Source organism: Paenibacillus sp. FSL H8-0457 (assembly GCF_038051935.1).
In the GTDB taxonomy this organism is placed as follows: domain Bacteria; phylum Bacillota; class Bacilli; order Paenibacillales; family Paenibacillaceae; genus Paenibacillus_AQ; species Paenibacillus_AQ lautus_A.
On record NZ_CP150293.1, the window covers coordinates 160,001 to 217,215 of the forward strand.

Consider the following 57,215-nt stretch of genomic DNA (forward strand, 5'->3'; position numbering starts at 1 on the left):
TCATCGATCCTTTGGAAGTTTGTTTCCACCTATTAACTCGTTTAGTAGATCAGGAAACAAACGGATAACAGAGCGATGAGCACAATATCCGGAGCAATTGGTTAAGCTACTAAGAGCACACGGAGGATGCCTAGGCGCTAGGAGCCGAAGAAGGACGTGGCGAACAACGATACTGCCTCGGGGAGCTGTAAGCAAGCTTCGATCCGGGGATGTCCGAATGGGGAAACCCAGCTGATGTAATAGTCAGTTACCCGTATCTGAATACATAGGATGCGAGGAGGCATACCCAGGGAACTGAAACATCTAAGTACCTGGAGGAAGAGAAAACAAGAGTGATTCCGTCAGTAGCGGCGAGCGAACGCGGAACAGCCTAAACCAGAGAGCTTGCTCTCTGGGGTTGTGGGACGTCTCACATGGAGTTACAAAGGAACATATTAGGCGAAGAGGTCTGGAAAGGCCCGCTATAAGAGGTAAAAGCCCTGTAGCCGAAAGTATATTCCCTCCGAGACGGATCCCGAGTAGTGCGGGGCACGTGAAACCCCGTATGAATCCAGCAGGACCATCTGCTAAGGCTAAATACTCCCTAGCGACCGATAGTGAAGCAGTACCGTGAGGGAAAGGTGAAAAGCACCCCGGAAGGGGAGTGAAATAGAACCTGAAACCGTGTGCTTACAAGAAGTCAGAGCCCGATCTATGGGTGATGGCGTGCCTTTTGTAGAATGAACCGGCGAGTTACGTTCCCATGCAAGGTTAAGGCGAGAAGCCGTAGCCGCAGCGAAAGCGAGTCTGAATAGGGCGATTTAGTATGTGGGCGTAGACCCGAAACCGTGTGATCTACCCCTGTCCAGGGTGAAGGTGCGGTAACACGCACTGGAGGCCCGAACCCACGTATGTTGAAAAATGCGGGGATGAGGTGGGGGTAGCGGAGAAATTCCAATCGAACTCGGAGATAGCTGGTTCTCCCCGAAATAGCTTTAGGGCTAGCCTCGGAATGAAGAGTCGTGGAGGTAGAGCACTGATTGGGTGCGGGGCCCGCAAGGGTTACCAAGCTCAGTCAAACTCCGAATGCCATAGACTTATATCCGGGAGTCAGACAGTGAGTGCTAAGATCCATTGTCAAAAGGGAAACAGCCCAGACCATCAGCTAAGGTCCCCAAGTGTGTGTTAAGTGGGAAAGGATGTGGAGTTGCACAGACAACCAGGATGTTGGCTTAGAAGCAGCCACCATTTAAAGAGTGCGTAATAGCTCACTGGTCGAGTGACTCTGCGCCGAAAATGTAACGGGGCTAAACACACCACCGAAGCTATGGCTTGATGCTTATGCATCAGGGGTAGGGGAGCGTTGTATGCAGGTTGAAGGTGTACCGTAAGGAGCGCTGGACAGCATACAAGTGAGAATGCCGGTATGAGTAACGAAAAGATCAGTGAGAATCTGATCCGCCGAAAGCCCAAGGTTTCCTGAGGAAGGCTCGTCCGCTCAGGGTAAGTCGGGACCTAAGGTGAGGCCGAAAGGCGTAATCGAAGGACAACAGGTTGAAATTCCTGTACCACCGTAAACCGTTATGAACGATGGGGTGACGCAGGAGGGTAGTGACGCGGACTGATGGATGTCCGTCCAAGCAGTGAGGCTGATGTGTAGGCAAATCCGCACATCGTAAGGCTGGGCTGTGATGGGGAGTGAAAATTACAGTAGCGAAGGTCATGATCTCACACTGCCAAGAAAAGCCTCTAGTCAGGTGAAGGTGCCCGTACCGCAAACCGACACAGGTAGGCGAGAAGAGAATTCTAAGGCGCGCGGAAGAACTCTCGTTAAGGAACTCGGCAAAATGACCCCGTAACTTCGGGAGAAGGGGTGCCTCGGTAGGGTGAATAGCCCGAGGGGGCCGCAGTGAAAAGGCCCAAGCGACTGTTTAGCAAAAACACAGGTCTGTGCGAAGCCGTAAGGCGAAGTATACGGGCTGACGCCTGCCCGGTGCTGGAAGGTTAAGGGGAGCGGTTAGGAGCAATCCGAAGCTGTGAACCGAAGCCCCAGTAAACGGCGGCCGTAACTATAACGGTCCTAAGGTAGCGAAATTCCTTGTCAGGTAAATTCTGACCCGCACGAATGGCGTAACGACTTGGGCGCTGTCTCAACGAGAGATCCGGTGAAATTTTAATACCTGTGAAGATGCAGGTTACCCGCGACAAGACGGAAAGACCCCATGGAGCTTTACTGCAGCTTGATATTGGATTTGGGTACGATCTGTACAGGATAGGTGGGAGCCTAAGAAGCATGAGCGCCAGCTTGTGTGGAGGCGACGTTGGGATACCACCCTGATCGTATCTAGGTTCTAACCTAGTACCGTGATCCGGTACGGGGACAGTGTCAGGCGGGCAGTTTGACTGGGGCGGTCGCCTCCTAAAGAGTAACGGAGGCGCCCCAAGGTTCCCTCAGAATGGTTGGAAATCATTCGAAGAGTGCAAAGGCATAAGGGAGCTTGACTGCGAGACCTACAAGTCGAGCAGGGACGAAAGTCGGGCTTAGTGATCCGGTGGTACCGCATGGAAGGGCCATCGCTCAACGGATAAAAGCTACCCTGGGGATAACAGGCTTATCTCCCCCAAGAGTCCACATCGACGGGGAGGTTTGGCACCTCGATGTCGGCTCATCGCATCCTGGGGCTGAAGTAGGTCCCAAGGGTTGGGCTGTTCGCCCATTAAAGCGGTACGCGAGCTGGGTTCAGAACGTCGTGAGACAGTTCGGTCCCTATCTGTCGTGGGCGTAGGAAATTTGAGAGGAGCTGTCCTTAGTACGAGAGGACCGGGATGGACGTACCGCTGGTGCACCAGTTGTTCCGCCAGGAGCATGGCTGGGTAGCTACGTACGGACGGGATAAGCGCTGAAAGCATCTAAGCGTGAAGCCCCCCTCAAGATGAGATTTCCCAGTATGTAAGACCCCTTGAAGACGACGAGGTAGATAGGTTGGAGGTGGAAGTGCAGCAATGCATGGAGCTGACCAATACTAATCGGTCGAGGGCTTATCCAAATATATTTCAATGTGCTGCAAATTCGTTTCGTATCTAGTTTTCAGGGAATCAATCTCTGTAACTGCATACAAGTTATGATGGAGAGATACCCAAGTGGCTATAAGGGGACCCTCTGCTAAGGGGTTAGACTGCGTAAGCGGTGCGAGGGTTCGAATCCCTCTCTCTCCGCCATTTGAATAACTTGGATGCAATAAGGTTTATATGGCGGTGTAGCTCAGCTGGCTAGAGCGTACGGTTCATACCCGTGAGGTCGGGGGTTCGATCCCCTCCGCCGCTACCATACATACCTGGAGGCTTAGCTCAGCTGGGAGAGCATCTGCCTTACAAGCAGAGGGTCGGGGGTTCGATCCCCTCAGCCTCCACCATGTATATTTTTATTACCTTACCATGCCGGTGTAGCTCAATTGGTAGAGCAACTGACTTGTAATCAGTAGGTTGGGGGTTCAAGTCCTCTCGCCGGCACCATCTTTAATAATGCGGAACTGTGGTGTAGAGGCCTAACATGCCTGCCTGTCACGCAGGAGATCGCGGGTTCGAATCCCGTCAGTTCCGCCATTATTTACAAGCTTCAGGGATGAGAGTCCATAACCGGGTTCGTCGGAGCATATCCTCGTTAGCACAGACTTCGCAGTCTCGAACGAAGAGAGAGTATCCCGTCAGTTCCGCCATTATTACTCTTAAGGAATAAAAATGGTCGGTTTTCCACAGATTAAAGTGGGAAGTGTTACACTCCGCACTTTATTTTAATGTTATTCATGTTTGGCTCGGTAGCTCAGTCGGTAGAGCAGAGGACTGAAAATCCTCGTGTCGGCGGTTCGATTCCGTCCCGAGCCACCTTTATATTTTGGAGGATTAGCGAAGTGGCCAAACGCAGCAGACTGTAAATCTGTTCTCGTCCGAGTTCGGTGGTTCGAATCCATCATCCTCCACCAGTAATAAGAGCCATTAGCTCAGTTGGTAGAGCACCTGACTTTTAATCAGGGTGTCGAAGGTTCGAGTCCTTCATGGCTCATCCGAAAGGGTCGTCAACGTTGTTGACGGCTCTTTTTGTGTTGTTTTTACTGAACTATTTCCCAAGGCACACGGACTTAAAGAGAAGGAATTGTCGTTTGTGCAGGATGATATGCTAAAATAAGAAAAAACGATAAAGTGGTGGAGTCATCAATGGTGGAGATGGAGCATATCGTTCAGAAACTGGAGCAGACCTTGGGTACCTCACTCGGCTTAAAAACATTGAATGAGCAGGAATCGCTATGGCTCACGGAATCGATGGCGATCACTTCGCGATACGGTGACCGGTTAGGTCGAGAAGAAAGCGCTGCAAGTTCAAATCGCCATGGAGAAAGCGTAAGCTCAAACACAACACGAATGGTTGATGGTGCTTATGTGCATAAGGAGCTTGGTGAGATTTGGTTTCCCGTTAATCAACAGGATCTGAGCCGAGTCCTCGTGGCGGATTCCAATGCTTTGACGGAGTCGGAGATTGGGCTTGTCGCTCTTTTATTGGCGAGCCTTCAGGAAGCGCCTTCAGGCGCGATGTCAAAGAATGCAGCCAAGGTTGAAGAAGAACGGCGCGCCCAGCAGTTGGGCGGTTGGTTGAAAGAGCGCCTTCAAGCCGGCGAGCTGCTTGCTGAACTACCGGATGAGATGCTGATTCGGACAAGCTTGACGGAGGAAATGGTCCCCTTTCTCCTCATTCATGAGAGCGAGCATGCTCCCACGCCAAGTTATAAAGCGCTGCTGCGGTTGTTGCGCAGTTATTTTGACGGGGATATCGTTCTTGTGCCGCTGCTGGATAAGGAATGGATTATCCTTGCCAATCAAGAGCTGTTGGGCGGCATAACGACGGATGATAAAGAGGAAGCATCCTCGGAAGCCGATCAGGATTTGCTGTCCTTATTCTGTATGGGGCTGTACGAGCTCATTTCAACGGAATGGGTGGGCGATTTTCATATTTCGGCGATCCCGGCAGTCAATGCGCTTCATGCTTTGCCGCAGACGGTTGGCATGCTGCGAGAGACCATGACCATCGGGCGTACTTTTCAGGTCAAGGAGCATATTCATCTGTCGACCGGTCTTCATCTGGAGCGTCTGGTCTACAGCATTCCTGAGTATCAACGGAATCAATTCCTGCGGGAGTACGCTGCCGGACATACCGACTTATTCGAGGACAGTGAGACCTTGTCGACGCTGGAGTCTTTTTTTGAATTGGACTGCAATGTGAGCGAGACGGCCAAACACCTGTATATTCACCGAAATACGCTGCTGTACCGACTGGATAAGATCAAACAGGAGACGGGGCTTGACGTTCGCAGCTTCAGTGACGCGGTATTGGTGAAAATAACGCTTCTATTGTATAAAGTGACGAAAAGGAAATAGGTTTTTTGTGCAGATTGTGTATAGCAAGTCAGGTGCCTATGGGGTAATATAAGATTATAAATTAATTGTATTCGATTTCATAACATTCATATGAGGGGGCAAATGCACATGGCTGGTGTACGCTTAGAGCATATTTATAAAAAGTATGCAGGTGCGGATAAAGCAACTGTAATTGACGTTAATTTGGATATTAAAGATAAAGAATTCTTGGTATTGGTAGGTCCTTCCGGTTGCGGTAAGTCTACGACACTTCGTATGATCGCAGGTCTTGAGGAAATTTCCGAGGGTAAACTTTACATTGGCGACCGCGTTGTTAACGATGTAGCACCTAAAGATCGTGACATCGCGATGGTATTCCAATCCTACGCCTTGTATCCGCATATGAACGTATATCAGAACATGGCATTCGGTTTGAAACTCCGTAAAGTGAAGAAAGACGAAATCGATAAGCGTGTACGTGAAGCAGCAAAAATCCTGGATATCGAGCATTTGCTCGAGCGTAAACCGAAAGCTCTTTCCGGTGGTCAGCGTCAGCGTGTTGCCTTGGGCCGTGCGATTGTCCGTGATCCACAAGTCTTCTTGATGGATGAGCCGCTTTCCAACTTGGATGCGAAACTCCGCGGTCAGATGCGTGCTGAAATTACTAAGCTGGTGAAGCGTCTTGAAACCACTTGTATCTATGTAACGCATGACCAAACAGAAGCTATGACGATGGGTGACCGTATCGTTGTTATGCAGGATGGCATCATTCAACAAGCGGATTCCCCAGAGCAGCTGTACAACAATCCGAACAACCTGTTCGTTGCTGGTTTCATTGGTTCACCAACCATGAACTTCATCAACGGTAAATTGTCCGAGCAAAACGGTGGCGTATACTTCACTTCCCAGGGCTTGAACGTTCAAGTTCCAGGCGGTAAAGCACAATTGCTCAAAAATAAATCCATGATTGGCAAAGAAGTAATCATGGGTGTTCGTCCGGAAGATATTCATGAAGAGCCAGTATTCCTGGAAGCTTCCCCGAACACAATCTTCACAGCGAAAGTGGACGTTACCGAGAACCTTGGTCACGAAATGCTCTTGTACCTCAGCGGCTTGGGCACCGACACAGTTATCGGCCGTGTAGACGGACGTTCGACTACTCGCGAAGGCGACAATGTGAAATTGGCACTCGACATGAACAAAGTTCATATCTTTGATAAAGAGTCTGAATTGAACGTATTGCTCGAAGATTAATCTTCAGCAATCGAGATCTCTTGAAAACCGCCCCTCAAGGGGCGGTTTTTTTAGGAGAAAAAGACATAAAACTAGGCAGTTTCTGCCCTTATCCGAAGGGTTCAGGCAGTTCTAGCAGACGGTAGAAGTGGTCCTAGGGTAAAAGTGTGTAAAGCAGACAACCAATTGTCGATATAAAAAGAGAATTATCTTTAGTAATAGAACATCCTTTTTTTAGTCGCAGTATGCCGTAGCAGCGTCGCATCACTCCTGGATAAGTCCAATGTCCTGCTATCGGATAGCCGGTTAGAATTGCATTCATTGGCTTTTTTCGATAAGATAAGCACAAAGCAAGGCATACATAAGCATTGAACGTATGGGTTGTTGGGGCGTATTCCATGAAGCATGACCGACCGCCGGCAAGGCTTGTGACGTCCTATTTAATTAGTAAAGTAACCGATCATGAAATATATCATCCAAAACGAGCCGTGCAGCATGCCGGTTGCGTTGTGATGTCAACATACAATGGAAGAAGAGGGGTAAGACCATGGCCAAGAAAGTGAAGGTATCCGAGCTGGTCCAGCAGTTTCAGCTGGAGGTCATCGCAGGTGAAGAAGGCTTGAAACGTCAGATTACAACGGACGATCTGAATCGCCCGGGATTGGAAATGGCCGGTTATTTTGAATATCATCCGCGGGAACGGGTTCAGCTTATGGGGCGCACGGAGCTGGCTTTCTTCGGAATGCTGAAGCCGGAAGAGCGGAAAGAACGCATGCGCAGCCTGTGTACGGAAGAAACGCCTTGCATCGTGGTTACGCGTTCCCTGGAAGTGCCGGAAGAGCTGGTGGAGCTCGGCAATGAAAGAGGTTTGCCCGTGCTGCGCAGCAGCATGGCGACGACCATCCTGACAAGCCGATTCACGAGTTTCCTGGAACGCAGACTTGCGCCAACGACGACCATCCACGGGGTATTGTGCGATGTGTATGGCGTGGGGATGCTGATCACGGGCTCGAGCGGTATCGGGAAAAGCGAAACGGCTCTGGAGCTCGTCAAACGCGGACACCGCTTAATCGCGGACGACGCGGTGGAGATCCGCCAGACCTCGGATTTTCAGCTGCATGGAACAGCGCCTGAGCTGATTCGCCATCTGCTGGAGATTCGCGGGGTCGGTATTATTAATGTTATGACGTTATTCGGTGCTGGCGCCGTTCGGAATAATAAACGGATTACGCTTGTTGTTCGATTGGAGGCCTGGCAGCAGGATAAACAGTATGATCGTCTGGGATTAGATGAAGAGACAACACGAATTATAGAGACGGATATCCCTCTGGTCACCATTCCGGTTCGTCCAGGACGTAACCTTGCGGTTATTATTGAAGTGGCAGCTATGAACTACAGATTGAAGCAAATGGGACTGAATGCTGCACTGCAGTTTACGAACAAGCTGACGGCAACGATTGCTGAAGATATGGACGATTTGGACTAGGACTAGGGAGGGTTATAAGTGATGCAAACATTGCTCATCGATCCGGTGGCGTTCTCCATCGGATCGCTGCGTGTTCATTGGTATGGCTTGATTTTGGGCCTGGGTGCCTTGGCGGGTCTGCTGCTGGCCATTCGCGAGGGGAAGCGTTTTGGCATTCCGCAGGAATTTTTCATGGATTTGCTCTTGCTTGGGGTTCCTTCCGCTATTATCGGTGCTCGTATTTATTATGTAGCTTTTAAATGGGAAGACTATAAGGATAACTTCCTGGATGTGTTCAAAATATGGAATGGCGGGATTGCGATATTCGGCGCCTTGATCGGCGCCATTATCTGTGCGTTGATCTATGTTCGCCGAAAAGGCTACAACTTCTGGCGAATTGCCGATATCTGTGCGCCGTCCTTGTTGGCCGGCCAGATCATTGGACGCTGGGGTAACTTCGTTAACCAGGAGGCCTATGGCGGTCCTGTCAGCGAGTCTTTCTTGCGCGGAGAGCTGCATTTGCCTGATTTTATCGTGAATCAAATGAACGTACAGGGCGTATTCCATCACCCTACCTTCTTATATGAATCGCTGTGGAACCTGTTGGGTATCGTCATACTGCTTATCATTCGCAGACAGAAATTTCTGCGGGCAGGCGAACTCTTCATCGGGTACTTCATCTGGTATTCCATCGGCCGGTTCTTTATTGAAGCGGTGCGGACGGACAGCTTGGCTTTCCAAGGCGCCACAGGACTTGCCGATTTCATTAACAATACGTTATGGGCACCGATGACTTGGATGGGCTTTGAACTGGGCCACCTGGATCCGGCTTATGGCAACATTCGAATCTCCCAGCTGCTGTCCGTGTTGATTGTCATTGGAGGCATCGTACTGATCATTGTGCGCCGTGTGACGGGCCGCGCCAATGTGCGTTATTTGGACCCGATCGTGTCGACGAAGACCGGAGCAGGTCCAACGCCGGAAGCCGATCTTCAAACGAACAAAACCGTCAAGTCTTCTGCGCCGGCTCCTGCTAAACAGCATAAACAGGCCGCAGAACCGGAGGAAATGGCGGATAAAGACGTTGTTACCCAAGCAGAGGAGACAGAAGTCAAATCCTCACCACGGGAAGAAGAAGACACTCCGACAATAAAACCGGATACGGAGGACAAAAAGGAGTAGTTGCAGCATGATCGAAACCGTACTGTTTGATTTGGACGGCACCATTATCGACACGAATGAATTGATTATCTCATCGTTTATGCATGTTTTCGAGGCGCAGGCCCCGGGACCGTTGACCAGAGAGCAGATCATTCCGCATATGGGAACCACGCTGGAACAGCAGCTGCAGGCTTTCTCAGGGGGCGTCGAGGATGTCAGTCCGCTTATCAAAGCCTATCGCTCTTTCAACACGATCCATCATGATGACATGGTCAAACCATTCCCGCATGTGAACGAAGTCGTGGAGCGTCTTCATCGTCACGGGCTTTCGCTCGGGATCGTAACCACGAAGATCCGTCCTTCCACCATGATGACGCTGGAGAAGTACGATCTGGAGCGCTTCATGTCGGCGATTGTTACGGTAAACGACGTGGAGCATCCGAAACCGCATCCGGAGCCCGTTCTGACGGCGATTGAGCAGCTGGGGGCCAATCCGGCCACCACTTTGATGATCGGAGACAGTCCGGTGGACATTCAGTCTGCCAAGGCGGCGGGCGTGAAGGCCGCCGCTGTAGCTTGGTCCCTCAAGGGTGAGCAAAAGCTGATGGAGTACGGGCCGGACTTTATATTGAAGGATATGAGAGATCTGTATGAAATCGTAGGACTTCAAGAGGAATAGGAGTTTTGGCAGCATGGCCAGAAAGATTACCCGTTATCCTGTAGAAGGCCCCAACGCGTTATGGCAAATCTACCGCACCGTGAGCCCGTTCAAGGGCGTCAAGAACTTCATTTTTATCCAGATCGCCCGGTATTGTCCTATCCTGCCTATGAAGAATTGGATCTATCGCCATATGCTCGGGATGAGAGTGGGGAAGCATACCGCGTTTGGCTTGATGGTCATGGTGGATGTGTTTTTTCCGGAGAAAATAACCATCGGCGAGAATTCGGTCATCGGCTACAACACGACCATTCTGGCGCACGAGTATTTAATAAAGGAATATCGTTTGGGTGAAGTGCGGATCGGGGAGAACGTGCTCATCGGCGCGAACACCACGATTTTGCCTGGGGTAACGATCGGAGACGGCGCGGTCGTTGCGGCCGGATCTGTCGTACATAAAGATGTGGCACCTGGTGTTTTTGTAGGCGGGAATCCATTGCGAGAGCTGAAGAGGACATCGACGGAAAGCGAGTCAATTTGAGGTAATGTGACAAGTCAGGTTCTCAAGCTTGCTGAATTGTTGTAGAATGAGTAAAGGATAACCTGACACAAAGCGAACAATAGTCCCCGGGGTATGATGGCCTTGAGGGACTTTTTTGCCCGTCCATTCGCATACATTGACTCTATCAACAAACTCGAAAACAAGGAGGCGACGCCTGACATGGGTGCAACGCTGAACAAAAAGGAAAGGCTGCCGCAGCTCGATATTTATCGTGCGCTGGCCATCCTGGGCGTGCTTCACGTTCATGCGACTTCATTTGCAACGGTGGATGCGATTGATTCGCGATTCTATTATATTATTAATTTCTTGAATATTTTCTTTAAATACGGTACACCCTCTTTTATATTCCTAAGCAGCTTTGTGCTGTTCTATAACTATGCGGACCGGCCGCTGACCAAGGACTTGATCAAAAACTTCTATAAACGGCGGCTCTTGTACATTTTGCTGCCGTACGTGTTGTTCTCGATCATCTACTTCTTTGTGCGGATGTATCAGAACGGGATGCTGAACAGTTCGTTTGATCTATGGGCACAGATGCCGCTATTCTTTGAACGCTTGGCTCGAGGGCAGAATTATACGCACTTATACTTTGTATTTATCAGTTTGCAGTTCTATATTCTGTTTCCGATCTTCCTCAAGCTGTTCAAATCCTCACGGTTTCTCGTAAGGTGGGCGGTGCCGATCGGATTCCTGCTGCAATGGGGTTTCATCATCTGGAACAAATACGAGCTGCAGTACACGTTTAAAGGCAGCTTGGCCATTTCGTATTTAGCCTACTATATGCTGGGCGCTTATCTGGCGATGAATTACGATAAATTCAAGGGCTGGCTGACGTCATCATGGAAAAAGCAAACCTCTGGTCAAAGAGCAGGCACGATCGTGTTATGGGCCGGCTGGCTCGCGATGGCGCTGACGCATGTGCAGATTTGGTACAATCAGAGATTGCATGGCGCCAAATATGATTCCCTGTTGTACGAGCTGTTGTGGAATCTGCACACCGTGTTCTCCGCGATAGTGCTGATGCAGCTGGCGAGCTGGCTGTATAGCAGCGGCTGGAAACTCATCGTGAAAGTGCTGACGCGGATTGGCGAGCTGTCTTTCGCGATCTATCTCGTGCACCCGCTCTGGCTGTTCCTGTATCGGGAATTCGATCCGAAGCTGAATCCGGTAACCGATGATTATCTGATCTGGATATACGGCGGGATGGTAACGGCATTGATCGTCAGTGCGTTAGTGGTGCAGACGGTGTTCCGGTGGATTCCAGGGTCGTGGATGCTGCTGGGCAGCGTTCCTCGATCATTGAAGCCATCCTCGAAAGCACCTGCGACACCATCGCAGAGAAAAGACACCGTTACGGGCGACAGCAAGAAATCGGTCGATCTATAGGAACATCAGGCCTAATGTTAAAACTTCTTATCCTTCATCATGAAGCAAAGCCGTCCGGGCTGCCGGGCGGTTTTTTTGTATTGGCGCCATCCGGATCCATGCAGGGGTTCAGCCAATTAGACAAGCAAGCCACGCTGGTCCGTTCTTGTGTTACAATTATACCCAGAAGTTAGACGGATCTATTGATGCGTAAGGCGGGTACCGACAGAGAACGATACATAGCAGAACGCATGCGTATGCATTGACGATCAGGCAGGATTCATGGTAATATAGCCAATATCCTTTAATTTATTAGCAAGGTACCACTTTACCATATTAAAGACTTTTACTGAATTTGAGGTGGAGCGTCATGTCTAAACCGAAAGGCTTCGAGAAACCGGCAGGTGTTCGTGATTATCTTCCTCATGCGGTCACCAAGCTGCGTCGGATTGAACGCGAAGTGCTTGCATGCATGGACCGCTGGGGTTACCGGCAGATTATGACACCAACGATGGAATATTACGATACGGTAGGCGTGGCAAGCTCTACGTCGGACCAGAAGCTGTTTAAACTATTGAATAAACGCGGCACGACGATGGTGCTGCGTTCCGATCTGACCGCTCCCATAGCGCGGGTCATGTCCTCGCTGCTGAAGGATGAGCCGCTTCCGGTGCGTTTGTCTTACCATGCCAATGTATTTCGCGCCATTGAGGAGGAAGCGGGGCGGGAAGCGGAATTCTTCCAGACCGGCGTCGAGCTTGTGGGCGATGATACGCCGGAAGCCGATGCCGAAGTGATTGCGCTGGCCATCGAATCCCTGAAGGCGGCAGGCGTGGAGAAATTCAAAATCGCGATGGGTCATATGGGTTATCTGAATGGCCTACTTCAAGAGGTGCTGCCCGATCGGACGGAGGATCAGGAGAGCCTGAAGCAGGATTTGCTGAACCGCGACTACGTCGGATACCGCAACACCATTGCCAGCCTGAGCCTGACGGAGGTACAGCAGGATCAGCTGGAGGGAATCCTGAAGCTGCGCGGAGGCAGGGAGATTGCCGGGCAAGCTCTCGAGATTAGCAGCGATGAACTCGCGAGAGCTTCTATCGAGCATCTGAGCAAGGTATGGGAAGTGCTCGAGGCTTACGACGTCTCCAGACATGTTCTGTTTGATTTGACGATGCTCGGAGACTTCTCCTATTACACGGGAATGACGTTCGAGGGTTATGCTGCGGAGCTGGGCTCTCCCGTCGCAAGCGGCGGTCGTTACGACAAGCTGCTTCGGCAGTTTGGCCGTGCCGTTCCGGCAACAGGCTTTGCACTCAAGACCAATCGCATTCTCGATGGGGTGCAAGGAGAGGAGATTGTCGAGGAATTGCCCATTCTGATCCGGTACACGGCTTCCCATCGAAAGGAAGGACTGGCTAAAGCCTCAGAACTTCGGGCGCAGGGACATTCCGTCATCACTTCGATCATACCGGATTCGGCTAATGCCCGAGATGCCGAGGTACCCGTTGTGTCAGGCAGTCTGCTCAATAGAGGATACCGAGAGGTCATTACCCTTCGATAGGAAGCGGATCTATAACGATTATCATATAAGTTTAAGGTCAGGAGGATTCGAACGTGGCGGAAACGTTGAAAGTAGCGATGCCCAAAGGGCGCATATATAAAAAAGCATCCGCGCTGTTCCGTTCAGCCGGACTTCCGATACCCCTCGACGTGGATGAGACGCGCAAGCTGGTCATTCCCTTGCCGGAGGCAGGAATGGAATTTATCCTGGCGAAGCCGGTGGATGTGCCGACTTATGTGGAATACGGCGTGGCGGATATCGGTATCGTCGGCAAGGACGTGCTGATGGAAGAGAACAAGGACGTTTATGAGCTGCTTGATCTCGGCATTGCGCGGTGCAGGATGTCGGTCATCGGCTTGCCGGACTGGAAGCCGGGCATACGACAGCGTGTTGCCACCAAATATCCGAACGTGGCTTCACAGTATTTCCGTGAGCAGGGCCAGCAGGTTGAAGTGGTTAAACTGAACGGTTCCATCGAGCTTGCACCGCTCATCGGCTTGGCAGACCGAATCGTGGATATGGTGGAAACAGGCCAAACGCTTAAAGAGAACGGACTTGTAGAGATGACCAGCATCTTTGAAATTACAAGCCGCCTAATTGCCAATCGCGTCAGTTATCGGATGAAGAATGATGAAATTCAGGCATTGTGCGATCGGCTGCAAACGGTCATTATGTCTGAGGGAGCGAATATTTAGCGCTAAGAAATAAGGCACCAACTGGATGAGCATGGATGATCGAATGGATCATCCTTCATTCATCAACAAACGCCATGCATGCAGCATGATGCAAGCAGCGGGATTGGGGGAGATTAAGGTGAAGGTAGTATCAGCACGGGACTTTGAGCTGAAACGGGAAAATGATTACGGCACACCAGAGCAGAATGAAGTCGTGAAGGCGATTGTGCGGGATATTCGGTCCGAAGGAGATGCCGCCTTGCTGCGGCATACCGAACAATTGGACCGTGTCCGTCTGACAGCAGGTCAGCTTCGCGTAACGGATGAGGAGCTCAAGGCAGCTTATGATCATGTGGAGCCTTCGTTCGTGAAGGCGATACAAGCCGCGGCAAACAACATTCGCGCATTTCATGTGAAGCAGAAGCGGAATTCCTGGATGGATCTACAGCCGGACGGCAGCATCTTGGGACAAATCATTCGTCCGTTGAAACGCGTCGGTGTCTATGTGCCCGGTGGAAAGGCAGCCTATCCTTCATCCGTGCTGATGAACGTGATCCCGGCCCAAGTGGCAGGCGTACCCGAAATCGTCATGGTCACTCCCCCGGCAACCGGCGGGAACGATGGAATCAATCCCTATATTCTGGTGGCTGCAGCCGAGGCAGGCGTTACGGAAATCTACCGCGTAGGAGGAGCACAAGCCATTGCGGCATTGGCCTACGGCACGGAGACCATTTCCCCCGTCGATAAGATTTGCGGGCCCGGCAATATTTACGTTGCCCTGGCCAAACGTGAAGTGTACGGCGCAGTCAATATTGACAGCCTGGCCGGTCCAAGCGAGATTGCGGTATTGGCAGATGAACATGCAGATGCTTCGTATATTGCAGCGGATCTGCTTTCCCAAGCTGAGCATGACGAGATGGCATCGGCCATTCTCGTGACGCCTTCCCGAAAGCTGGGCGAGGCTGTTGCCGCCGAAGTAGAGCGGCAGCTTGAGCTGCTGCCGCGGCGGGACATCGCCCGCGCTTCCGTGGACAGCTATGGCGCGGTGATTGTCACGGAATCCCTTAAGGAAGGGATTGAAGTCATTAACTCTTTAGCGCCGGAGCATCTGGAGATCGTGACGGAGGAGCCGATGGCGATCGTAGGCCAGATCGAGAACGCAGGCGCGATCTTCCTAGGACCGTACAGCTCAGAGCCGGTAGGCGATTATTTTGCAGGACCGAACCATATCATTCCGACGAATGGGACGGCACGGTTCGCATCACCAGTGGATCTGGACGATTTCATTAAGAAATCGAGCTTGATCTACTACAGTAAAGAAGCTCTGCTGCGCGACGGCGAGCAGATCATGGAGCTGGCCCGGCGCGAAGGGCTTGAGGGCCATGCCCGGGCGATCGAAATCCGGCTTGAACAAGAACGATAAGAAATCAGACCAGAACAAGCATCATTTGTTCATCATAAATATTCCGTATAGAGGAGGCAATCCACGTGAGCAGTTTGGATGCAGCAGCTAGATTCCTAGGACCGTACAGCTCAGAGCCGGTAGGCGATTATTTTGCAGGACCGAACCATATCATTCCGACGAATGGGACGGCACGGTTCGCATCACCAGTGGATCTGGACGATTTCATTAAGAAATCGAGCTTGATCTACTACAGTAAAGAAGCTCTGCTGCGCGACGGCGAGCAGATCATGGAGCTGGCCCGGCGCGAAGGGCTTGAGGGCCATGCCCGGGCGATCGAAATCCGGCTTGAACAAGAACGATAAGAAATCAGACCAGAACAAGCATCATTTGTTCATCATAAATATTCCGTATAGAGGAGGCAATCCACGTGAGCAGTTTGGATGCAGCAGCTAGATTCCTAGGACCGTACAGCTCAGAGCCGGTAGGCGATTATTTTGCAGGACCGAACCATATCATTCCGACGAATGGGACGGCACGGTTCGCATCACCAGTGGATCTGGACGATTTCATTAAGAAATCGAGCTTGATCTACTACAGTAAAGAAGCTCTGCTGCGCGACGGCGAGCAGATCATGGAGCTGGCCCGGCGCGAAGGGCTTGAGGGCCATGCCCGGGCGATCGAAATCCGGCTTGAACAAGAACGATAAGAAATCAGACCAGAACAAGCATCATTTGTTCATCATAAATATTCCGTATAGAGGAGGCAATCCACGTGAGCAGTTTGGATGCAGCAGCTAGATTCCTAGGACCGTACAGCTCAGAGCCGGTAGGCGATTATTTTGCAGGACCGAACCATATCATTCCGACGAATGGGACGGCACGGTTCGCATCACCAGTGGATCTGGACGATTTCATTAAGAAATCGAGCTTGATCTACTACAGTAAAGAAGCTCTGCTGCGCGACGGCGAGCAGATCATGGAGCTGGCCCGGCGCGAAGGGCTTGAGGGCCATGCCCGGGCGATCGAAATCCGGCTTGAACAAGAACGATAAGAAATCAGACCAGAACAAGCATCATTTGTTCATCATAAATATTCCGTATAGAGGAGGCAATCCACGTGAGCAGTTTGGATGCAGCAGCTAGATCAGCCGGCGTGAGCCGCAAAACCAATGAGACCGACATTGCCCTGGATTTCAATGTCGATGGGACCGGGATTTCGGAATTGGAGACCGATGTGCCGTTTCTGAATCATATGCTTGATTTGTTCACAAAGCATGGCCAGTTTGATCTTCGCGTCAAGGCAAAGGGCGATATCGAGATCGATGACCACCACACGGTGGAGGATATCGGGATCTGCTTAGGGCAGACGTTCCGCGAAGCGCTGGGTGATAAAAAAGGCATCAAACGTTATGCCAGCGTGTTTGTGCCGATGGATGAGGCGCTTGCTCAAGTTATCGTGGATATCAGCAACCGCCCGCATTTTGAGTACCGGGCGGAGTATCCTTCGCAGCAGGTAGGCTCTTTTCATACCGAGCTTGTCCATGAATTTCTGTGGAAATTGGCGCTGGAAGCCCGGATCACGCTGCATGTCATCGTTCATTACGGACACAATACCCATCATATGATTGAAGCGGTGTTTAAGGCGCTCGGCCGTGCATTGGATGAGGCGACCACCGTGGATCCGCGGGTGACCGGCGTACCGTCCACGAAGGGAGTGCTCTAAACGATGGCCATTGCAATCGTGGATTACGGCATGGGCAATCTGCACAGCGTGAGCAAAGCGGTAGAGCGGCTTGGGTATCAGCCGCTCGTTACGGGGGAGCGGGAGGAGCTTCTGGCGGCGGATGGCATCATTCTGCCCGGAGTCGGCGCATTCGGAGATGCCATGGAGCAGCTGCGCGAAGCCTCGCTGGACTCGGTCATGAAGGAAGCTGCAGAGTCGGTAAAACCGCTGCTGGGGATCTGTCTCGGCATGCAGCTCCTGTTCAGCCGGAGCGAGGAGCATGGCAAGTATGAAGGGCTGGATATACTGCCCGGATCGGTTGTACGGTTTGCGGGTGGGGACTACAAGGTGCCGCATATGGGCTGGAATTCATTGCAGTTCGAGAAGCGGGAGCACCCGCTGTTTGCGGGACTTGAGGAAGGTCATGTGTATTTTGTCCACTCGTATCATGTTCTTCCTGAGGTTCAGGCTGATTTGCTGGCGGTTACCGATTACGGTCAGCCAGTAACGGCCATCGTGGGCCGCGGTTCGGTGTACGGCATGCAGTTCCATCCCGAGAAGAGCGGAGAGCTTGGGATGAGCCTGCTTCGCAATTTTTTGGCTTTAACGTAAGGCGAACGAATAGACCAATTGGAAAGTGGGAATGGGGATGTCCTCTTTTATCATATATCCGGCAATCGATATTCGCGGCGGCAAATGCGTCAGGCTGGTCCAAGGCGATTATAATCAAGAAACGGTATACAATGACAATCCGCTCGAGGTAGCCAAATCGTGGGAAGAGCAAGGCGGCACATTTATTCATCTCGTGGATTTGGACGGTGCGAAGGCAGGTCAGCCGGTGAACGACGGCATTATCGGGAAGATTGCATCCAGCGTTCAGGTTCCGGTTCAAGTAGGCGGAGGCCTGCGCACGCTGGCGGATGTTGAGCGGCTGCTGTCACTTGGCGTCAGCCGGGTGATCATCGGCACGGCGGCGATCGAAGACCGCGTCTTTACGGAAGCGGTGCTGGGCAAGTACGGGGATAAGGTAGCCATCGGAATCGACGCGCGCAACGGATACGTCGCAACGAGAGGCTGGCTGGAAACGTCGGAGGTTCAAGCCGAAGTATTGGCAAAAGAATTAGCAGCCAAAGGGGCGGAAACCTTCATCTTCACCGACATTTCCCGCGATGGAATGATGCAGGGGCCGAACGTAGAGGCGATTGTCTCGCTGGCCAAAGCCAGCGGCCGCTCGGTCATCGCTTCTGGCGGCGTGACGAAGCTGGACGATCTGCTGGCGCTCAGCGCGCACAGCGGCGACGGTGTAGGCGGAGCGATCGTGGGCAAGGCGCTGTATACAGGCAATATTGACCTGAAAGAGGCTATTACGCGTATTCAATGAGGATTTGAACCAGTGTCTATTCGAATCATCAGAGATCGATAGAGTTCATATAGGGGAAGAGGGGAAAGGCATGCTGGCAAAACGGATCATACCTTGCCTGGACGTGAAGGACGGTCGGGTGGTAAAGGGCGTAAACTTTGTGAATCTCCGCGATGCGGGCGATCCCGTGGAATTGGCGGCGCTCTACGACCGGGAAGGCGCAGATGAGCTTGTCTTTCTGGATATATCGGCTTCGGTTGAAGGCCGGGCAACGATGGAAGAAGTCGTTCGGAGAACGGCAGGGGAAATCGCCATTCCTTTTACCGTGGGCGGAGGCATTTCGTCCGTAGAGGACATGAAGCGGATTCTGCGGGCGGGCGCGGATAAAATCGGGATAAATACGGCAGCGGTCAAGCAGCCGGAGCTCATCTCCGCCGGGGCGCGCAAATTCGGCTCCCAATGCATCGTCGTGGCGATCGACGCCAAGTACAACGAAGCGTGGGGAGAATGGGAAGTGTATACGCACGGCGGACGTACGCCTTCCGGCATCAAGGCGCTTGATTGGGTGAAGCAGGCGGAAAGCCTGGGTGCGGGGGAGATTCTGTTGACCAGCATGGATGCGGACGGAACGAAGGACGGCTTCGATCTGCCGCTGACATCTGCCGTCGCCTCGACAGTGCAGATCCCGGTCATCGCGTCCGGCGGTGCCGGCAAAGAGGATCACTTCTATGACGTATTCACTCAGGGCAAGGCGGATGCGGGTCTTGCCGCCACGATTTTTCACTATAAAGAGATCTCGATCCCTCATCTCAAGTTGCAGCTTAGCCAAAAAGGAGTGGATATACGGTGAGCGAAGATATGTTGAAAGATTTATCCCTGGAGCAGGTCAGCGAGCATATCCGTTGGGATGCCTCGGGCCTGGTGCCGGCGATTGTACAGGATGCACAGAGCAAGCAGGTGCTGATGATGGCTTATATGAATCGGGAATCACTGCGATTGACGCTGGAGAGCGGCGAGACTTGGTTCTGGAGCCGTTCGCGCGAGGAGCTGTGGCATAAGGGGGCGACTTCCGGGAATGTACAGACCGTGGTATCGATGACATACGATTGCGACGGAGACACCCTCTTGCTGCAGGTGAATCCGAATGGACCTGCCTGTCATACCGGACAAACGACCTGCTTCCACAATGAGATTACCGCTCAAGCGCAGAAGAACGAACCTGCTAATCAAGGTGCAGCGGTATCCGGCGAGCGCTTCGCGGTACTTGCCGAGCTGGAAGAAGTCATTGCCCAGCGTGAGGTGGAACGGCCGGAAGGGGCCTATACGACCTACCTGTTCGATAAAGGCGTGGACAAAATCCTTAAGAAGGTGGGCGAAGAAGCTTCCGAAACGATCATTGCCGCCAAAAATAAAGACAACGCCGAGCTGAAGCTTGAAGTCAGCGATCTGATCTATCACCTGCTGGTACTCCTTCAGGAGCGGAAGCTCCCGCTGGATGAGATCATGGATGAGCTGAGCCGCCGGCATGAACGGCCGCGCCGCGATTAGGAGGCTTACCGATGCATATTGATTACCATACCCACCATGCCCGGTGCGGACACGCCGAAGGGCAGCTGGAGGAGTATGTACGGCGCGCCATCGAACTCGGGATGGATCAACTGGGCTTATCGGACCATATGCCTTTGATACACGTGAATCCGGAGGCATACTATCCGGAGATGGCCATGCCGATGGACGAGCTGCCGCGTTACGTGGAAGAATGCCTGCAGCTGAAAGAGCGCTACAGAGGGCAGATTGACATTCGGATCGGACTCGAAGGCGATTATATCGAGGGCTATGAAGAACAGATCGAGCGGATCGTGAAGGACTATCCGTGGGATTATGTCATCGGATCGGTTCATTTTCTTGGCGAATGGGACATCACGGATTACCGCCAGACCCAGGGCTGGGAGGGCAAGGATCCGCTTGAAGTCTATCGACAATATTATGATGCGGTGCAGAAGGCTGCCGCAACCGGCTTCTACGATATCATGGGCCATCTGGACGTGATCAAGCGGTTCGGTTATGGGCCGGGCCCCGAACAGAAGCCGGACGTGATCGCATTGGAGCAAGCAGCGCTTGCGGCCGTGGCCCGGAGCGGGAAGGCGATGGAGCTGAACGCCTCCGGTTTATCGAAGGCCTGCGAGGAGATGTTTCCAAGCCGGCGAATGCTGGAGGAAGCGATCAAGCAGGGCATTCCGTTGACTTTAGGGTCGGATGCTCATCAGCCCATGAAGCTTGGCGATCATCTGGATCAGGCCCGGGCACTGTTGTCGGAGCTTGGCGTTCGGGAGCTTGCGACCTTCCGTAACCGGAAGCGGGAGATGGTGCTTTGGAATGTGGAAGGAAACGATGTATAATAAAGACAAGCACTAATTGCAAACAGGTTCATTGCAGACGGCTGTTTTCCCCTCCAGACTACCCTCGACGGGTTGCGGAGGCGGGAACGGCCTGATTTGACGATAACGCTTTCAATCCATCGTTGCATCCGCCGACTACTAACCACTCTCGTCAGGAGGTCCTCATGTATCGTTCATTACGATTGTTCGCCGGAACTTCCAATCCGGCGCTTGCCGCCAGCATCAGCCAGCAGTTGGGCGTTGAATTGGGAAAGATCAAGATTTCCCGCTTTCAAAGCGGCGAGGTTTATGTCCACTATGAAGAAAGCATCCGCAATTGCGACGTTTTTCTGCTGCAGTCCTTTTCTCACCCTATCAACGAAATGTTCGTAGAGCTGCTCGTGATGATTGATGCCGCCAAGCGTGCTTCCGCCAGAACGATCAACATCATTGTTCCGTATTACGGTTATGCCAGACAGGAACGAAAGGCCGCGCCGCGAGAGCCGATATCGGCCAAAATGGTAGCCGACGTGCTAACCACAGCCGGTGCCAACCGGGTGATAACCATTGATCTGCATGCACCTGCCATCCAGGGGTTCTTCAATATACCGGTGGATCATCTGACTGCGCTGGATTTGATTACGGAGTATCTGAAGTCCAAGAATATCGAGAATCCGGTTATCGTTTCTCCCGATGCCGGACGGGCGAAGACGGCCGAGAAGCTTTCGAGCCGCCTGGGATCGCCGTTTGCCATGATGGTCAAGCAGCGTCCAGCCCATAACGAAGCGGTCATTACCCATGTTATTGGAGACGTGGCGGGACGCACGCCGATTATTATCGAAGACCTGATTGACACGGGAACCACCATCGTGCAGGTGGTGGAAAGCTTAAAGGAACGGGGAGCCAATGATGCCATTGTGTGCGCGACCCATGGCCTGTTCTCCGGTGAAGCACTTGACCGTCTCGACCATGCTCATATCGAGGAGATCGTGGTCACGGACTCCATCGTGCTCCCGGACCATCACTGCAAGATGCGGTTAAAGGTGCTGTCTGTTGCGCCTATGCTGGCCCAGGCCACTCACATTATCATCGAGGGCGGATCGATCGCCACTTTATTCAAAGACGCCGGTGTGTAAACTGGTGTCTTTTTTCTGCAAATGACGTCGTAACTTGTGTTATACTGTTGTGGATAGAGGAGCAAGTTAAAGGAGGTGCCTTGCTTTTCGTGAATGGTCATCCATATGGGTCAAGTGACCCCCACAATGTTATATCTATCGAAATGAATGCTAATTTCTTCTTCGATCGCGCGGTTCGTTCGCTAGATCGTTACCAATATGACAAGGCTCTGAAATATTTTCGCAAAGCTGTTGAATATGAACCCGATAATCCAGTGAATCATTGCAATATGGCGGGTATATTATCAGAGACGGGAGATTATAAAGCTTCCAACGATGTGCTGGCTCATATTCTGGAGCAGGTTGACCCGTTGATGACGGAATGCTATTTCTATATGGCGAACAATTATGCCAATATGGAACAGTTTGAGAAGGCGGAAGAAGCGCTTGTCACCTATCTGGAGGAAGATCCTAACGGTCAATTTCTGGATGAGGCCGAGGAAATGATGGAGCTGCTCCATTACGAGCTGAATCGTCCTGCCAAGCTGAACCGGATCAAGAGCCGCGAAGGCGTGGTCGAACATGAGCATGCCCGGGCACTGCTGGAGGAAGGGAAATTCGCCCAAGCGGTCAAGCTGTTGGAGGAAATCGTCAAGGATAATCCGGATTTTCTGGCTGCGCGCAACAATTTGGCCCTGGCTTACTACTACATGGGACGTTTCGATACCGCGAAGCGCACCATTGGCGAGGTGCTGGATCAGGAGCCGGGCAATCTGCACGGTTTATGCAATCTGGCCATCTTCTTTCAGCATGAGGGAAATCAGGAGCAGCGCGACCGATTGATGGACATGCTAACGGTAACGGTTCCTTTTCATCTGGAGCATGTGTTTAAGCTTGCTACGACGATGGGCATATTGGGGCAGCACGAAATTGCCTACGGTCATTTTCGCCGATTGCTGAAAGAGGATGAGTTTAACGGAGATCCAAGCCTGTATCATTATACGGCCGTTGCGGCCTGCAACAGCGGTTATTACGACAAGGCCGAGAAATATTGGCGGCAGGCGCTGAAGCTGGACGGAGATTCGGTGATTCCGGATTTCTATTTGGCCCAGCTGCAAAAGCGTAAAGAAACCGGTACCGATCAGATGAAAGTGAGTTACCACTATCACCTTCCGTTCGAAGAGCAGTTCAAACGCTGGGAGCATGACGGCGATAAACTGACGGAGGAAGCGAAGCAGAATCCGCTGATTCGTTCATCGTTCTTCTGGGCGCTCCGGCATGGCGATCCCCAGACCAAGCTGCAGGTGATCCGGACGCTGGAATTGATCGCCGATGAAGAGGTGCAGCATGCGCTGCAATCGTTCCTGCAGGAACCGGGGGAGGACGCGGAGTTGAAGGATGCCGCCCGCCTGGTGCTCCAGCAGATGGAGGCCGCAAGCAATCGGTTGAAGGAGCGTCGCGACGATCGCGATTTATCCGGGGGCAAGACCCGCGAGGTGCTGCCGGATTGGCTGCCTTCCTGGAAGGCGGTGCTGGAGAAGGCAGAGCAGACCATGGACATGCGGGTAGACCCTTTTTGGAAAAAAGAGATGGAGAATCTCTGGTCCGAGTTCCTGAGCCGGCTGTACCCTGATATTCCGAACATTCGGAATGTGGAGGGCTGGGCAGCGGCATTGGAATATCTGACGGCCAAGAAGCGTGGACGAACCCTAACCTATGAACAGGTGGCTGTCCGTTACGGTATTTCGCCATCAACGGTGAGTCGTTACGCACGTCAAATGGATAGCGTATGTGAAACGAAAGCACAGCCGGATGATAATTTCCGGCCATTTACGGAAAACATTTAAGTAAGAGCCCATATTCGGATACTTAGGAGACCTTGGTACATGATGGTACATGAAGATTCCGTAAGTCCTGAATAGGATAATGCATGCAACAGAAATCGACACCTTAAAGGAGGCCGTATCTATGTACAAATCAATCGTAATCGGAACAGGACCTGCCGGATTGACGGCAGCCATCTACTTGGCACGCGCAAACTTGAAGCCGCTCGTGATCGAAGGAATGCAACCGGGAGGCCAGCTGACGACAACGACGGAGGTCGAGAACTTCCCTGGATTCCCGCAGGGCATCATGGGTCCCGAGCTGATGGATAATATGCGTCAACAAGCGGAACGCTTCGGTGCAGAGTTCAAGAGTGCCTGGGTCGAGTCCGTTGATTTCTCCGAGCGTCCGTTCAAGGTGAATGTCGAGGGCATGGGCGAGCTTCTGGCCGAGTCCGTGATTATCTCGACGGGAGCTTCCGCGAAGTATCTCGGAATTCCGGGAGAGCAGGAGAACGTTGGACGGGGCGTAAGTACATGCGCCACATGCGACGGGTTCTTCTTCCGCGGAAAAAAAATCATTGTCATCGGCGGCGGCGACTCCGCAATGGAGGAGGCCAGCTTCCTGACGCGTTTCGCTTCCAGCGTAACGGTGGTGAACCGCCGCACCGAGCTGCGTGCATCTAAGATCATGCAGGATCGCGCGCGCGAGAACGAGAAGATCCAGTGGGCTTTGGACCGCACGCCGGTTGAGGTGGTAACCAGCGATACCGGAGTTAAAGGGCTGAAGGTCCGCAACAACGAAACGGGCGAGGAAGAACTGATCGAAGCAGAAGGCGTGTTCGTGGCCATCGGACATACGCCGAACACGGGCTTCCTAGGCAATCAGATCACAACCGATCCGACCGGCTACATCTTGGTTAAACCAGGAACGACCGAGACGAACATCCCGGGCGTATTCGCCTGCGGCGACGTTCAGGATACGCGTTATCGCCAAGCCATCACGGCTGCAGGAACAGGCTGTATGGCCGCTATGGATTGCGAGAAATATCTCGAGGGCCACATGGTCCATGATTGGAGCGAGACGCTGAATAAGTAATTCCTTGCCTAAGGGATTATCTATTGAAAAGAAGAAGCCCCAGAGCTATACGGCGGACGGGTTTGCGAGGAAACATCTCGTAAAATCCGTACCTGTTTAGCCAGGGGCTTTTTTTGCTGAGTTACAAGCTCAGCGCTTTGTTCGCATTTTTCACGTCATTCTCTAGCAGCTGCTTCAAATTGTAAGACGGATACAGGCCGCGCGCATACATGAAGTAGAAGATTTTTCCGTGCAGTTCAATGGCTTTGTTCAACTGCTTCTGAAGTGTTTCTCTTACGCTTGGAGTTGCTGCCTCGGTAATGGCAATGGCGTAGCTTCGGACCGAGGTTTTGGCAAACCCCAGCAGATGACCTGCGTAATACGCCGTCAGATCGGCACCGGAGAGACTGCGGGTTCCCGTGGGCGCTTCCGAATAATAAGGCAGAAGCTCCTTCAGGTTCTGTTCAACCCCTTGAATCGCTTCCATATACAGTCCATGGAGCTCCGGGTCTTTGATATCATGCACTGACATCTTGAACGCCATCAAGTGATTCGCCTGAAAGGCAGTTAATTCATGAATCTCCAGTGTTTCGTGCCAAGCGAGATGTCTCGGATTGTGACTCATGCTCAATAGGTTCTCCTCCAAAAATCAATATGCGATAGCCCATTCACCGAATGGAGGAACGGTGCATAGCACAACCCGAATCACCTTACAAATCTAAGGACATCCGCACCATGTCCCGGAGCCGCATGCCGTTCTCGTAGATTTCTTCATCATAATGACGGACAAAAAAGTCCCGGTCGATGCCTGTCATTCGAAATCCGCATTTCTGGTACAGCGCCAGCTGTGCCACCCCGGTACTCCCTGTTCCTACTTCAATCGTGGCATATCCGAGCTCCCGGGCCTGATCAACGGCATGATTCACGAGCTGTTTGCCATAGCCCCGGCCGTGCAGATTCTCGCTTACGGCAACGTTCACCAGCTCGATGGTATCGGGTCTGGTGGGTAGCAGGACATAGACCCCGATGGGTTGTGAGCTTTCTTCAGCGACATAGCAGTGACCGCGGTTTACGTATTCTTTGACAAGCCTTATCGATGGATCCGCAAGAAGGAGCAGGTCCATAGGGGGCGTTTCTTCATGAGTATTCAGCTTTCTAATGTTCACGAGCGTTCTCCCTTATGATTTCGATAGTGGTGTTATAAACAGGTTTATTGTACCACGCCTGCATCGCCAAGTTCCTGGAATTGGATGATTTCAACGGGCGGTTGAATTCTTCCGGGATTCAATGACCAGGTTATTGTATGCCCCGCACAACGTCCCTACAATGTGGTTATATAGGAGCGTGATCCATATGAGAGACATGTTGGCCAAAAATATTAATCGTTACCGTAAAGAACGGAGACTTACCCAGGAAGGATTGGCGCATAAGCTGGGCGTTACGTTCCAGGCGGTATCCAAATGGGAGACCGGGCAGACCATGCCCGATATCGCGCTGCTTCCGGAGCTGTCCCGGCTGCTGGACGTCAGCATCGATAAGCTGTTTGGTTATTCTTCGACGGGCAAGCCGATCAGCATCTATGAAGAAGAGTACAAAACGCCGGAGTACTATTGGGGCACGGAACCGAACGCAGCCTGTTATCAGGTGCTTGAAATGATCCCGCCGACAAAAAGAGTAAGGCTGCTGGATATCGGGTGCGGGGAAGGGAAGGATGCCGTGTTTTTTGCCCGCAACGGGTATGAGGTCACGGCATTCGACATTTCGGATGCGGGGATCGAGAAAACGAAGCGATTGGCCGATCACATCGGGGTACACGTGAACGTATTCAAGGCGGATATATCGGATTACCGTCTGGATTCGGAGTTTGACGTGCTGTATTCCAGCGGCGTGCTGCATTATATCCGACCCGAGTATCGCGAGGACATTCTTGCCAATTACAAAAAATTCACCTCGGCAGAGGGATTCCACTGCCTGAATGTATTCGTGCAGAAGCCGTTCATTGCGCCTCCTCCCGAGGATGAGCCGTATGCTTATGACTGGAAGTCCGGAGAGCTTATGATGCATTATCACGATTGGCTGATTCACAGCTGCCCGGAGGTCATTTTTGATTGCAACTCATCGGGTATACCGCACCGGCATGCGATGAGTAAGTTGATTGCTCAGAAGGCGTAACGGGTGGCAATTGAGATCAAAGACATCCTTGCTTTTTTATACAAATATGAGGGGGATAACATAGCGGCCCCTTTCCGGTCATACATAAAGATGTAGGATTCATATCGCAAGGGAGGTCTTACATTGAACAACCATGTCAACACAGCCGGTTATCCGGCGCCGTCTGCAGGTTATGCACCGGGATACTATGCCTACCCTCCACTCCAGCCTATACCGCCGTATTACGCGCCCCGGACCCCGGCAATCCCGCAGCCGATGCACTACGCTACGTTGGTTGAACCGGTATTTATTGACCATCTGCTCCGGCATAAAGGGGCCAAGGTGGTCATCATGACCACTGCGGGGAAAGTCGAGGGGATTTTATCCGGTGTGGTGGTCGACCATGTCCAACTGACGATCGGGGACAACAAAGCACTGCATATTCGGCTGGCCCAGGTGGTGTACTTCGAGGGAGTTCCATTCTGACAATCAGGGATCCAAAATAGTTTAAACGAAAAAATACCGGCTGATAGGGCAGGATTAGACCGGTGAATCGCCAATTCATAGAGTACAGATCCGAAGGCGTTCCGATGGGGACGTCTTTATTCTATTGGACTGTGGCCGGCAGAGGGGATTAGCCGGCGTGGAGGAACGATGAAAAAAATACGTATTCCATTCGATATGAAGACGTTGCCTGTAAGCCTGCAGCCCTATTTTCAGACAGCCGTCGTCTACGACAGCAGCTCCTCAAAACAGGCCAAAACCCTGTACATCGAGGGAGCGAGCCAACCGATGTTTTTGAAGATAACGAAACGGGATGAATTACAGAGAGAAGGGGTCATGACGGATTACTTACACGGAAAAGGCCTGGCTCCCAAGGTGCTGGCTTATGAACAGCAGGGTGAGAACGATTACCTGCTGACCGCCGCCCTGAAAGGGGATGATGGGGTGTCGGGTGGCCATCTGAAGGATCCGAACAGGCTGGCTGCCGTGTTCGGGGAAAGTTTGCGTTATCTCCATTCTGTATCTGCCACCGACTGTCCTTATCCGAATCGAACCGCTGAACTTGTGCAAGAGTATCAGGAAGGGATCATGAACAAATCGGGGGATATTGTTGGGCTTCAGGGCGGAAGGGATCAGGCGCTGTCATGCCTTGAGACGCTGCAGGGAACGGCGGAACATGATGTGCTGCTCCACGGCGATTATTGTCTGCCGAATCTGATCATGAGGGATTTTCAGCTTGAAGGTTATATCGATCTGGGCAACGGCGGATTTGGGGACCTTCATTATGACCTCTACTGGGGAATATGGACCCTGCGGTATAATCTGGGTAGTGATGACTACAGGGACGTTTTCCTCGACCATTACGGCCGGACCGATTTCGATGCGGAAAGACTGGCATTATGGACGGCGCTGACGGAGATAATCTAGGCAGAAAGGGAGATGTACATGAATTCATATCATATTCGAGTCGCAGGCCGGGAGGACGCACCCTTTTTGCGGGAGATGCTGTACGAGTCCCTGTATGTGCCCGAGGGAGGGGAGCCTTTTAGCCGGGATATTCTTGAGGAGCCGTTCATGAAAAAATACGTGGAGGACTGGGGGCGCGCGGGCGATCTGGGCTACATTGCTGTGAATGCAGCAGGCAAGCCGTCAGGCTCAATTACCATCCGGTATTTTGATGAAGGGAACAAAGGGTTCGGTTACGTGAGCGATGACATCCCGGAACTGGGCATGGCGCTGATTCCCGAATCCCGCGGGCAAGGGCTAGGAACCGCCCTGATGAAGGAATTGTTCAGAGGGATGAAGGAGCGGGGGATTCAAAAGGTATCGTTAAGCGTCGCTCCGGACAATGCCGCAGCTATGAAGTTGTATGAGCGTTTCGGATTCCAGGAGGCAGGCATGTGCGGAACCTCTATTACGATGGTTGCGGATGTAATCTGAAACGAACAATGGGATGATCCCATGAGAAGGATGGAGGAATAACGATGCTGGTATATGAGTCAGGGCCGATTACGGTTCGCGAGCTGGAGGAGAAAGATGAATCGTCCTTAGCTTCTTGGCTGTCCAATCCGGATGTGCTGCAGTATTACGAGGGACGGGACAATCCCCACGACGTGGAGCGGGTGCGGGAGCATTTCTATGTGGATGATGATGAGACTCGCTGCATTATCGAATATGAGGGAAAGCCGATCGGGTATATCCAGTTCTATCTTCTCGATAAAGATACGTTAGGCGAGTATGGGTATGACGGGAACGATGCGGTCGGCAGAACATTCGCCACGGATCAATTCATCGGGGAGCCGGATTATTGGAATCGAGGCATCGGTACGAAGCTTGTGACTTCCATGGTGGATTACCTCGTGTTTCAGAGGCAGGCCGACCGGATCGTGATGGACCCGCAGGCTTGGAATGAACGGGCCATCGCTTGTTACGAGAAGTGCGGCTTTCGGAAGGTCAGGCTGCTGGAGAAGCATGAACGGCATGAAGGAGAGCTGCGGGACTGCTGGATTATGGAGTATCGGACGGAGCGCGGCAGATCCGGTCCGAGTCGATGATTACCACGGTTGTTTTTGATTTGGACGGGACGCTGCTGGACCGCGACACGTCCTTGGTTCGTTTCGTTCAAGACCAGTATGATCGTCTATCGCTTCATGGCGGTTTAACTGTGGGCAGAGATGCGTACGTCAGACGGTTTGTCGAGCTTGACCGCAGAGGCTATGTATGGAAGGACCAGGTATATCGGCAGCTAACCGAGGAGTTTGCGCTTCCCCTGAATTGGGAAGCGCTGCTTCGGGATTACATATTGGGGTTTCAACAACATTGCGTCGGTTTCCCGAATCTGCATGAAACGTTGGACAGCTTGAAAGGTAAGGGGATAAAACTCGGGCTGATCTCCAATGGCTACGGCGAATTTCAATATAACAATATCAAGGGACTCGGCATCGAGCCTTATTTCGATCTTATCGTAATTTCGGAATGGGAGGGCTTGCGCAAGCCCGATCCGAGGATTTTTGCCAATACATTAAGCCGCCTTGAATCAAAGGCAGGGGAATCCATCTATGTCGGCGACCATCCGGACAACGACGTCACCGCAAGCCGGCTGATCGGCATGAAGGGCATCTGGAAGCGGGATCCCTATTATGACCGGGATTTTGCCAAGGATGGGGAGATTAGCGATTTACTCGAAATCCTCCATTATTTGAAAAGTTGAAAAACCATTTCATTCTTTTGCTCGTTATCATGTATATAAGCCTAATCGAGATAACTGGTCGTTCCGCGTGAGGAGGGGTGTCCCGTGAATCGAAATAAAACCATGACCTTGATAGGTAAGGGTGAGTCGTGGAAAGCGACTTATGTCGTTTCCCATCAGGATAGGGTCAATGCGAAGCTTACCGTGTTTCAGGATGCGCTTGGCGGAAAGCTGAAGCTTCAGTACTCGGGGAAGGAGCCTCTGGAACATGGGCAGATTAACTATCGGCTGGAGGACATGACGGGCCGCTTCCAGGAAGGCGGAATCGTCGTGGGGACCGACCATGCTGCCATGAAGGAGACCAAGGGTGCGCTGGATTTGGCGCATCTGCTCGATATGATGAACCCGAACAAGGATCTAACGATCCAGATAGAGTGGAATGGGCACCGTGAAGAATTCAAGCTGGGACTTCCGCGAAAGATTAGCTTTGGAAAAGCCGTCGGCAAACGGAAGGAATAACGGGACTTCATGGAAGCAGGACTGGGGCCGACTCCCGTCAACATAAACGCGTAAGGCGGGAATAACGACCATGTTATTCCGATGACATTGAATCTATGCGTCTTGTATATGGTGACCTGCCCACACTGATGGTGTGGGTTATTCAGTTTGTGACGCGCGAGGCTGACAGGCATGTCGGCCTTGATGCGGTTATGCGTTTTTTAAACGCATTTTAAACGAAGGGATCCCCGTCATTTAAACTTGGTCCTGTACTTTATAAGTAGAACATCACGGAGGGAGTGAACGAGAGCATGCTGGAAGCCTATCTATTTCCGATATCCTATGCATTTTTAACCTTTCCCATAGCGGCTTTGCTGTGCGCAGTTCCCTTTCTGATCGTGCAGTATCGCAAATATGGTTATTTTAATAAATTCCGGGGATTTCTGCTGTATTTATTCCTGCTGTACATGATGAACGCAGTGTATCTTGTGCTCCTTCCTTTGCCTGCCTCGCGCCATAATGCTCCGATGGATGTGGCCTCGGTTATGCAGTGGATGCCGCTGAATTTCATACAGGACATCTTAAAGGAGACCAAGGTGGTATGGGGCGTGCCCTCGACTTACACGCATTTGTTGAAGGAGAGAGCCTTCTTGCAGGTCGTGTTTAACGTCTTACTCGTGGTGCCGTTCGGCATGTTCCTTCGTTATTATGCGAGAGCGTCCTGGGTTGCATGTCTGGCGGCCTCGTTCGGCTTGTCGTTGTTCTTTGAGGTAACCCAGGTGACCGGCATTTACGGCTTCTATGATCACCCGTACCGATTGTTTGACGTGGACGATCTGCTGATGAATACCCTGGGCGGAATGATGGGCCTCGTGCTGGCCGATTGGATGAAAAATCACCTGCCCCGCCTGGATCGTCTGGATGAGAAGGTGGATCTGTCGCAGAAGCGGGTCAGTTATACGCGCCGGGCCATTGCTTTTGGCATTGATGCAGCGGTCATACTGCCGATCATTGGCGTGCTGACCGTAATAAACGTGAGGGGTGCATACTTCTTTGCCGTGATTTTATATTATATCGTGCTGCCTTATATGATGCAGGGGCAGACGCTGGGGAAATGGGTCGTCCGGGTCCAGATCCGCGGAGCGGGCGAACATCTGAAGCTGAAGGAAGTGATTGTCCGCAACGGCCTGCTGTATGTGGTATGGGGCGGGTTCCATGCTTTGTTCATTACGGTGAATGTCACCGGTTCTAATGTCCTGCTTGCGATGTATGCGCTGGGGATATTGCTGCTGGACGCAGTTGTGTTCCTTCACATGCTGTTATGTCTCATTCATCGCGACCGGAAGCTGCTGCATGAGGCCAAGAGTGGAACAAGGCTCGCTATCGTAGAGAATAAACCCGTGGATAAAGCGGATTAAAGCAGGTTACCACGGGTCTTCTTATTTGTTATAATGTGGAAAATGGATTCGTCGAGGAGGAGATACAACTGAAAGGCAAAATCCTCTCCATTTCTGCCATCATCCTGGGTTTGCTCTTCATTTCCAATCAGCATCTGGGCTATTCGTTCGGGGATGACCTGTTCCGTTGGGCAGGGATCTCCCCATGGACTAAGCAAGGCAACTATGGTCTTCATCTGCCCGTTATTGCAGGTCTTATCTTATTGACGATCGGCATTCTGCGGGTAACGAGCATTTATCGCCCGCTTTATCCGAAGATCATGAGCCGGGTGATGATCGGTTGTATCGCATGGATCGTCGTTTTTCCATTCGTATCGGAGTCCGTCATGTTTGTGGCCAATTTCAATTCGAGCGGAATATCCACCGTCGCCTATTCCAAAAAAGACAGCAACTGCGAATATCGTACAGAGAACGAGGTTATTCTGGCACGCTGCCAGATTCAAATTTACAGTTACGGCACCGAGCGGCAGGTTACGGTACGTCCGCTAAGCGTGGATGTTGGCGGAAGGGTGATTGATTTCGAGCCTAAGGTGGTTCCGGTTCGGCCGCGAGGCCGGATAGAAATTCGCGAAACCTTTGACGGTTTCTTGGACCAGCCGGACCCTTCCTACAGTATGTCGGGAGGGACGAACAAGCCGGGCATCGAGCTGATCGTCGATGGCAGGAGCAAGCAGGTGAAATAGCCTCCCGTTACGAACGAAGGTACATGACTCTGATATCCGAGGTGGACCATGCCGAATTTTCTTCGCACGGAAAGGTATATGAAAATATCGCTGATTACGCTTCTGCTGTTGGTCATGTGTTCATCGCCCGCTGCGCTTGCCTCATGGGCTTATTCGTTTGTCGTGAATGACGGGAAGATCTATGTCATGTCGGAAAATCCCGTGGAAGCGTCTGCGCTTGGAGACGTGGTGGGAAAGGTCACCTACCATACGGATCGGGAAGGGACCTACGGCGGTAACTTCTCCAATGTGTACCCGAAGGGTACGAAATACTATGCGGTCCAGGGAATCGCCCCCGAAACCGCCATAGCGGTTGAGACGCAGGCAGGTTATCTCATGGCTCATTATGAGGGCGAGTACGGGGGTGCCCATGTTTCGTGGATGGTCATCAAGGATTGGATTGCCGCAGGGCTGATCCTGTTGATCGTTGGGTGCGTGGCGGTCATCGTATTAAAGAAGTGGAAGGATGGCTCATACAGGCGCTAGCAAAAAGAGCCGGAACGAGAGTTATGCTTCCAGCGCAAAACAAGCCGGTATTCTTTGAGCATGCTCATGGTATACCGGCTTGTTATCGGTTTGTACCAATATGCAGACAGTGGGTTCGCCTATAGAGGATTTATTTTTGCTACAATAGAAAATAGAAAGAAACGTTACGATAAGGAGATTGCCCATGAAACCGATTCGAAACTCGGCCAAAGCGATGATTGTCCGAGATCACCAAATCCTTTTAACGAAGAATGTAGACCAATGGGGGGACTTCTATCTGTTCCCTGGCGGCGGGCAAGAGAAGGGCGAAACCTTGGTGCAAGCCGTGGTTAGGGAGTGCCTGGAGGAAATCGGGCGCAGGGTGGAAGTTCAAGATCTGCTGCATGTCCGTGAATACATAGGGTCCAACCACGAGTTCGCGGAATGGGATTCCGACGTGCACCAAGTGGAGTTTTATTTTGAATGCCGTTTGGCGGAAGAGGGGGATCTGTTTCAAGGACATAACCCGGATGAATACCAGGTGGGCGTGGAATGGATCGATTTGTCTTCATTGGATGGGATTCGAATATATCCCCGCTCGCTGGTCAAGCCGCTCATGGATAAAGCGGGACGCTCAGCGGTTTGCTATGTCGGGGATACGAACTGATGGATGTCTGCAGGTTGGAAGGTCTCGAGGTTTGTTGTCAAAATCAATGGGATAACGGGGGATGCCGACTATGGATCAATGGGAATACAAAACGCTGAAATACAAAACCGGAGGATTCCTTGGGGGGAAAGTGAACGAAGAAGAATTCGAGGATTTACTGAACAGCTACGGGATTGACGGCTGGGAATTGATCTCGTGTTTCGATACGAGCGTGCATCAAGGCCAGTCCAGAGATATCATTGCCGTGATGAAACGAAAGGCTTATCTGGGGTAAGGACGAATCGAAGGGAGATGATCGGATGATCATTCGCGAGACGGAAGATGCTTTTGTTATGACGACCCAGGACGACCATGGCCGCTTCTCCGGCGATGTGGCCCGGGGCTTTCGGAGAGAGCTGTTTATGGATGAGACGGTTAGGGAAGAAGTGCTGTTGGCTATAACCGAGCATGACCGCGCCTGGCTTCGGATGGATGATACGCCGATCTGGAATGATGCAAGCCGGACTCCGTTCACGTTTATCGATTATCCGGTCATGCCGAAGATGCTAATGTATACCAAGGGCGTTGATGAGATCGAAGCGATGAGTCCTTATGCAGGGCTTCTCTGCAGCCTTCATTTCGCGTCATTTATGAAAAATGCCACCGAAGCGCCGCTGGTGGAATTCTACCATGACGAGCTGGATCGGCAAAAACGGCTGCGTGATCATTATTCGTTTCCGGGCGAAGCCGTGATTCACAGGCAGTTTGGCCTGCTGCAGCTGTGCGACGACATCTCGCTCTATGTAAACATGAATGCGCCGGGTGTTTCCAAGGATCAGGAGCATCCATGGTTCAAAGAGGGCTTCGACATGACGATCGATGGGGAAAGGGTCGTGGCGGCCTGGGCCAGCGAACATGAGATCCGATTGAGTCCGTTTCTGTTCGAAGGAGCATGGTCGGCTACGGTGAAATGGAAATACGTGCTGAAGGCGGAGATTGTTGCTCAGGGAGTGGCGAAGGCATTTGATGGTGCGCCGTGGACCGAGCAGACGATAACATTTATACGGTGAGCGTGAATAAGCAATCATACTTCGCAGCCCAAAATATGATATGATCACGACAGCGGCACGTAGACTGGACAGACTTGATTCTGTAGGAATGTAGAGGATGAACAATGAAGAAAAAGGAATTTTTGATCGTGGCACTGCTTAATTTTTTGGCCGCGATAGCGTTCTTGGTGGTTGTTTTCATAACGGATCGAAGCTCATGGCAATGGGGGTTCGGAATCGTTTCCTTGTTGTTTGCGATTGGTGGAGTAGGAAACTTGGTATTGCATGCCAAGAACAAATAACCCCCCTCCCCGCAGGGTGGTCGGGATTAGATTTCAGGAAAGAAGCATACACCAGGGAGCCGCAGGCTTCCTGGTTTTGTGCTGGTTTCAGGCTTTGATCTTATCCGGAGAAGGGGGAGGTTCCGATAACATGGATCATAAAGGATTCATGTCTTTACTTGTGATCGTATTTATGTGATAATATTCACAAATAAAAAATCCGGCATCCATGATTGCTTTTTAATGGCGGTCTGCCGGGCTTCGATTCATCACAGCATGTTAACCGATATAGAAATGTCTTGATGTCGATGTTGTTTTAACAAGCAAAGGAGCGTTAATCATGAGGAATCATGGGATTTGTGTCAGCTGCGGCGGTAAGGTATATGCTGCCTCCAATCGTTGCGTTCAATGCGGAATGCCGCAGCCGTCCGGTCCATCCAAACAAGCATTTATGCTGCAGGTCGCCGCAATGATCGGGGTCGGTTTGCTTATTTTTGCGGTCCCGGTAATTCTGCTAACCATGTGGGCGAAATATTAGTCCAATATGTAAATTGTATAAGTCAGCCCTTCTAGCAAGCCGTGAACCGGATTCATAAATGATGAATTCGCCACGGTTGGCAGGAGGGTTTTTTTCATGCTTTCAGAGAATAGTTTATAGGGGATTCTTCAATCTTGATTCCAAATGCCGATATATGGGGTAGCTTTGCAGCTCTATGTTGGCAGAATCCTAACATTTATATAGAGAAGTAGGTCAGTCATGAACAAAAAGCGGCGCGTGATGTTTGCGGCTCATTGAACGTGATGGACGCCTGCAGGTGGCAGGCATGTTCACTCGGGCTCAGGATGCAATAGAGCAATGGCGATCCTGCAAGGCGGATGTTGTATTTTTGGACATCGATATGCCTGGAATGACCGGGCTGGAAGCAGGCGAAAGACTGGTACTGCTTGAGCCTGACGTTCATATCGTCTATGTGACGGCCGAAGCCGCGGATTCGCCGGAGTGGGATGCCCGCCATTATTTATTGAAGCCGGTGGATCCGGAACGTTTCAGCCTCACGGTTACGCAGTTGGAGCAGTGCAGGCATGAGCGGAGTTCCCTCTGATGGGCGGAACGCAATTCCGGAATTCGGGGTATTTTTTCGTTAAACTGGTCTTGTACCGGGATCCCCTTTGCTCATTCATGTTAAAATATGCCTATCCTAGATAAAGGATGGGATCAACAGATGATACATAAAATGGAGGAATGGGCTGCCAACAGCCATTTTTCGGGAACGGTGCTCTTAACGGATCAAAATCGCAACATCATATGGAATGCCGCCTTCGGCTATTCCAATCGGGCCGACCGCATCCCGAATCAAGGGGACACCAGGTTCGGCATCGCTTCAGGCTGCAAGCTGTTCACCGGTATTGCGGTTTGCCAGCTTATTGAACAAGGCAAGCTGTCGCTGGACAGCAAGCTGAGCGAGTGTCTGGATATTCGCCTGCCGCATGTTAGCCCGGAGATTACGGTGTTTCATCTACTGAGCCACACCTCAGGCGTTCCGGATTACTTTGATGAAGAGGTCATGGACGACTTTGAGGATTTGTGGAAGGCCGTGCCGATGTATACGCTCCGGAGTGGAAGGGACTTTCTCCCTTTGTTCCAGAATGAGCCGATGAAATTTCAACCCGGCGAGAGATTCCACTATAACAATGCAGGCTTTGTGTTGCTTGGCCTGATCGTTGAACAGCATGCCGGCCTGTCGTTTCGGGATTATGTCCAGCAGTTTGTTTTTGAGCCTTGCGGCATGAACGATTCGGGATATTTCCCGCTGGATCGCCTGCCCGCGAATACGGCTTACGGGTATATCGATGAGGAGGACGGTACGTGGAGAACGAATCAGTATGCCATTCCGATTCAGGGTTATGCCGATGGCGGGGCGTATGTGACGGCACCGGACATGGCAAAGCTATGGAGAGGGCTCTTGTCCAATACGCTGCTCTCGGCATCGATGACGGAGCAGCTGCTGGCTGCCCATTCGCACGACCCGGACAGTGACCTGAAATATGGGCTTGGCGTTTGGATCACCGAGAAGAATGGAAATGTGTACAAATATCATGTCATGGGCTACGACCCTGGCGTGAATTTCCGATCCGCGTATTATCCGGACACCGGGCATACGTTGGTCGTGGCATCCAATGCCAGCGACGGCGCTTTTGAAATGATGCAAACCATAGAGGAAGCTTTATTCAATTGATACAGTGATAAAAACAGCCCCGGGCAATGAATGGTCAAGACCCCATTTAGTAGACATTAAAAAAAACACCTAGGCTGCAAACTGGCGTCGGTACTCTACCGGCGTCAGTTTCTTTAGTTTCCGCTGTGGTCGCTCTCGGTTATAAAACCGTATGTATTTCTCAATTCGCCTTTGTGCCTCCGTCAAATTTCGGATATCATAGGGATAGAGTCCTTCCGTTTTGAGATGCGAGAAGAAGCTCTCCATGGAGGCGTTGTCTAGGCAATTGCCCCGGCGAGACATGCTGATTTGGGCGCCAACCTTTGGCAGCATGTCGTGGTAAGCGTAAGACGTGTACTGGAAACCTTGGTCGCTGTGAACGACCAATCCGGTCACGTCTTTTTGCTTGGCAAACGCTTTTGCAAACGTCCGTAGAACCAGTTCATTGTCGTTACGTTGGCTGAGTTGGTACGCTACAATCTCATTGTTGAATAAGTCTTTAACTGCCGAAAGATACAGCCATCGCTCGCCCACCCGGTATTGCGTCACATCTGTCACCCATTTCTGGTTCGGTTTTTCTGCCGTAAAGTCTCGCTTCAGCAGATTCTCCGACACACGTTCTCCAGCTTGGTATGTCGTGTTAAAGCGGCGTTTAGGGCGAATGTTCGCTTGAAGCCCGAGTTTTTGCATCAGCCGCAGCACTTTCTTATGGTTCATCCATACACCGTCATCCTGCCACAAGAACAATTGGAGCTGCCGGTAGCCATACTTTCCTTCGTAGCGATTGTACGCTTCACGGATTAGCCGTTTCGCCTCGGCATCTCGGTCGTTCCCTTTTCGCTTCAAATAGGCGTAGTAACCACTTCTAGAGACACGAAAGAGCTGGCATAGTTCAGCTACTTGCCTTGGAATCGCTGCTTGCTCGATGAGCGTAAAGCGTTCTTCCTTTCCTCCTGGATCCAGATTTCCAAGCACTTTTTTAGCATTTCATTCTCCCGTTTGAGCTTTTGGACATACCGATCTTGATCCATATATTCTTTTCGTCGTCCTCGCTGATCCAACAATCCAAACTCGCCTTGTTCCCGATATTTTCGCATCCACCGCTTCATTCGGTCTTTGTCTTGAATACCAAGGTGTTCGTTGATTTGCCGATAAGTCCACTTCTCTTCTACATGAAGTCGAATCGCTTCTAATTTGACCTCTTTTGAATATTGCTTTAACTTTTGTCCTTTCATTACCACAAAAATACACCCCTTAGAATTCATCGGAATAACCAAGGGTTTTTTCCAATGTCTATTCTAAGGGGTGCACTTCAGAACACGCCCGGGGCTGTTTCTCTATGGGACGGTCGTTTACAAACCGTATTAAGCCATACCGCCTGCGCCTCGCAAAGGCCTCCAGGGGCTGCCGGCCTATATCCATCCCTTCTCTTCCGCCAACGAGATGGCCTCGATCCGGTTCTTGGCATTCAGCTTGCTTAGAATCTCGGACATATAGTTGCGGACCGTTCCGTAGGACAAGTGCAGCTTCGCTGCGATATCATTGGAGCTGTTTCCGTCTGCGGCCAGCCGCAGCACTTCCCGTTCGCGTTCGGTAAGCGGGTTGGCACCCGCACCGGACAACGTCCCGAATACGAGTTCAGGGGAAACTTCCCGGCGCCCATCCATCACTCTCCGGATGGCCTCCGCCAGCCGTTCGCTGGGCTCGTCCTTGAGCAGGTATCCCTGGACCCCGGCCTGTACGGCCCGCTCGAAATAACCGGGCCTGGCGAACGTAGTCAGAATGATAACCCGGCTGGCATACCCGCGCCGCTTTACTTCCTCCGCCACCTCGAGGCCGCTGCGCACAGGCATTTCGATATCCAGCAAGCAAACATCCGGTTGATGGATGGCAATCTGCGATAGGGCTTCCTCGCCGTCGCCGGCTTGACCGATCACATCGATATCGTCTTCAAAATCAAGCAAGGAAGCCAGAGCGCCGCGCAGCATTCGCTGGTCCTCGGCTATCAGCACTTTGATGCTCATGGGTGGTGTCCTCCTTCCGGTTCTTGATGATGATCGGAACGCGAATGCTCAATTTCGTGCCTTGAGGGTCGGAGACGGCCTCAACGGTGCCCCCGATGAGGGACAGTCGTTCCGCCATCCCCTTCAAGCCATTGCTGTCGGTACTGGATGCCCCATCATCGTTGCCCTTAAGGCCGATTCCGTTGTCCGCCACCAACAGCCGCCATTCATTATCCAGCGACTCGATTTCGATTCGGCATTGGCTTGCCTGGCTGTGCTTTACCACGTTGGTCACGGCTTCCCGCAAGCAGAGGCTCAGAATGTTGTGGGCCAAGTCGGATATGCCCTCCAGCTTGGGATCACCGGTGGAGACCAGCTGGATATCGGCGCTCTCCAGAATGATCTGGGCCTCCAATAATTCCTCGGGCAGGGTGGCGGTCCGCATGTCGGATACCAGTTCACGCACTTGGCGAAGCGCGGCCCGCGAGGTATTCTGGATCTCCCGGGCTTCCAGTTGGGCCTTCACGGGGTCCTTCGCCGCCAGCTTCTCCACAAGCTGGCTCTTCAAGGTGATGAGAGACAGGGTATGACCCAAGGTGTCGTGAAGATCCCTGGCAATACGCATCCGCTCTTCGCCTTTAATCAGATTACGGATTTGCTCGTTAGCCTCGGCGAGCTCCCTCTCCAACTCCTGTCGCCGGTTCAGCGAGCGGATGCCGAAGGGCGAAAACAGCATGATGAGAAAGAAAGGAATCATAAAGAGCAGATCCTTTCCCAGCATGCTCGCGTTCTTGATTAAAGGAATCGTCTCGATGATGCCAAACAGCACAAGGGATATCGTGAATTTGCGCCGGTCGGTATACCAGCCGATGAAATTGGCCGTAAAAAAGCCCATGTACATGTAGGTCGGGTGATACCACATGCAGAGAATGAAAATGATGGACATCTGAATGCCCAGCCACACAAAGAAACGAGGGGTACCCGCGGCGAAGTAGAGCTGGCGGTAGGTGACAAGAAACAAGCCGATCAGCGCAAAGCCGATCCCCATCTTCCAGCCTTCCTCGCGCAGCATGTTGATCACGGGAAGGGACATATAAATGAGCCATAAATAGGGGAAAAACCCCAGCTGCGTTGGAAACACCTCGAACCCTGCGGATTTTGCCTCTTTCAATTTTTTCATGAAGCCATCATCCTATCTCCTTAATCGGCTTGTTGTTTTTTCCGAATATAGGTGGATAGTAACATAAATACGACCAAATATCCTGCCAAAACCATGAAATTGTCCAGGCCCGGCGCTTCTCCGCGCACGATCGACCAGGCGCCTCCGCCGAAATGGTAGGAAGGCATCCACTTGCCGATGGCCTGCATGATAGAAGGCATCGCTTCGATCGGGAACCACATCCCGCCTGTAACGGCCAGTCCCAAGTAGATGCCGTTGCTGACGCCGCTTGCCGTATCGACCCGTTTCATGGAGCCGATCAGGGTGCCGATGGCAAGAAACGGAACGGATGCGATCAGAATCCACAGTCCGCTTAGCAGCCACTGTCCGAAGGTGAGGGAGACGCCGTTAATCAGGTAGCCGGCTACGAAAATCACGATGATGCAGAGCAGATGCATAACCGTCTGCACAAACATTTTGCCGAAGAAGTACACGCTGCCGGGAAGCGGCGTTACACGCATGTATACGGCCCAGCCCTGTACTCGTTCCTGAACGAGTCGTATGCCGAGGGACATGATGGCGGTCCCCATGACGCTGAAGGATGCCATCGACATGAGATAATGCGCCTGCCATTGTCCGGCATCGTCCGCCCCCGTATTCACGACGCGGGTAAAAATGAAATAGAACAGGATCGGCATCGCCAGCGACCAGAAAATATAATACGGATTGCGTACCATCCGAAGCAATTCCATTCTGCATTGTAAGGTAATCAGTTTCCAGGTTGTCATGATTATACGGCCTCCCCTTGATCCATCGTTAATTGGTCAAATGCTTCATCCAGACTACCTTGATCGATGCGAACGTCGCGTACGGCGAGCCCGGCTCGGAACAAGGCAGCCAGCGCCGTGTCCGTATCATCCGTGACGGCGTTCAAACGGCCATTGTTCTCAAACACATCGGTGACGCCGGGTACTTCACGCAGCAGCTCCTTGACCTGCCGGTGGTCTGCATCCACGATAAAGGAGACCGACCTTCGGGTCAGCTTGGCTTTGATCGCTTCCGGTGTGCCGTCTGCAGCCACCTGACCCTGATGGAACAGCAGAATGCGGTCTGCCATATCGTCCGCCTCTTGCAGGTAGTGCGTGGTGAACAGGATGGTTTTTCCCTGATCGGCCAGCTTGCGCACCGTCTGCCAGAATAACCGGCGTGCCGAGGTATCCAGGCCGACCGTCGGCTCGTCGAAGAATAACAGCTCGGGGTTGCCTGCAATCGCAAGCGCAAAGCTGAGCTTGCGTTTCTGGCCGCCGGACATTTTAACGGCCCATTTGTTAAGCTCCTCGGGTGTAAGCCCGCTTAGCAGGGCGATGTCGTCAAGCGACAGCGGATTCGGATAATAGCCGCGAATGAGGTTGATGATCTCGCGTGTGCGAAGCCCGTCCATGACGCTGACTTCTTGGAGCATGGCGCCGATCTTCTCTCTGACCTTCAAGTCCTTCGGGCTTTGGCCGAACAGGAGAACCTTGCCTTCGCTGGCATCCTTAAGGCCCAGCATCATGGAGATGGCGGTTGATTTGCCGGCCCCGTTAGGACCGAGAATGGCTGTGATGGATCCTTTTTCTATCGTAAACGACACTTGGTTGACGGCTTTTTTGCCGCCAAACATCTTGGTTACCTTCCGCAGCTCTGCAATAGGTTCATGGATTGGGTTTGTCATGGAATCGCTCCTCCGTAATCGAAATGATCTGTTCTCATCATACGAAAGCGAAGGAGTTGCCGTTAGTAAAGGATGTCATCACTTCGGAGTGACTTTTGTCATGTTGGATTTATCGGGGGGAGTTGGGGAAGCAAGATTATGAACAAACAGGGGCGATTTCGGATGTGCGTGTATGCGTTTACACATGCGAATTTAAAGGGCTGGTTCCAGTTTCACGTCCGGTTGTCTTCTCTTGACCGCAGGAGTGCCTTCAATTATAGTGGGTACAGTAGGAGCAATCTATAATATAGAAGGAAAAAGGTGGCTTGAAACATGTCTGAGAACATCTACGTCGGTGTCGATCTTGGCGGAACAGCTATTAAAGTTGGAATATGTAACGAAGAAGGGCATCTTCTGCAGAAGTACGAAGGGCCGACGGAAACAGCCAAAGGCGTTGACACGGTTATTGACAACATTGAGAAATATGTGCGTCACATTGTGGAAGAATCGCCATACAGCTGGGATCAACTTGCTGGTGTGGGAGCTGGTTTCGCCGGGTTTACGAATATACGTGAAGGCATCATCATTCTGGCACCGAATGTAGGATTTAAAGATGTACCGATTCGCGCACTGCTTGAAGAGCGTCTCGGCAAGCCCGTCAAAATAGACAACGACGCCAATGTGGCTGCCCTGGGTGAGGCTTGGAGCGGCGCAGGACGCGGCGTTGAGAACTGCGTATGCTACACGCTCGGAACCGGCGTGGGCGGCGGCATTATCGTAAACGGCAAAATTTATCAAGGCTTTGGCGGCATGGCCGGCGAGCTTGGGCACATCTCGGTCGTGCCTGATCTGGAAGCCATTCAATGCGGATGCGGCGAAATGGGCTGTCTGGAGACGGTTTCATCGGCAACCGGCATTATCCGCATGGCGAAAGATGCCGTTGAGCGCGGCGACCGGACTTCCCTTGCGCGTGTGGAGAGCATTGCGGCGAAGGAAGTGTTTGATGCTGCGAAAGCGGGCGATGAAGTCGCTATTCGCATCGTGAATCGCGCAGCCTATTACCTCGGCAAATCCATGGCAGCCGTTGCGGCCGTGTTAAATCCCGAAGCGTTTATCATCGGCGGCGGCGTATCCAAAGCCGGGGACATTCTGTTTAATGAAGTTCGTGCCGTATTTGCTAAACTGACGCCGGAACCGCTTCAGCGCGGCGTACGGATCGTACCAGCTGAGCTTGGCAACGACGCCGGCGTTGTTGGCGCAGCCGGTTTGCACTTGCGTTCGTAGTATTATTCACCATACATCGTCTGATCTAAACTTATAAGGGAGGGAAAGCTGATGCTGGAAGCAGCCGACCGCGGCAGCAACACATCATCCATGGCCACCCTGATCATCATCACCGGGATGTCGGGAGCAGGTAAGACCTTGGCCGTACAAAGTCTGGAGGATCTTGGATTCTTTTGCGTCGATAACCTGCCCCCGGTGCTCATTCCGAAATTCGCGGAGCTGATCGATCAATCGAAGGGTAAGATCGGCAAGGTTGCATTGGTCATCGACCTGCGTGGCCGCGAATTTTTCACCGCTTTATCGGAGTCGCTGAATTACATCAAGGACCACTTCACCATCCACTGCGAGATTCTGTTCCTGGATGCCACGGACTCCGTGCTTGTTCAGCGTTACAAGGAAAGCCGTCGCCGCCATCCGCTCGCTCCGGAAGGCATGCCGCTCGACGGTATCCGATTGGAGCGCAAAATGCTGGATGAACTGAAGAATTCGGCCACCCAGGTCATCGATACCAGCAACATGAAGCCTGTGCGGTTGAAGGAGAAGATCATCTCTCGCTTCACGCATTTGGAGAGCAGCACGTTATCGGTCAACATTACGTCTTTTGGATTTAAGTACGGCATTCCGATTGACGCCGATCTGGTGTTTGATGTGCGTTTTCTGCCCAATCCGCATTATGTGGAGCATCTGCGGCCCAATACCGGCCAAAACAGCGATGTATACGAGTACGTCATGAAATGGCCGGAGACGCAAGCTTTTCTGACCAAACTGCTCGATATGCTGCATTTCTTGATCCCGCAGTACCGCAAGGAAGGCAAGAGTCAGGTGATCATCGGCATTGGCTGTACCGGCGGGAAGCATCGTTCCGTAGCGATTGCCGAGTATCTCGGCAAAATGCTGGGCGTCAGCGAAACGGAGACGGTATCGGTGAGCCACCGCGATTCTGAGCGGGATCGGCATTAATTAAGGGAAGTGATAAATGTGGCTGTGCAAGTTAGAAAGCGCCCCCGCATCGTCGTGATGGGTGGAGGAACCGGGCTGTCCGTCATGCTGCGGGGACTCAAAGAAAAGCCTCTCGATATTACGGCCATCGTCACCGTTGCGGATGACGGGGGTAGCTCCGGCATACTGCGTAGCGAGTTGCAGATGCCGCCTCCGGGAGATATTCGTAATGTACTGACAGCACTCGCGGATGTGGAGCCGCTGTTATCCGATATATTGAAATACCGTTTCAAGAATGGCTCGGGACTGGCCGGGCACAGCCTCGGCAATTTGATCCTGGCTGCCATGACGGATTTGCACGGTGATTTTGTCACGGCAGTCAAGGAGATGAGCCGGGTTTTTGTTGTTCGCGGACAGGTGCTGCCCGCAGCGGGCGAAGCTGTCATTCTGCATGCGGAGATGGAGGACGGCACGATTGTGACCGGCGAATCCAAAATCCCGGAGGCCGGGCGCCGCATCAAGCGGATCTTCCTGGAGCCGGAACATGTGGAACCGCTGCCGGAAGCGCTGGAAGCGATTCAACAGGCCGATGCGATTCTGATCGGTCCGGGCAGCCTGTACACCAGTATTTTGCCCAATTTGCTGGTTCCCAAGCTTGCCGAAGCCATTGTCTCGTCCGAAGCGATCAAAATGTTTGTGTGCAACGTGATGACGCAGCCGGGAGAAACCGATAATTATACGGTGAGCGATCATTTGCAGGCCGTTTACGACCATATTGGTCTTCATCTGTTCGATTATGTTATTGTTAATGATGGTGAGATTCCGCCTCAGGTTCAGGACAAGTATGCACAGAAGGGCGCGAAGCCCGTTCTGCTGGACCGCGATGAGGTGACCAGCCGAGGATATAAACTTATTGCCGATAAGCTTGTGCTATTTAGAACATACTTAAGGCATGATGCTGACAAGCTGAGCAATCATATTTTTCAGCTGGTACAGGATTGGATTACACGAAAGGGGTGAGTACCTTGTCCTTTGCGGCACAGACGAAGAAAGAACTGACGATGATCGAAAGCCAGAGCTGCTGTGAAAAAGCCGAACTGTCCGCGCTCATTCGGATGAACGGCTCTGTTCAGCTTTCGAACAAAAAGGTAATCCTGGATATTTCGACGGAAAATGCCGCGATTGCAAGACGTATTTATTCCTTAATTAAGAAGCATTTCCAGGCGCATACCGAACTTTTGGTGCGTAAAAAAATGCGTTTGAAGAAGAATAACGTATATATCGTTCGTATTCCCGCCCAGGTTCAGGAGATTCTGAAAGAGCTTCGCATCGTCTCCGAAGGCTTTCTGTTTCAATCGCGCATCGACGAGCAGATCGTTCGCAAAAATTGCTGTAAGCGGGCTTATCTGCGGGGGGCCTTCATGGCAGGCGGATCCGTGAACAACCCGGAGGGGTCTTCGTACCATCTGGAAATTGCCTCGATGTATGAGGAGCATTGCCAGTCCCTGGTGGACCTGGCGAATGAATTTCATCTGAACGCACGCTGCATCGAGCGGAAGAAGGGTTTCATCTTCTACATCAAGGAAGGCGAGAAAATCATCGAATTCCTCAATTTGATCGGTGCCCATCAGGCTTTGTTCAAGTTCGAGGATGTCCGCATTATGAGGGACATGCGCAATTCGGTGAACCGGATCGTGAACTGCGAGACCGCCAACCTGAACAAAACGATCGGCGCGGCCGTCCGTCAGATTGAGAACATCAAGCTGCTCCAAAAGGAAGTGGGTCTTGAGAATTTGCCCGATAAACTGCGGGAAGTGGCAGAGATTCGGCTGGCTCATCCGGATATGAACCTGAAGGAAGTCGGCGAATTGCTCAAAGGAACCGTCAGCAAATCAGGCGTCAATCATCGTCTGCGCAAAATCGATGAATTGGCCGAAAAGATTCGGAATGCTTAAGATTTTTTCTTCTAGTGTCCTGTATGGTAAAATGGTATAATATTATAAAATGTCAATCGCGCTTTCAATGCAGCAGATTTATTAGATAGGGGGTAATTTTCATGACAAAGCACCCGGTAGTCGTTCGGTTAAAGACGGGTCTTCACGCCAGACCGGCCGCGCTGTTCGTTCAGGAAGCGAATAAATACTCATCTGAAATTTTTGTTGAAAAAGATGATAAAAAAGTAAATGCCAAAAGTATCATGGGAATTATGAGCCTTGCGATCAGCTCAGGAACGGAAGTTTACATTAGTGCTGAGGGAGCTGACGCTGAGCAAGCGGTTACTTCACTCGTGAACTTGGTGAGCAAAGAGGAACTCGAGAACCAATAGGGTAACCGTGATTCAAGTTTAAGAAAAGTCTTGTTACAGCAAGGCTTTTTTTGCTATCAGGCGCTGCCTTTGGATTCTCGCTTGTGTGTCGCGTACATAAGAATGGATGGAAGAGAAGGGGCGGAGACATCCGTCCCTTTTTAAATCCGTTTTCGGGGTCGCCGCAAAGCATTGGGGATAAGCATCGAAGCATAAGCTCCACTTGGTGGGGTTATTTTGCGTTGTTTTCCGAATCGTAAGCCATCGTTTAACTTCAGTTTAACTTGCTGATATATTCTCTTCTTACAGACAATATAAAGGGATGGGAAGGGAAGGGAATACAATGAGTCCAACGGGTACTGCTATACAGGAAATCAAGCGCGAAGAACAGGCCGGGAGCAAGAAAGCAGGTTCCCAGGCGTTCTTCCGGTTATTGAAGGAAACGAAACCGCCGATGCTGCTGCTGATCGGGGCGATCCTGCTGAATGTGATCTCAACCTTGGTCGGGCTTGTCATACCGATGTTTACGAAGAGCCTGGTGGATGGCTTCTCGCTGACGGATATGAATCGGTCCCATGTCATCGGGCTCGGCATCGCGTTTGTGGTGCAGACGATTGCTGCCGGGGTCTCGATTTTTCTGTTAAGCTATACGGGACAAAAGATGGTGGCTGCCCTGAGGGAGCGGCTGTGGAAAAAGCTGCTTGTGCTGCCGATCCGCTATTTCGATCATAACCGTTCAGGGGAATCGGTCAGCCGGATGACGAATGATACAGGAGTGATCAAAAGCCTCATATCAGACCATGTGGCCGGATTCTTCAGCGGGATCATCTCCATTGTGGGTTCCATTGGGGTGCTCCTTTATCTAAACTGGAAAATGACGCTGACGATGTTTATCGTCATTCCGATAGCGGCGCTGATCCTTGTCCCGCTCGGCAGGAAGATGTACAAAATATCGCTGGGCATGCAGGACGAGACGGCGTCGTTTACGGCGAATATCAGCCAGGTGCTGTCGGAGATTCGGCTGGTTAAAGCCTCTAATGCGGAGAATAGAGAGTATGAGAACGGGAACAGAGGCATCACCAACCTGCTGAATTTCGGTATCAAGGAAGGCGTAGTCTCTGCTTGGATCGCACCGCTGATGTCTTTTGTGCTGATGATGCTGCTGGTGGTGGTGATCGGGTATGGCGGACTGCAGGTATCCACCGGAGCACTGACCGCGGGAGAGCTGGTTGCGTTCATCCTGTACCTGATTCAGATCGTCATGCCGATGACGCAGTTAACGACGTTTTTTACCCAGCTGCAGAAGGCGAAGGGAGCGACGGAGCGAATATTGGAGACCCTGGATGCAGACGAAGAATCCATTACGGCTGGTGACGAGGTGGCGGATGCCAACCAGCGGGTGACGATCGAGAACCTTTCGTTCGGGTATAAGCCCGATGAGCTTGTGCTGCATGATATCAGCTTTCAGATGGAGCCGGGGACGGTCACGGCCGTGGTCGGGCCGAGCGGCGGAGGGAAAACGACGCTGTTCTCCATGCTGGAGCGCTTCTACCTGCCGCAGAAGGGACAGATCCGCTTGGGCAAGACGCCCATAGATACCTTCTCCTTACGCTCCTGGCGCGGATTGATCGGCTATGTATCGCAGGAAAGTCCGATGATTGCCGGAACCATACGCGACAACTTATGTTACGGAATGGACCGGGAAGTGAGTGACGCTGAGCTTCGAAGAGCGGTAGAAATGGCGTATGCCGATGGATTTATTGATGAGCTGCCAAGCGGCTATGATACGGATGTGGGCGAACGGGGCGTGAAGCTCTCGGGCGGACAGCGGCAGCGGATTGCCATCGCCAGAGCTCTGCTGCGGGATCCCAAGATCCTGATGCTGGACGAAGCCACTTCCAGTCTGGACAGCCGTTCCGAGATCGAGGTGCAGAAGGCACTCAAGAACCTCATGGCTGGACGGACGACGATCATTATCGCGCACCGGTTATCCACGGTGGTGGGGGCCGATCAGATCATATTTATAGAAAAAGGAACGGTGACCGGCCGGGGAACGCATGATGAATTGATCGGGCAGCATGATATGTACAGGGAGTTTGCCGTTCAGCAGCTGCAGATGAATGAGGCAATCGAGGCTTAAAGGCAGCTTGTAGAGCCATAGAAGGAAGGGGGGCCATCATGGCAAAAATATTGGTTGTGGACGACGATCCGAACATCCGCGAACTTATCAAGGTGTTCCTGGAGGAGGCGGGGATGGAAGAGGTGATGGAGGCCTCGGATGGCGTCGAGGCCCTGTCCGTGATGGAGCAAGTTTCGGTCGATCTGGTCGTGATGGATATCATGATGCCTAATATGGACGGATGGGAGCTATGCCGGGAGATTCGGAGGAATACCGGCATTCCGGTGTTGATGCTGACGGCAAAAGGGGAGACGAGACAGATCGTGAAGGGTTTTGAGCTGGGCACGGACGATTATCTCGTGAAGCCTTTTGAGCCCGCGGAGCTTGTCGTACGCGTCAAAGCGCTGCTGAAGCGATATCAGGTAGCCGCATCGCAGACGGTCACGATCGGGAACTTGCAGATGAACCGTAAAACTTATGAGGCCAAAGCCGGCGATGAGGTTTTTACCTTGCCGTTAAAGGAGTTTGAGCTGCTCTTCAAGCTGGCCAGTTATCCGGGGAGCACGCTGACGCGCGACCGGCTGATCGAGGATATATGGGGGTATGACTTTGAAGGGAACGAACGCACGCTGGACGTTCACGTGAATCGCCTGCGGGAACGGTTCCCGGAGGAGAAGTACCGGTTCAGGATTCGAACGGTGCGCGGCCTGGGGTATCGCCTGGAGGCAGGTGAGAGCTGATGAGGAGACCGCTCAAAATCTTGTGGAAAATCGTTCGGGAAACGATTCAGACCATCCTAATCTTCGCGGTCTTGGGAGCGTCATGGACGGCGGCGACCTACGTGACGCGGTTTGTTTACAACTGGACGGGGACGCCGCCATGGGATTATGCCGTCCAGCTGATCGACTTGTTTGTCGGCGTCATGATCTTCTTCCTGTTCATGCTGGTCGTGGGGATGTTCTTCAAGCACCGGCAAATGGCCATGCTGAATTCCATAACGGATGCCATGCGCCGGATCTCCCAAGGGGATTTCAGTGTGAAGATGGATGAACAACAATGGCGCGGGGAGTTCAAGATGATTGCTTCCGGCATTAACGACATGGCCGGCGAGCTGGGGCGCATGGAGACGATGCGGCAGGATTTCATCTCCAACGTGTCCCATGAAATCCAATCCCCGCTCACTTCGATTCGGGGGTTTGCAAGGGCGCTCCGAAATCCACGTCTCACCGAGGAGAAGAGAGCCCGTTACCTGGAGATCATCGAGGGAGAGGGCCGCCGCTTGTCGCAGCTGAGTGACAATCTGTTGAAGCTGTCGTCTCTGGAAGGCGATCAGCCTGCCTTCGAAAGGGCCCGTTACCGGCTCGACGGGCAGCTGCGCGCGGTCGTCTTGGCGCATGAGCCGCAGTGGCTGGCGAAGCGGATTCAGGTGGATCTGGATCTCGCCGAGGTCGAGATTGAGGCGACGGAGGATCTGCTGAGTCAAGTGTGGACCAACTTGCTGCACAACAGCATCAAGTTCACGCCCGAGGACGGCATGATCACCATCGTGCTGAAAGCAGGGGAAGACGGAGCCGAGGTTACCATGACCGATACGGGGGTCGGGATGTCGGACTCGGATCAGCTGCATATCTTCGAGCGCTTCTACAAAGCGGACAAATCGCGTAATCGCGCGGCTGGCGGCAGCGGACTTGGGTTGTCGATCGTGAAGCGGATCGTGGATATCCACCAAGGGAGAATAACGGTCCAATCGGAGCCGGGGAAGGGATCGGCATTTACCGTGGTGGTGCCGTACAAGAGTTCCGGCGATATAAAGCCGTGATCGTGCGCGGCTTGGTGCTTAGAGTTATATAAAGTTTGGGGCAACTCGAGCGAGCTGGGAGAACCAAAGAAAATCGGTGATGGTTGCGGGCTCTCCTTCAGGAACTGGGAAGATCATGGATCGGCAGTGATTTGGCTTTTCTGAGCAAAGACGGTCACTGCGTGGGAACCATGGCTGGCTTCCGGGCACTTTTAGTAGGGGACGGGTCATAGCCATAAATAAGGAGTAAGGACTTGTCGTCCCTACTCCTTATTGAGTTAAAAGTGCGATATGTACAAGTTTTCCGCAGACGGGGAAGAGCAGGTAATTTAGCTAAAACAGTAGATAGCAGCGCGTTCGTACAAGCAGTAGCAATACAAGTCATATGAGCCATATGAGCAATTCAACCATTAATAGGAATACAGGAAGTCAAGCATTACCAAAAGCAATCAATGCAAGCATACAAAAAACAGGTAGGGATTCAAATGATTTAAGCAATGCAAGTGATTCAAGCATTACAAGGAGTACACACAATACAAGCATTACACGCAATACAAGATACAAGCATTACAAGCCAAACCAGTAATATAAGTAATTCAGACATTACAAGTAAGTCAACCAACTCAAGCAACAAGTGATTCAAGGCATTACAGGGATGATGCGAGAGTAGTATAAACATTTCCCTGGCAATCTCGGGAGTTTAACGGACACCATAGACCTTATTTGCCGAAATCACGGCCATATTTGGAAATAGCGGACACTAGATCCGTTATTCAAGAATTTGTATAGGCAAATGCAGCCTTTTTGAAGGAATAACGGATCCTCGGTCCGGTAATTTTCGAAAAGTCCCTATTTTTCCTCGAATAAGGTCCTCTCGGTCCGTTAGCTGCTCTAAAGCAGCATGTAGCCATCGTATAACCATCGAAGTGGGCTCTAGAGGATCAGATGCAGATGCCATAGATAGTCGTACGATAACATACAGATGCCATACCATAGCCGTACGATTATAGGCAGATGCCATACCATAACCGTACGATTATAGGCAGATGTCATTCCATAGCCACACGATAACATACAGATATCATTCCACAGCCGTACAATAACCAGGTTTCACTCTAACGGGCCAGCCGGACCATAGGTTGCTGTTGCTGCTTTGAACTGTCGACAGCCATCCAAGCGCACCCCGAGGCCACTCACCGTGCGCACAGGCAAGGTGTATGCAGCCGCACAGCTGGTTCAGCTGCACCGTTACAGCACCTTCTCCAGAAAGCTGATCGTCCGCTCATGCTTCGGGCTGCCGAACACCTCTTCCGGCGGACCTTCCTCTACGATATACCCGCCGTCCATGAAGATGACCCGGTCCGCAACCTCGCGGGCAAACCCCATCTCATGCGTAACGATCATCATCGTCATGCCCTCGCGCGCCAGGTTCTTCATGACGCCGAGCACCTCGCCGACCATCTCCGGGTCCAGCGCCGAGGTCGGCTCGTCGAACAGCATGATGTCGGGATTCATCGCCAAAGCCCGGGCGATCGCCACGCGCTGCTTCTGACCGCCGGACAGCTGGCTCGGGAAAGCCTCCGCCTTGTCGGAGAGGCCTACTCGGTCCAGCAGCTTCAGTGCCGTGGCACGTGCCTCTGCGGCGTTTTGCTTGCCCAGCTCGACCGGGGCGAAGGTAATGTTCCTCAGCACGTTGAAGTGCGGAAAGAGATTAAAATGCTGGAACACCATACCAATGTTCTCGCGCGCCTTATTGATGTTCGTTTTAGGGTCATTGATATCCTGATCATGGACAAAGACCCTGCCAGCCGAAATTTCCTCCAGCCGGTTGATGCAGCGCAGAAAGGTGCTTTTGCCCGAGCCCGATGGCCCGATCACGCAGACAACCTCGCCTTCCTGGACTTGCATATCGATTCCCTTCAGCACCTCGTTCGTGCCAAAGCTCTTCTTCAGTCCTTCTATGCGGATTTTATCCATGACGCACCTTCCTTTCCAGACGGTCCGAAATTTTCGTCAGAATCGTGATCACGACCAAATACATGATGGCCACCACGAGCCAGATATCAAACGAGGCGAACGTTCTCGCAATGATGATCTTCCCGGATTGGGTCAGCTCGACCAGACCGATCACCGACAGGATGGACGTATCCTTCAGCGTGATCACCAGCTGGTTAATAAAGGTCGGAATCATGACTTTGATCGCCTGCGGAATGATGATTTTCATCATGGCTTTGCGGTATGGCAGTCCGAGTGAGCGGGCCGCCTCCAGCTGCCCGGGGTCAATGGATTGAATGCCGCCGCGAATAATCTCCGTGACATAAGCACCGGCATTCAAGCTCAGCGTCAGGACCGCTGCAACGATCGGCGACATCGTAAAGCCGAACGCCTGCGGAATGCCGAAGTAGATGAAGAAGGCAAGCACCAGCAGCGGAATGCCGCGGAAGATGTCCACGAATACGGTGGCGATGCCCCGGAGCCATCGATTGCGACCGACCTTCATGAAACCGAAGATCAGCCCTAAGAAAAACGCAAAAAACAGCGACACGATGGTCAGCAGCAGCGTATTGCCAAGGCCCTTCAGCAGGGAAGGCAGCGACTCTACGATCAGTCCCCAGCGGCTTTGATTCGGTGCGCTTACGGCATTCTCCCCGATATATTTTTCCTTAATGCGATCGTACTCTCCACTGGCCCTCAGGTTGATCAAGCCAGCGTTGAATTTCTGCAGGAGCTCCTGGTTCCGCCCCTTGCTGACGGCAAATCCATAGGAGGCGCCCGGCTCCATATCCGTAACGATCTTCAGTCCGTTGTTCTGTTCCACTCCATAAGCGAGGACGGGAAAATCGTCAAAGCAGGCAACGGAATTGCCGGTTTTGACATCGTCATACATTTGGGCCGAATCGTCAAAAGGCACGATGGTGAAGCCGTACTTGGAGGATATGGATTCCGCGAAGCTGTAGCCCTCCGTACCGGTTTTGACAGCAACCTTTTTCCCCCTTAAATCCTCATAGGATTTGATGGATTCCTGGTCCTGGCGGATGGCCATGACAACGCCCGAATCAAAATAGGGGTCGGAAAAATCGAATTTCTGCTTCCGTTCATCCGTGATACTCATGCCCGCGATGACGCCGTCCACCTGATTGGCTTCCAGCGCCTGAACCGCCGCATTGAAGCCGAGCGGCTTGATCTCGTATTTGAAGTTCTGGTCTTTCGCGATCGCATCCAGCAGATCCATATCGATGCCGACAAATTTGCCGCTCGCATCCTGGAATTCAAACGGGGCAAACGTAACGTCCGTTCCGATCTGATAGGTTTTGCCGGAGGCTGGCTCTCCCGCCGCGCTTACCGATCCATAGGGAACGCCAACGGCCATGAGGAGCAGCAGTGACATGAACACGTAGAATACACGCAATGATTTCATAATGACCTCCTGTTCTTAACACCGTGTAAGTTAGTTACCCATTAAGGCTTCCATGTTAAACAGCAGCTTCCGGCTTCATTCGGTATCTTATTTGGCTAAATAGCCAATCATGCCTAGAAATACCAATGAATTGGGCGTAAAAAATTTATTACAAGAAAAATATCAAAACGCTCCGATTCGGATGCAACATTTACCAATGCCCTCACGTTAGAAGGGTAAGGCAAGCATGGCAGCGATGCCAATATCGAAGGAGGCTGACAAAGATGAAAAGATGGGTCAAACAAGTAGGTTCTATCATGATTGCAGGCGCACTGCTGACTGGCAGCACGGCTTGGGTCGGGTTGAGCGGAGCAACCGAGGTGCACGCGGCGGAGGCAGCACAGCAAAACCTTCTTACCGTACTTGGTAAAGGCGAGATCTCGGTGAAGCCAGATATCGTTTATCTTTCCATCGGGGCAGAATCATATGCGGAAACCGCAAAATCCGCACAGAAGAGCAATGCGCTGAAAATGGATAAGATTACGAAGCTGTTGAAAGAAACCTGGAAGATCGACGACAAGGATATCAAAACCGAGCAGTTCTACGTACAGCCTAACTATACGTACTCCGATGAGAATGGACGTAAAGTGAAAAATTACACCGCCTATCATTCCCTGGAAGTTACGCTTCGCGATCTGAGCAAGGTCGGAGATCTGCTCGATGCAGCATCCGAAGCCGGCGCCAATTCTATTGGCAACGCCCGTTTCTCGGTTGAGAACCGCGATGCGTTCGAGGCTCAAGTGATTGATAAGGCGATGGCTAACGCAGACCTGAAGGCACAAGCGATGGCCAAGGCGTCCAAGCGTCAACTCGGTATCGTACTGAACATTGTGGAAGGTTCCGTTGGCGTAGATACCATCTATGGCCTCGAAAAAATGGCGATGGAGGCTCAGTCCACGGCAGCGGACGCGGGCGCAAACACCTCCGTGAAGCCGGGCGAGATCAAAATCACGACACAGCTGTACGTGCAATACCAGCTGAAGTAGTTCGCTGTAATCGACGCAGCATGCGAGAAAACCGTTCATTCCGGTCTTTATCGGGCGAACGGTTTTTTAGCATGTCATATAAAAAAATGAAATACCATTTTCCGGTGCCATATCCGGCCCTTCCCCTGTCGAAATACACAGAAAAGTGTTGTGTATAGGGGGAAAACGAGGTATAGTGAATATGCGAAAAACTGAACTTTGATCTAACGTTTAAAGCCATACCCATGGATATGGCTTTTTTTTCTTAGTAGAGACTTCTAACCGCCTCCACCCTTAAGAAACGGATTCTGCCAACCTGAGCATAACAGGCAGTAGGACCGTTTCTTCTTAGTGGAGAACGTTTTTGTGCATACTGGTAATAGGATGTACACATGGAAACGAACAGGTCACATTTTGAAGAAGGGGTTGATGCATGTGATTGAACTTGTCCAGATCGAGAAGCATTTTCAGGGACAAGCGGTCGTGCATCCGCTGTCGCTCTCCATTAAAGAAGGGGAATTCCTGACTTTGCTGGGCCCCAGCGGCTGCGGCAAAACGACGATTCTCCGAATGATAGCAGGATTCGAGCAGCCGACCGAAGGACAGGTATGGCTGGCGGGTCAGAATGTGACGGATATGCCTGCGAACAAGCGGGATTTGAATTTGGTATTCCAACACTATGCTCTGTTTCCGCATATGACCGTAGAAGACAATATCGCTTTTGGACTGAAAATGAAAAAAATGCCGCGCCAGCTCATCAAGGAGCGCGTGGACGAGGCTGTTGCGATGACGCAGCTGACCGCCTTGCGGGATCGCTTCCCGCACCAGTTGTCCGGCGGACAGCAGCAGCGCGTGGCCATTGCGCGCGCCATCGCCAACAAGCCGAAGGTGCTGCTGCTGGATGAACCGCTCGGCGCGCTGGATTTGCAGCTGCGCAAGAACCTGCAGTCCGAGCTCAAGCATTTGCAGCGGACGCTCGGGATCACGTTTGTCTATGTAACGCACGACCAAGAGGAAGCCATGATGCTGTCCGACCGGATCGTCATCATGAACCATGGACGGGTAGAGCAAATCGGCACGCCGCGCGAGATCTATGCGAGACCGCAAACGCTGTTTGCCGCCACGTTTGTAGGGGAGAATAACGTCTTCTCCTCGCCTGAGGGGCTTTTTGCCGTACGGCCGGAGAAACTCATTCCGCAGCGGGAATCGGGTGCCAAGAAGAGCGGCGTGATTGAGGATGTGCAGTACCTCGGCAGCGTTCATAAGCTGCTGGTCCAATTGGACGATGAGCCGATGAAGGTCACGATTGCCCTCGATATCTCGGATGACCATCCGTGGGAGGTTGGCGAACGGGTTGGGGTGAACTGGAACGCCAAGGATGAGGTGATCATCGGGCCATGAGGAAATCAAGGTTCCTGTTGACTCCGGTGCTGCTGTGGTTATCCCTGTTCCTGATCGTTCCGATGCTGATCGTGGTCGGCATTTCCTTTCTCTCGCGGGATTCGCTCGGGAATGTCGTGTTTTCCTTCAGTCTGGAAGGATACAAGACTTTTTTTGATCCATTATATTTGGGCATCTACTGGGATACCTTGGTACTGTCGCTGCTGACTACGGTGATCTGCTTGTTAGTCAGCTATCCTTTGGCCTATTATATAGCCAACGCTTCCCCGCGTATCCAAACCTGGGGATTGATTCTGATCACGGTTCCGTTCTGGATCAACTTTTTGATTCGAACCTATGCGTGGGTTCTGCTGCTCCGGACGCAAGGCGTGGTAAACAGCCTGCTGATGTGGGTTGGATGGATCGACGAGCCGATTCAGATGCTGTATACGTATGGCGCCGTACTACTCGGGATGGTGTATAACTTC

The 57,215-nt window shown here is 52.0% G+C and carries 57 protein-coding genes, 8 tRNA genes, 1 rRNA gene and 3 pseudogenes (1 of these 69 cut by a window edge); 59 read left to right on the forward strand and 10 right to left on the reverse strand.

Annotated elements, in window-relative coordinates; translation table 11 throughout:
• Positions 1-99: 99 nt before the first annotated feature.
• The 31 genes and pseudogenes from MHI43_RS00735 to trxB all read left to right on the forward strand — a co-directional run bounded on the left by MHI43_RS00735 (position 100) and on the right by trxB (position 24,968).
• Positions 100-3,026, forward strand: a 23S ribosomal RNA gene (locus tag MHI43_RS00735).
• Positions 3,027-3,106: 80 nt separating this feature from the next.
• Positions 3,107-3,198, forward strand: a tRNA-Ser gene (locus MHI43_RS00740).
• A 32-nt stretch (positions 3,199-3,230) separates the two neighbouring features.
• A tRNA-Met gene (locus MHI43_RS00745) sits at positions 3,231-3,307 on the forward strand.
• A 9-nt stretch (positions 3,308-3,316) separates the two neighbouring features.
• Positions 3,317-3,392 (forward strand) — tRNA-Val (locus MHI43_RS00750).
• Between the two features lie 24 nt (positions 3,393-3,416).
• Positions 3,417-3,492 (forward strand) — tRNA-Thr (locus MHI43_RS00755).
• 13 nt (positions 3,493-3,505) lie between these two features.
• Positions 3,506-3,582 (forward strand) — tRNA-Asp (locus MHI43_RS00760).
• Between the two features lie 206 nt (positions 3,583-3,788).
• Positions 3,789-3,861: transfer RNA gene (locus MHI43_RS00765), tRNA-Phe, on the forward strand.
• Between the two features lie 12 nt (positions 3,862-3,873).
• Positions 3,874-3,959 (forward strand) — tRNA-Tyr (locus MHI43_RS00770).
• A 7-nt stretch (positions 3,960-3,966) separates the two neighbouring features.
• Positions 3,967-4,039, forward strand: a tRNA-Lys gene (locus tag MHI43_RS00775).
• Between the two features lie 140 nt (positions 4,040-4,179).
• Positions 4,180-5,406 (forward strand): helix-turn-helix domain-containing protein, encoded by a 1,227-nt coding sequence (locus tag MHI43_RS00780; protein WP_341283213.1) that lies wholly within the window; start codon positions 4,180-4,182, stop codon positions 5,404-5,406.
• 108 nt (positions 5,407-5,514) lie between these two features.
• Positions 5,515-6,639, forward strand: coding sequence for a sn-glycerol-3-phosphate ABC transporter ATP-binding protein UgpC (gene ugpC / locus MHI43_RS00785; protein ID WP_012818391.1), 1,125 nt, complete (start codon positions 5,515-5,517; stop codon positions 6,637-6,639).
• A 526-nt stretch (positions 6,640-7,165) separates the two neighbouring features.
• Positions 7,166-8,104 (forward strand): HPr(Ser) kinase/phosphatase, encoded by a 939-nt coding sequence (hprK, locus tag MHI43_RS00790; protein ID WP_009595669.1) that lies wholly within the window; start codon positions 7,166-7,168, stop codon positions 8,102-8,104.
• A 21-nt stretch (positions 8,105-8,125) separates the two neighbouring features.
• On the forward strand, positions 8,126-9,265 hold the full coding sequence (lgt, locus tag MHI43_RS00795) for a prolipoprotein diacylglyceryl transferase (RefSeq protein WP_036663926.1): 1,140 nt from the start codon (positions 8,126-8,128) through the stop codon (positions 9,263-9,265).
• A gap of 7 nt (positions 9,266-9,272) precedes the next feature.
• Positions 9,273-9,923, forward strand: coding sequence for a pyrophosphatase PpaX (gene ppaX / locus MHI43_RS00800; protein WP_036663929.1), 651 nt, complete (start codon positions 9,273-9,275; stop codon positions 9,921-9,923).
• A 13-nt stretch (positions 9,924-9,936) separates the two neighbouring features.
• Positions 9,937-10,443 (forward strand): acyltransferase, encoded by a 507-nt coding sequence (locus tag MHI43_RS00805; protein WP_036663931.1) that lies wholly within the window; start codon positions 9,937-9,939, stop codon positions 10,441-10,443.
• Between the two features lie 180 nt (positions 10,444-10,623).
• A complete protein-coding gene (locus tag MHI43_RS00810) occupies positions 10,624-11,850 on the forward strand; it encodes an acyltransferase (RefSeq protein ID WP_012818395.1) in 1,227 nt (408 codons plus the stop codon).
• Between the two features lie 349 nt (positions 11,851-12,199).
• Positions 12,200-13,393 carry an ATP phosphoribosyltransferase regulatory subunit gene (locus MHI43_RS00815; RefSeq protein WP_036663934.1) on the forward strand — a complete coding sequence of 398 codons (1,194 nt, stop codon included), beginning with the start codon at positions 12,200-12,202 and terminating at the stop codon, positions 13,391-13,393.
• A gap of 53 nt (positions 13,394-13,446) precedes the next feature.
• Positions 13,447-14,088 (forward strand): ATP phosphoribosyltransferase, encoded by a 642-nt coding sequence (hisG, locus tag MHI43_RS00820; RefSeq protein WP_012818397.1) that lies wholly within the window; start codon positions 13,447-13,449, stop codon positions 14,086-14,088.
• A gap of 118 nt (positions 14,089-14,206) precedes the next feature.
• A complete protein-coding gene (hisD, locus tag MHI43_RS00825) occupies positions 14,207-15,490 on the forward strand; it encodes a histidinol dehydrogenase (protein ID WP_341283281.1) in 1,284 nt (427 codons plus the stop codon).
• Between the two features lie 92 nt (positions 15,491-15,582).
• Positions 15,583-15,834 (forward strand): annotated as a pseudogene (locus tag MHI43_RS00830) (histidinol dehydrogenase); the annotation flags it as partial.
• 92 nt (positions 15,835-15,926) lie between these two features.
• A pseudogene (locus tag MHI43_RS00835) lies at positions 15,927-16,178 on the forward strand (histidinol dehydrogenase); the annotation flags it as partial.
• 92 nt (positions 16,179-16,270) lie between these two features.
• A pseudogene (locus MHI43_RS00840) lies at positions 16,271-16,522 on the forward strand (histidinol dehydrogenase); the annotation flags it as partial.
• A gap of 65 nt (positions 16,523-16,587) precedes the next feature.
• On the forward strand, positions 16,588-17,193 hold the full coding sequence (hisB, locus tag MHI43_RS00845; RefSeq protein ID WP_009595657.1) for an imidazoleglycerol-phosphate dehydratase HisB: 606 nt from the start codon (positions 16,588-16,590) through the stop codon (positions 17,191-17,193).
• Between the two features lie 3 nt (positions 17,194-17,196).
• Positions 17,197-17,805 carry an imidazole glycerol phosphate synthase subunit HisH gene (gene hisH, locus MHI43_RS00850; protein WP_036662825.1) on the forward strand — a complete coding sequence of 203 codons (609 nt, stop codon included), beginning with the start codon at positions 17,197-17,199 and terminating at the stop codon, positions 17,803-17,805.
• A gap of 37 nt (positions 17,806-17,842) precedes the next feature.
• Positions 17,843-18,574 (forward strand): 1-(5-phosphoribosyl)-5-[(5-phosphoribosylamino)methylideneamino]imidazole-4-carboxamide isomerase, encoded by a 732-nt coding sequence (gene hisA, locus MHI43_RS00855; RefSeq protein WP_187293006.1) that lies wholly within the window; start codon positions 17,843-17,845, stop codon positions 18,572-18,574.
• Between the two features lie 70 nt (positions 18,575-18,644).
• Positions 18,645-19,403 (forward strand): imidazole glycerol phosphate synthase subunit HisF, encoded by a 759-nt coding sequence (hisF, locus tag MHI43_RS00860; protein WP_036662824.1) that lies wholly within the window; start codon positions 18,645-18,647, stop codon positions 19,401-19,403.
• Positions 19,400-20,101: a bifunctional phosphoribosyl-AMP cyclohydrolase/phosphoribosyl-ATP diphosphatase HisIE gene (hisIE, locus tag MHI43_RS00865; RefSeq protein ID WP_036662822.1), complete on the forward strand. Its 702-nt coding sequence runs from the start codon at positions 19,400-19,402 to the stop codon at positions 20,099-20,101. Before hisF ends, hisIE begins: the two co-directional genes overlap by 4 nt.
• 11 nt (positions 20,102-20,112) lie before the next feature.
• Positions 20,113-20,952, forward strand: coding sequence for a histidinol-phosphatase HisJ (gene hisJ / locus MHI43_RS00870; protein ID WP_036662821.1), 840 nt, complete (start codon positions 20,113-20,115; stop codon positions 20,950-20,952).
• A gap of 164 nt (positions 20,953-21,116) precedes the next feature.
• Complete coding sequence (locus MHI43_RS00875; RefSeq protein ID WP_012818404.1) at positions 21,117-22,067, forward strand: ribose-phosphate pyrophosphokinase; 951 nt, start codon at positions 21,117-21,119, stop codon at positions 22,065-22,067.
• A gap of 143 nt (positions 22,068-22,210) precedes the next feature.
• Positions 22,211-23,893 carry a tetratricopeptide repeat protein gene (locus MHI43_RS00880; RefSeq protein WP_235201777.1) on the forward strand — a complete coding sequence of 561 codons (1,683 nt, stop codon included), beginning with the start codon at positions 22,211-22,213 and terminating at the stop codon, positions 23,891-23,893.
• 121 nt (positions 23,894-24,014) lie between these two features.
• Positions 24,015-24,968 (forward strand): thioredoxin-disulfide reductase, encoded by a 954-nt coding sequence (gene trxB / locus MHI43_RS00885; RefSeq protein WP_012818406.1) that lies wholly within the window; start codon positions 24,015-24,017, stop codon positions 24,966-24,968.
• 121 nt (positions 24,969-25,089) lie between these two features.
• Here trxB and MHI43_RS00890 read toward each other — a convergent pair whose 3' ends face one another.
• Both MHI43_RS00890 and MHI43_RS00895 read right to left on the reverse strand, forming a co-directional pair.
• Positions 25,090-25,572, reverse strand: a complete 483-nt coding sequence (locus tag MHI43_RS00890) for a spore coat protein (RefSeq protein WP_012818407.1) — start codon at positions 25,570-25,572, stop codon at positions 25,090-25,092.
• A gap of 85 nt (positions 25,573-25,657) precedes the next feature.
• The gene (locus MHI43_RS00895; protein WP_012818408.1) at positions 25,658-26,113 is read right to left on the reverse strand and encodes a GNAT family N-acetyltransferase; all 456 of its coding nucleotides are present in this window, start codon (positions 26,111-26,113) and stop codon (positions 25,658-25,660) included.
• 187 nt (positions 26,114-26,300) lie between these two features.
• Here MHI43_RS00895 and MHI43_RS00900 point away from each other — a divergent pair, with 187 nt between their 5' ends.
• From MHI43_RS00900 to MHI43_RS00980, 17 genes are all read left to right on the forward strand, one after another.
• Positions 26,301-27,119 carry a methyltransferase domain-containing protein gene (locus tag MHI43_RS00900; protein WP_012818409.1) on the forward strand — a complete coding sequence of 273 codons (819 nt, stop codon included), beginning with the start codon at positions 26,301-26,303 and terminating at the stop codon, positions 27,117-27,119.
• A 123-nt stretch (positions 27,120-27,242) separates the two neighbouring features.
• Entirely contained in the window at positions 27,243-27,584 is a 342-nt protein-coding gene (locus MHI43_RS00905; RefSeq protein ID WP_036662819.1) for a YuzF family protein, read from the forward strand.
• A 168-nt stretch (positions 27,585-27,752) separates the two neighbouring features.
• Positions 27,753-28,529, forward strand: coding sequence for an aminoglycoside 3'-phosphotransferase (locus MHI43_RS00910; protein ID WP_012818412.1), 777 nt, complete (start codon positions 27,753-27,755; stop codon positions 28,527-28,529).
• 18 nt (positions 28,530-28,547) lie between these two features.
• Positions 28,548-29,042 carry a GNAT family N-acetyltransferase gene (locus MHI43_RS00915; RefSeq protein ID WP_036662817.1) on the forward strand — a complete coding sequence of 165 codons (495 nt, stop codon included), beginning with the start codon at positions 28,548-28,550 and terminating at the stop codon, positions 29,040-29,042.
• 44 nt (positions 29,043-29,086) lie between these two features.
• Entirely contained in the window at positions 29,087-29,656 is a 570-nt protein-coding gene (locus tag MHI43_RS00920) for a GNAT family N-acetyltransferase (RefSeq protein ID WP_036662816.1), read from the forward strand.
• Positions 29,653-30,312, forward strand: a complete 660-nt coding sequence (locus MHI43_RS00925; RefSeq protein WP_036662814.1) for an HAD family hydrolase — start codon at positions 29,653-29,655, stop codon at positions 30,310-30,312. Before MHI43_RS00920 ends, MHI43_RS00925 begins: the two co-directional genes overlap by 4 nt.
• Before the next feature lie 84 nt (positions 30,313-30,396).
• Positions 30,397-30,810, forward strand: a complete 414-nt coding sequence (locus MHI43_RS00930; RefSeq protein ID WP_036662812.1) for a hypothetical protein — start codon at positions 30,397-30,399, stop codon at positions 30,808-30,810.
• A 290-nt stretch (positions 30,811-31,100) separates the two neighbouring features.
• Positions 31,101-32,207 (forward strand): VanZ family protein, encoded by a 1,107-nt coding sequence (locus tag MHI43_RS00935; protein ID WP_036662810.1) that lies wholly within the window; start codon positions 31,101-31,103, stop codon positions 32,205-32,207.
• 35 nt (positions 32,208-32,242) lie between these two features.
• Complete coding sequence (locus MHI43_RS00940; protein WP_012818417.1) at positions 32,243-32,929, forward strand: hypothetical protein; 687 nt, start codon at positions 32,243-32,245, stop codon at positions 32,927-32,929.
• A gap of 78 nt (positions 32,930-33,007) precedes the next feature.
• The gene (locus MHI43_RS00945; protein WP_341283214.1) at positions 33,008-33,454 is read left to right on the forward strand and encodes a hypothetical protein; all 447 of its coding nucleotides are present in this window, start codon (positions 33,008-33,010) and stop codon (positions 33,452-33,454) included.
• A 184-nt stretch (positions 33,455-33,638) separates the two neighbouring features.
• Complete coding sequence (locus MHI43_RS00950) at positions 33,639-34,100, forward strand: NUDIX domain-containing protein (RefSeq protein ID WP_036662808.1); 462 nt, start codon at positions 33,639-33,641, stop codon at positions 34,098-34,100.
• A 70-nt stretch (positions 34,101-34,170) separates the two neighbouring features.
• Positions 34,171-34,374 carry a DUF4177 domain-containing protein gene (locus MHI43_RS00955; protein ID WP_009595662.1) on the forward strand — a complete coding sequence of 68 codons (204 nt, stop codon included), beginning with the start codon at positions 34,171-34,173 and terminating at the stop codon, positions 34,372-34,374.
• A 25-nt stretch (positions 34,375-34,399) separates the two neighbouring features.
• Positions 34,400-35,149 (forward strand): DUF3891 family protein, encoded by a 750-nt coding sequence (locus MHI43_RS00960; protein ID WP_036662807.1) that lies wholly within the window; start codon positions 34,400-34,402, stop codon positions 35,147-35,149.
• Positions 35,150-35,253: 104 nt separating this feature from the next.
• Entirely contained in the window at positions 35,254-35,430 is a 177-nt protein-coding gene (locus MHI43_RS00965; protein WP_009595674.1) for a hypothetical protein, read from the forward strand.
• Between the two features lie 319 nt (positions 35,431-35,749).
• Positions 35,750-35,947, forward strand: coding sequence for a hypothetical protein (locus MHI43_RS00970; protein WP_036662806.1), 198 nt, complete (start codon positions 35,750-35,752; stop codon positions 35,945-35,947).
• 244 nt (positions 35,948-36,191) lie between these two features.
• A complete protein-coding gene (locus tag MHI43_RS00975) occupies positions 36,192-36,512 on the forward strand; it encodes a response regulator (RefSeq protein WP_051425346.1) in 321 nt (106 codons plus the stop codon).
• A gap of 120 nt (positions 36,513-36,632) precedes the next feature.
• The gene (locus MHI43_RS00980; protein WP_036662805.1) at positions 36,633-37,646 is read left to right on the forward strand and encodes a serine hydrolase; all 1,014 of its coding nucleotides are present in this window, start codon (positions 36,633-36,635) and stop codon (positions 37,644-37,646) included.
• 69 nt (positions 37,647-37,715) lie between these two features.
• Here the strand turns inward: MHI43_RS00980 and MHI43_RS00985 are convergent, their stop codons facing one another.
• From MHI43_RS00985 to MHI43_RS01010, 6 genes are all read right to left on the reverse strand, one after another.
• Positions 37,716-38,600, reverse strand: a complete 885-nt coding sequence (locus tag MHI43_RS00985; RefSeq protein ID WP_155989900.1) for an IS3 family transposase — start codon at positions 38,598-38,600, stop codon at positions 37,716-37,718.
• Positions 38,522-38,860: a helix-turn-helix domain-containing protein gene (locus tag MHI43_RS00990; RefSeq protein WP_235201830.1), complete on the reverse strand. Its 339-nt coding sequence runs from the start codon at positions 38,858-38,860 to the stop codon at positions 38,522-38,524. The genes MHI43_RS00985 and MHI43_RS00990 overlap by 79 nt, the downstream gene beginning before the upstream one ends.
• Before the next feature lie 177 nt (positions 38,861-39,037).
• The gene (locus tag MHI43_RS00995; RefSeq protein ID WP_051425405.1) at positions 39,038-39,649 is read right to left on the reverse strand and encodes a response regulator transcription factor; all 612 of its coding nucleotides are present in this window, start codon (positions 39,647-39,649) and stop codon (positions 39,038-39,040) included.
• Entirely contained in the window at positions 39,582-40,808 is a 1,227-nt protein-coding gene (locus MHI43_RS01000; RefSeq protein ID WP_036664959.1) for a sensor histidine kinase, read from the reverse strand. Before MHI43_RS01000 ends, MHI43_RS00995 begins: the two co-directional genes overlap by 68 nt.
• Before the next feature lie 20 nt (positions 40,809-40,828).
• Positions 40,829-41,575: an ABC transporter permease gene (locus MHI43_RS01005; RefSeq protein ID WP_012818425.1), complete on the reverse strand. Its 747-nt coding sequence runs from the start codon at positions 41,573-41,575 to the stop codon at positions 40,829-40,831.
• 2 nt (positions 41,576-41,577) lie between these two features.
• Positions 41,578-42,501, reverse strand: a complete 924-nt coding sequence (locus MHI43_RS01010) for an ABC transporter ATP-binding protein (protein WP_036664957.1) — start codon at positions 42,499-42,501, stop codon at positions 41,578-41,580.
• 312 nt (positions 42,502-42,813) lie between these two features.
• On the opposite strand from MHI43_RS01010, the gene MHI43_RS01015 reads away from it, so the two are divergent.
• The 8 genes from MHI43_RS01015 to MHI43_RS01050 all read left to right on the forward strand — a co-directional run bounded on the left by MHI43_RS01015 (position 42,814) and on the right by MHI43_RS01050 (position 50,946).
• Positions 42,814-43,764, forward strand: coding sequence for an ROK family glucokinase (locus tag MHI43_RS01015; protein WP_036664955.1), 951 nt, complete (start codon positions 42,814-42,816; stop codon positions 43,762-43,764).
• 51 nt (positions 43,765-43,815) lie between these two features.
• Positions 43,816-44,724: an RNase adapter RapZ gene (gene rapZ, locus MHI43_RS01020; protein WP_009593644.1), complete on the forward strand. Its 909-nt coding sequence runs from the start codon at positions 43,816-43,818 to the stop codon at positions 44,722-44,724.
• Positions 44,725-44,781: 57 nt separating this feature from the next.
• Entirely contained in the window at positions 44,782-45,723 is a 942-nt protein-coding gene (locus MHI43_RS01025; RefSeq protein ID WP_175320789.1) for a YvcK family protein, read from the forward strand.
• A 5-nt stretch (positions 45,724-45,728) separates the two neighbouring features.
• Positions 45,729-46,658 carry a DNA-binding protein WhiA gene (gene whiA / locus MHI43_RS01030; RefSeq protein WP_009593666.1) on the forward strand — a complete coding sequence of 310 codons (930 nt, stop codon included), beginning with the start codon at positions 45,729-45,731 and terminating at the stop codon, positions 46,656-46,658.
• A 101-nt stretch (positions 46,659-46,759) separates the two neighbouring features.
• The gene (locus MHI43_RS01035; RefSeq protein ID WP_006207570.1) at positions 46,760-47,029 is read left to right on the forward strand and encodes an HPr family phosphocarrier protein; all 270 of its coding nucleotides are present in this window, start codon (positions 46,760-46,762) and stop codon (positions 47,027-47,029) included.
• A gap of 322 nt (positions 47,030-47,351) precedes the next feature.
• Positions 47,352-49,148: an ABC transporter ATP-binding protein gene (locus MHI43_RS01040; RefSeq protein ID WP_036664947.1), complete on the forward strand. Its 1,797-nt coding sequence runs from the start codon at positions 47,352-47,354 to the stop codon at positions 49,146-49,148.
• Between the two features lie 38 nt (positions 49,149-49,186).
• Entirely contained in the window at positions 49,187-49,867 is a 681-nt protein-coding gene (locus MHI43_RS01045) for a response regulator transcription factor (protein ID WP_036664946.1), read from the forward strand.
• A complete protein-coding gene (locus MHI43_RS01050) occupies positions 49,867-50,946 on the forward strand; it encodes a HAMP domain-containing sensor histidine kinase (protein ID WP_036664944.1) in 1,080 nt (359 codons plus the stop codon). The genes MHI43_RS01045 and MHI43_RS01050 overlap by 1 nt, the downstream gene beginning before the upstream one ends.
• A 1,227-nt stretch (positions 50,947-52,173) precedes the next feature.
• Here MHI43_RS01050 and MHI43_RS01055 read toward each other — a convergent pair.
• Positions 52,174-52,902 (reverse strand): amino acid ABC transporter ATP-binding protein, encoded by a 729-nt coding sequence (locus MHI43_RS01055; RefSeq protein WP_036664943.1) that lies wholly within the window; start codon positions 52,900-52,902, stop codon positions 52,174-52,176.
• Positions 52,895-54,295 carry an amino acid ABC transporter substrate-binding protein/permease gene (locus tag MHI43_RS01060; protein WP_235201874.1) on the reverse strand — a complete coding sequence of 467 codons (1,401 nt, stop codon included), beginning with the start codon at positions 54,293-54,295 and terminating at the stop codon, positions 52,895-52,897. The genes MHI43_RS01055 and MHI43_RS01060 overlap by 8 nt, the downstream gene beginning before the upstream one ends.
• 311 nt (positions 54,296-54,606) lie before the next feature.
• Between MHI43_RS01060 and MHI43_RS01065 the strand changes: the two genes are divergently transcribed.
• From MHI43_RS01065 to MHI43_RS01075, 3 genes are all read left to right on the forward strand, one after another.
• Positions 54,607-55,368, forward strand: a complete 762-nt coding sequence (locus MHI43_RS01065) for an SIMPL domain-containing protein (protein ID WP_036664940.1) — start codon at positions 54,607-54,609, stop codon at positions 55,366-55,368.
• Positions 55,369-55,776: 408 nt separating this feature from the next.
• Positions 55,777-56,748 (forward strand): ABC transporter ATP-binding protein, encoded by a 972-nt coding sequence (locus MHI43_RS01070; RefSeq protein ID WP_036664938.1) that lies wholly within the window; start codon positions 55,777-55,779, stop codon positions 56,746-56,748.
• Positions 56,745-57,215, forward strand: the 5' portion of a protein-coding gene (locus MHI43_RS01075; RefSeq protein ID WP_036664936.1) for an ABC transporter permease. Its footprint extends 378 nt past the window's final position; 471 of the gene's 849 nt are visible here — the first part of the coding sequence; the start codon lies at positions 56,745-56,747; its stop codon lies beyond the right edge, outside the window. The genes MHI43_RS01070 and MHI43_RS01075 overlap by 4 nt, the downstream gene beginning before the upstream one ends.

Excerpts from the sequence above, each read along its gene's own strand:
- ugpC (WP_012818391.1), top strand. The coding sequence starts at position 5,515 with ATGGCTGGTGTACGCTTAGAGCATATTTATAAAAAGTATGCAGGTGCG.
- hprK (WP_009595669.1), top strand. The coding sequence starts at position 7,166 with ATGGCCAAGAAAGTGAAGGTATCCGAGCTGGTCCAGCAGTTTCAGCTG.
- lgt (WP_036663926.1), top strand. The coding sequence starts at position 8,126 with ATGCAAACATTGCTCATCGATCCGGTGGCGTTCTCCATCGGATCGCTG.
- ppaX (WP_036663929.1), top strand. The coding sequence starts at position 9,273 with ATGATCGAAACCGTACTGTTTGATTTGGACGGCACCATTATCGACACG.
- MHI43_RS00805 (WP_036663931.1), top strand. The coding sequence starts at position 9,937 with ATGGCCAGAAAGATTACCCGTTATCCTGTAGAAGGCCCCAACGCGTTA.
- MHI43_RS00810 (WP_012818395.1), top strand. The coding sequence starts at position 10,624 with ATGGGTGCAACGCTGAACAAAAAGGAAAGGCTGCCGCAGCTCGATATT.
- MHI43_RS00815 (WP_036663934.1), top strand. The coding sequence starts at position 12,200 with ATGTCTAAACCGAAAGGCTTCGAGAAACCGGCAGGTGTTCGTGATTAT.
- hisH (WP_036662825.1), top strand. The coding sequence starts at position 17,197 with ATGGCCATTGCAATCGTGGATTACGGCATGGGCAATCTGCACAGCGTG.
- hisA (WP_187293006.1), top strand. The coding sequence starts at position 17,843 with ATGTCCTCTTTTATCATATATCCGGCAATCGATATTCGCGGCGGCAAA.
- hisF (WP_036662824.1), top strand. The coding sequence starts at position 18,645 with ATGCTGGCAAAACGGATCATACCTTGCCTGGACGTGAAGGACGGTCGG.
- hisJ (WP_036662821.1), top strand. The coding sequence starts at position 20,113 with ATGCATATTGATTACCATACCCACCATGCCCGGTGCGGACACGCCGAA.
- MHI43_RS00875 (WP_012818404.1), top strand. The coding sequence starts at position 21,117 with ATGTATCGTTCATTACGATTGTTCGCCGGAACTTCCAATCCGGCGCTT.
- MHI43_RS00880 (WP_235201777.1), top strand. The coding sequence starts at position 22,211 with ATGAATGCTAATTTCTTCTTCGATCGCGCGGTTCGTTCGCTAGATCGT.
- trxB (WP_012818406.1), top strand. The coding sequence starts at position 24,015 with ATGTACAAATCAATCGTAATCGGAACAGGACCTGCCGGATTGACGGCA.
- MHI43_RS00890 (WP_012818407.1), bottom strand. The coding sequence starts at position 25,572 with ATGAGTCACAATCCGAGACATCTCGCTTGGCACGAAACACTGGAGATT.
- MHI43_RS00900 (WP_012818409.1), top strand. The coding sequence starts at position 26,301 with ATGAGAGACATGTTGGCCAAAAATATTAATCGTTACCGTAAAGAACGG.
- MHI43_RS00910 (WP_012818412.1), top strand. The coding sequence starts at position 27,753 with ATGAAAAAAATACGTATTCCATTCGATATGAAGACGTTGCCTGTAAGC.
- MHI43_RS00915 (WP_036662817.1), top strand. The coding sequence starts at position 28,548 with ATGAATTCATATCATATTCGAGTCGCAGGCCGGGAGGACGCACCCTTT.
- MHI43_RS00920 (WP_036662816.1), top strand. The coding sequence starts at position 29,087 with ATGCTGGTATATGAGTCAGGGCCGATTACGGTTCGCGAGCTGGAGGAG.
- MHI43_RS00925 (WP_036662814.1), top strand. The coding sequence starts at position 29,653 with ATGATTACCACGGTTGTTTTTGATTTGGACGGGACGCTGCTGGACCGC.
- MHI43_RS00935 (WP_036662810.1), top strand. The coding sequence starts at position 31,101 with ATGCTGGAAGCCTATCTATTTCCGATATCCTATGCATTTTTAACCTTT.
- MHI43_RS00945 (WP_341283214.1), top strand. The coding sequence starts at position 33,008 with ATGAAAATATCGCTGATTACGCTTCTGCTGTTGGTCATGTGTTCATCG.
- MHI43_RS00950 (WP_036662808.1), top strand. The coding sequence starts at position 33,639 with ATGAAACCGATTCGAAACTCGGCCAAAGCGATGATTGTCCGAGATCAC.
- MHI43_RS00955 (WP_009595662.1), top strand. The coding sequence starts at position 34,171 with ATGGATCAATGGGAATACAAAACGCTGAAATACAAAACCGGAGGATTC.
- MHI43_RS00960 (WP_036662807.1), top strand. The coding sequence starts at position 34,400 with ATGATCATTCGCGAGACGGAAGATGCTTTTGTTATGACGACCCAGGAC.
- MHI43_RS00965 (WP_009595674.1), top strand. The coding sequence starts at position 35,254 with ATGAAGAAAAAGGAATTTTTGATCGTGGCACTGCTTAATTTTTTGGCC.
- MHI43_RS00970 (WP_036662806.1), top strand. The coding sequence starts at position 35,750 with ATGAGGAATCATGGGATTTGTGTCAGCTGCGGCGGTAAGGTATATGCT.
- MHI43_RS00980 (WP_036662805.1), top strand. The coding sequence starts at position 36,633 with ATGATACATAAAATGGAGGAATGGGCTGCCAACAGCCATTTTTCGGGA.
- MHI43_RS00990 (WP_235201830.1), bottom strand. The coding sequence starts at position 38,860 with ATGAAAGGACAAAAGTTAAAGCAATATTCAAAAGAGGTCAAATTAGAA.
- MHI43_RS00995 (WP_051425405.1), bottom strand. The coding sequence starts at position 39,649 with ATGAGCATCAAAGTGCTGATAGCCGAGGACCAGCGAATGCTGCGCGGC.
- MHI43_RS01000 (WP_036664959.1), bottom strand. The coding sequence starts at position 40,808 with ATGAAAAAATTGAAAGAGGCAAAATCCGCAGGGTTCGAGGTGTTTCCA.
- MHI43_RS01005 (WP_012818425.1), bottom strand. The coding sequence starts at position 41,575 with ATGACAACCTGGAAACTGATTACCTTACAATGCAGAATGGAATTGCTT.
- MHI43_RS01010 (WP_036664957.1), bottom strand. The coding sequence starts at position 42,501 with ATGACAAACCCAATCCATGAACCTATTGCAGAGCTGCGGAAGGTAACC.
- MHI43_RS01015 (WP_036664955.1), top strand. The coding sequence starts at position 42,814 with ATGTCTGAGAACATCTACGTCGGTGTCGATCTTGGCGGAACAGCTATT.
- rapZ (WP_009593644.1), top strand. The coding sequence starts at position 43,816 with ATGCTGGAAGCAGCCGACCGCGGCAGCAACACATCATCCATGGCCACC.
- MHI43_RS01025 (WP_175320789.1), top strand. The coding sequence starts at position 44,782 with ATGGGTGGAGGAACCGGGCTGTCCGTCATGCTGCGGGGACTCAAAGAA.
- MHI43_RS01035 (WP_006207570.1), top strand. The coding sequence starts at position 46,760 with ATGACAAAGCACCCGGTAGTCGTTCGGTTAAAGACGGGTCTTCACGCC.
- MHI43_RS01040 (WP_036664947.1), top strand. The coding sequence starts at position 47,352 with ATGAGTCCAACGGGTACTGCTATACAGGAAATCAAGCGCGAAGAACAG.
- MHI43_RS01045 (WP_036664946.1), top strand. The coding sequence starts at position 49,187 with ATGGCAAAAATATTGGTTGTGGACGACGATCCGAACATCCGCGAACTT.
- MHI43_RS01050 (WP_036664944.1), top strand. The coding sequence starts at position 49,867 with ATGAGGAGACCGCTCAAAATCTTGTGGAAAATCGTTCGGGAAACGATT.
- MHI43_RS01055 (WP_036664943.1), bottom strand. The coding sequence starts at position 52,902 with ATGGATAAAATCCGCATAGAAGGACTGAAGAAGAGCTTTGGCACGAAC.
- MHI43_RS01060 (WP_235201874.1), bottom strand. The coding sequence starts at position 54,295 with ATGGCCGTTGGCGTTCCCTATGGATCGGTAAGCGCGGCGGGAGAGCCA.
- MHI43_RS01065 (WP_036664940.1), top strand. The coding sequence starts at position 54,607 with ATGAAAAGATGGGTCAAACAAGTAGGTTCTATCATGATTGCAGGCGCA.
- MHI43_RS01070 (WP_036664938.1), top strand. The coding sequence starts at position 55,777 with ATGCATGTGATTGAACTTGTCCAGATCGAGAAGCATTTTCAGGGACAA.